Source organism: Streptomyces candidus (genome assembly GCF_014207445.1).
In the GTDB taxonomy this organism is placed as follows: Bacteria; Actinomycetota; Actinomycetes; order Streptomycetales; family Streptomycetaceae; genus Streptomyces; species Streptomyces candidus.
This window is the reverse complement of record NZ_JACHEM010000010.1, coordinates 114503-171304: the sequence shown is the minus strand read 5'-3', so window position 1 is coordinate 171304 and position 56802 is coordinate 114503. Positions and strand designations below refer to the sequence as shown.

51 protein-coding genes and 2 pseudogenes (1 of these 53 running past the window's edge) are annotated in these 56802 nt (G+C 70.0%); 28 read left to right on the top strand and 25 right to left on the bottom strand.

Annotated features, from left to right (window positions below; translation table 11 throughout):
• Positions 1-366: the 3' portion of an ATP-binding protein gene (locus tag HNQ79_RS20030; protein WP_185032977.1), read on the top strand. It extends 267 nt beyond the left edge of the window; 366 of the gene's 633 nt are visible here — the last part of the coding sequence; its start codon lies off the left edge, out of view; its stop codon occupies positions 364-366.
• Positions 367-469: 103 nt separating this feature from the next.
• Here HNQ79_RS20030 and HNQ79_RS20025 read toward each other — a convergent pair whose 3' ends face one another.
• Positions 470-1576 carry a ferritin-like domain-containing protein gene (locus tag HNQ79_RS20025; protein ID WP_185032976.1) on the bottom strand — a complete coding sequence of 369 codons (1107 nt, stop codon included), beginning with the start codon at positions 1574-1576 and terminating at the stop codon, positions 470-472.
• A 194-nt stretch (positions 1577-1770) separates the two neighbouring features.
• Between HNQ79_RS20025 and HNQ79_RS20020 the strand changes: the two genes are divergently transcribed.
• From HNQ79_RS20020 to HNQ79_RS20010, 3 genes are all read left to right on the top strand, one after another.
• Positions 1771-2730 (top strand): AurF N-oxygenase family protein, encoded by a 960-nt coding sequence (locus tag HNQ79_RS20020; protein ID WP_185032975.1) that lies wholly within the window; start codon positions 1771-1773, stop codon positions 2728-2730.
• A 97-nt stretch (positions 2731-2827) separates the two neighbouring features.
• Positions 2828-3130, top strand: a complete 303-nt coding sequence (locus tag HNQ79_RS20015) for a DUF8847 domain-containing protein (protein ID WP_185032974.1) — start codon at positions 2828-2830, stop codon at positions 3128-3130.
• A 100-nt stretch (positions 3131-3230) separates the two neighbouring features.
• Entirely contained in the window at positions 3231-4478 is a 1248-nt protein-coding gene (locus tag HNQ79_RS20010) for a C40 family peptidase (RefSeq protein WP_185032973.1), read from the top strand.
• Positions 4479-4487: 9 nt separating this feature from the next.
• Here the strand turns inward: HNQ79_RS20010 and HNQ79_RS20005 are convergent, their stop codons facing one another.
• The 5 genes from HNQ79_RS20005 to HNQ79_RS19985 all read right to left on the bottom strand — a co-directional run bounded on the left by HNQ79_RS20005 (position 4488) and on the right by HNQ79_RS19985 (position 10404).
• Positions 4488-5735 (bottom strand): styrene monooxygenase/indole monooxygenase family protein, encoded by a 1248-nt coding sequence (locus tag HNQ79_RS20005; protein ID WP_185032972.1) that lies wholly within the window; start codon positions 5733-5735, stop codon positions 4488-4490.
• 29 nt (positions 5736-5764) lie between these two features.
• Positions 5765-6424: a GTP-binding protein gene (locus HNQ79_RS20000; protein WP_185032970.1), complete on the bottom strand. Its 660-nt coding sequence runs from the start codon at positions 6422-6424 to the stop codon at positions 5765-5767.
• The gene (locus HNQ79_RS19995) at positions 6405-6797 is read right to left on the bottom strand and encodes a DUF742 domain-containing protein (RefSeq protein WP_229923701.1); all 393 of its coding nucleotides are present in this window, start codon (positions 6795-6797) and stop codon (positions 6405-6407) included. Before HNQ79_RS19995 ends, HNQ79_RS20000 begins: the two co-directional genes overlap by 20 nt.
• A 71-nt stretch (positions 6798-6868) precedes the next feature.
• Entirely contained in the window at positions 6869-7348 is a 480-nt protein-coding gene (locus tag HNQ79_RS19990) for a roadblock/LC7 domain-containing protein (protein ID WP_185032966.1), read from the bottom strand.
• On the bottom strand, positions 7345-10404 hold the full coding sequence (locus tag HNQ79_RS19985) for a sensor histidine kinase (protein ID WP_185032964.1): 3060 nt from the start codon (positions 10402-10404) through the stop codon (positions 7345-7347). Before HNQ79_RS19985 ends, HNQ79_RS19990 begins: the two co-directional genes overlap by 4 nt.
• A 383-nt stretch (positions 10405-10787) precedes the next feature.
• On the opposite strand from HNQ79_RS19985, the gene HNQ79_RS19980 reads away from it, so the two are divergent.
• Positions 10788-11570, top strand: a complete 783-nt coding sequence (locus HNQ79_RS19980) for a protein phosphatase 2C domain-containing protein (protein ID WP_185032962.1) — start codon at positions 10788-10790, stop codon at positions 11568-11570.
• 220 nt (positions 11571-11790) lie between these two features.
• Here HNQ79_RS19980 and HNQ79_RS19975 read toward each other — a convergent pair whose 3' ends face one another.
• Together HNQ79_RS19975 and HNQ79_RS19970 are read right to left on the bottom strand one after the other, a co-directional pair.
• Positions 11791-12222 (bottom strand): MarR family winged helix-turn-helix transcriptional regulator, encoded by a 432-nt coding sequence (locus tag HNQ79_RS19975; RefSeq protein WP_185032960.1) that lies wholly within the window; start codon positions 12220-12222, stop codon positions 11791-11793.
• Between the two features lie 135 nt (positions 12223-12357).
• On the bottom strand, positions 12358-12993 hold the full coding sequence (locus HNQ79_RS19970; protein WP_185032959.1) for a hypothetical protein: 636 nt from the start codon (positions 12991-12993) through the stop codon (positions 12358-12360).
• A gap of 10 nt (positions 12994-13003) precedes the next feature.
• On the opposite strand from HNQ79_RS19970, the gene HNQ79_RS19965 reads away from it, so the two are divergent.
• Positions 13004-13297, top strand: coding sequence for a helix-turn-helix domain-containing protein (locus HNQ79_RS19965; RefSeq protein ID WP_185032957.1), 294 nt, complete (start codon positions 13004-13006; stop codon positions 13295-13297).
• A 191-nt stretch (positions 13298-13488) separates the two neighbouring features.
• The gene (locus tag HNQ79_RS19960) at positions 13489-13881 is read left to right on the top strand and encodes a VOC family protein (RefSeq protein ID WP_185032955.1); all 393 of its coding nucleotides are present in this window, start codon (positions 13489-13491) and stop codon (positions 13879-13881) included.
• 199 nt (positions 13882-14080) lie between these two features.
• Here HNQ79_RS19960 and lon read toward each other — a convergent pair whose 3' ends face one another.
• Positions 14081-16486 carry an endopeptidase La gene (gene lon, locus HNQ79_RS19955; RefSeq protein WP_185032953.1) on the bottom strand — a complete coding sequence of 802 codons (2406 nt, stop codon included), beginning with the start codon at positions 16484-16486 and terminating at the stop codon, positions 14081-14083.
• A 166-nt stretch (positions 16487-16652) separates the two neighbouring features.
• Here lon and HNQ79_RS19950 point away from each other — a divergent pair, with 166 nt between their 5' ends.
• The 3 genes from HNQ79_RS19950 to HNQ79_RS19940 are packed head-to-tail and all read left to right on the top strand — an operon-like array spanning position 16653 to position 19108.
• The gene (locus HNQ79_RS19950) at positions 16653-17324 is read left to right on the top strand and encodes a GNAT family N-acetyltransferase (RefSeq protein ID WP_185032951.1); all 672 of its coding nucleotides are present in this window, start codon (positions 16653-16655) and stop codon (positions 17322-17324) included.
• Positions 17325-17366: 42 nt separating this feature from the next.
• The gene (locus HNQ79_RS19945; protein WP_185032949.1) at positions 17367-18440 is read left to right on the top strand and encodes a DUF3626 domain-containing protein; all 1074 of its coding nucleotides are present in this window, start codon (positions 17367-17369) and stop codon (positions 18438-18440) included.
• 2 nt (positions 18441-18442) lie between these two features.
• Positions 18443-19108: a hypothetical protein gene (locus HNQ79_RS19940; RefSeq protein WP_185032947.1), complete on the top strand. Its 666-nt coding sequence runs from the start codon at positions 18443-18445 to the stop codon at positions 19106-19108.
• Here HNQ79_RS19940 and HNQ79_RS19935 read toward each other — a convergent pair.
• Positions 19098-20249 carry a serine hydrolase domain-containing protein gene (locus HNQ79_RS19935; protein WP_185032945.1) on the bottom strand — a complete coding sequence of 384 codons (1152 nt, stop codon included), beginning with the start codon at positions 20247-20249 and terminating at the stop codon, positions 19098-19100. The two genes, HNQ79_RS19940 and HNQ79_RS19935, sit on opposite strands and share 11 nt — an antisense overlap.
• A 109-nt stretch (positions 20250-20358) precedes the next feature.
• On the bottom strand, positions 20359-21384 hold the full coding sequence (locus HNQ79_RS19930; RefSeq protein ID WP_185032943.1) for a rhomboid-like protein: 1026 nt from the start codon (positions 21382-21384) through the stop codon (positions 20359-20361).
• Positions 21385-21857: 473 nt separating this feature from the next.
• Between HNQ79_RS19930 and HNQ79_RS19925 the strand changes: the two genes are divergently transcribed.
• From HNQ79_RS19925 to HNQ79_RS19905, 5 genes are all read left to right on the top strand, one after another.
• On the top strand, positions 21858-23366 hold the full coding sequence (locus HNQ79_RS19925; RefSeq protein ID WP_185032941.1) for a DUF4246 domain-containing protein: 1509 nt from the start codon (positions 21858-21860) through the stop codon (positions 23364-23366).
• A 400-nt stretch (positions 23367-23766) separates the two neighbouring features.
• Positions 23767-24504: a response regulator transcription factor gene (locus HNQ79_RS19920; protein WP_185032939.1), complete on the top strand. Its 738-nt coding sequence runs from the start codon at positions 23767-23769 to the stop codon at positions 24502-24504.
• Between the two features lie 245 nt (positions 24505-24749).
• On the top strand, positions 24750-25808 hold the full coding sequence (locus HNQ79_RS19915) for a HAMP domain-containing sensor histidine kinase (protein WP_185033212.1): 1059 nt from the start codon (positions 24750-24752) through the stop codon (positions 25806-25808).
• Between the two features lie 279 nt (positions 25809-26087).
• Positions 26088-29912, top strand: coding sequence for a multifunctional oxoglutarate decarboxylase/oxoglutarate dehydrogenase thiamine pyrophosphate-binding subunit/dihydrolipoyllysine-residue succinyltransferase subunit (locus tag HNQ79_RS19910; protein WP_185032937.1), 3825 nt, complete (start codon positions 26088-26090; stop codon positions 29910-29912).
• A 94-nt stretch (positions 29913-30006) separates the two neighbouring features.
• Complete coding sequence (locus HNQ79_RS19905; protein WP_185032935.1) at positions 30007-30183, top strand: DUF6104 family protein; 177 nt, start codon at positions 30007-30009, stop codon at positions 30181-30183.
• Positions 30184-30255: 72 nt separating this feature from the next.
• On the opposite strand, the gene HNQ79_RS19900 is transcribed toward HNQ79_RS19905, so the two are convergent.
• Positions 30256-31095, bottom strand: a complete 840-nt coding sequence (locus tag HNQ79_RS19900; RefSeq protein WP_229923695.1) for a hypothetical protein — start codon at positions 31093-31095, stop codon at positions 30256-30258.
• A 145-nt stretch (positions 31096-31240) separates the two neighbouring features.
• Between HNQ79_RS19900 and HNQ79_RS19895 the strand changes: the two genes are divergently transcribed.
• The 4 genes and pseudogenes from HNQ79_RS19895 to HNQ79_RS34780 form a co-directional block, all read left to right on the top strand.
• Complete coding sequence (locus HNQ79_RS19895; protein ID WP_185032933.1) at positions 31241-32149, top strand: DUF4097 family beta strand repeat-containing protein; 909 nt, start codon at positions 31241-31243, stop codon at positions 32147-32149.
• Between the two features lies 1 nt (position 32150).
• Positions 32151-33227, top strand: coding sequence for a PadR family transcriptional regulator (locus HNQ79_RS19890; protein ID WP_185032931.1), 1077 nt, complete (start codon positions 32151-32153; stop codon positions 33225-33227).
• Between the two features lie 406 nt (positions 33228-33633).
• Entirely contained in the window at positions 33634-37017 is a 3384-nt protein-coding gene (locus tag HNQ79_RS19885) for an RHS repeat-associated core domain-containing protein (protein ID WP_376699983.1), read from the top strand.
• Between the two features lie 1266 nt (positions 37018-38283).
• A pseudogene (locus HNQ79_RS34780) lies at positions 38284-38520 on the top strand (RHS repeat-associated core domain-containing protein); the annotation flags it as partial.
• A gap of 782 nt (positions 38521-39302) precedes the next feature.
• Here the strand turns inward: HNQ79_RS34780 and HNQ79_RS19875 are convergent.
• The 3 genes from HNQ79_RS19875 to HNQ79_RS19865 all read right to left on the bottom strand — a co-directional run bounded on the left by HNQ79_RS19875 (position 39303) and on the right by HNQ79_RS19865 (position 41148).
• Complete coding sequence (locus HNQ79_RS19875) at positions 39303-39866, bottom strand: dihydrofolate reductase family protein (RefSeq protein WP_185032926.1); 564 nt, start codon at positions 39864-39866, stop codon at positions 39303-39305.
• Positions 39867-40030: 164 nt separating this feature from the next.
• Positions 40031-40237 (bottom strand): DUF397 domain-containing protein, encoded by a 207-nt coding sequence (locus tag HNQ79_RS19870; protein WP_185032924.1) that lies wholly within the window; start codon positions 40235-40237, stop codon positions 40031-40033.
• Positions 40234-41148, bottom strand: a complete 915-nt coding sequence (locus HNQ79_RS19865) for a helix-turn-helix domain-containing protein (RefSeq protein WP_229923712.1) — start codon at positions 41146-41148, stop codon at positions 40234-40236. Before HNQ79_RS19865 ends, HNQ79_RS19870 begins: the two co-directional genes overlap by 4 nt.
• 174 nt (positions 41149-41322) lie before the next feature.
• Here HNQ79_RS19865 and HNQ79_RS19860 point away from each other — a divergent pair, with 174 nt between their 5' ends.
• From HNQ79_RS19860 to HNQ79_RS19850, 3 genes are read left to right on the top strand one after another with little or no spacing between them, the layout of a single operon-like run.
• On the top strand, positions 41323-41730 hold the full coding sequence (locus HNQ79_RS19860) for an ATP-binding protein (RefSeq protein ID WP_185032922.1): 408 nt from the start codon (positions 41323-41325) through the stop codon (positions 41728-41730).
• Positions 41727-42092: a hypothetical protein gene (locus tag HNQ79_RS19855; RefSeq protein ID WP_185032920.1), complete on the top strand. Its 366-nt coding sequence runs from the start codon at positions 41727-41729 to the stop codon at positions 42090-42092. The genes HNQ79_RS19860 and HNQ79_RS19855 overlap by 4 nt, the downstream gene beginning before the upstream one ends.
• Positions 42093-42130: 38 nt before the next feature.
• Positions 42131-42487, top strand: coding sequence for a hypothetical protein (locus tag HNQ79_RS19850; RefSeq protein WP_185032918.1), 357 nt, complete (start codon positions 42131-42133; stop codon positions 42485-42487).
• Here the strand turns inward: HNQ79_RS19850 and HNQ79_RS19845 are convergent.
• The 7 genes and pseudogenes from HNQ79_RS19845 to HNQ79_RS19815 form a co-directional block, all read right to left on the bottom strand.
• The gene (locus HNQ79_RS19845; RefSeq protein ID WP_221507940.1) at positions 42484-43053 is read right to left on the bottom strand and encodes a YwqG family protein; all 570 of its coding nucleotides are present in this window, start codon (positions 43051-43053) and stop codon (positions 42484-42486) included. The genes HNQ79_RS19850 and HNQ79_RS19845 overlap by 4 nt on opposite strands.
• A 90-nt stretch (positions 43054-43143) precedes the next feature.
• A complete protein-coding gene (locus HNQ79_RS19840) occupies positions 43144-43746 on the bottom strand; it encodes a Clp protease N-terminal domain-containing protein (RefSeq protein WP_185033202.1) in 603 nt (200 codons plus the stop codon).
• Positions 43746-43955 (bottom strand): helix-turn-helix domain-containing protein, encoded by a 210-nt coding sequence (locus HNQ79_RS19835; RefSeq protein WP_185032916.1) that lies wholly within the window; start codon positions 43953-43955, stop codon positions 43746-43748. Before HNQ79_RS19835 ends, HNQ79_RS19840 begins: the two co-directional genes overlap by 1 nt.
• A 31-nt stretch (positions 43956-43986) precedes the next feature.
• Positions 43987-44532, bottom strand: a complete 546-nt coding sequence (locus HNQ79_RS19830) for a GNAT family N-acetyltransferase (protein WP_185032914.1) — start codon at positions 44530-44532, stop codon at positions 43987-43989.
• Between the two features lie 10 nt (positions 44533-44542).
• Positions 44543-45944: pseudogene (locus tag HNQ79_RS19825) on the bottom strand (cellulase family glycosylhydrolase).
• 88 nt (positions 45945-46032) lie between these two features.
• On the bottom strand, positions 46033-46998 hold the full coding sequence (locus HNQ79_RS19820; RefSeq protein WP_185032912.1) for a zinc-binding dehydrogenase: 966 nt from the start codon (positions 46996-46998) through the stop codon (positions 46033-46035).
• Positions 46999-47265: 267 nt separating this feature from the next.
• On the bottom strand, positions 47266-48477 hold the full coding sequence (locus tag HNQ79_RS19815) for an NAD(P)-dependent malic enzyme (protein WP_185032910.1): 1212 nt from the start codon (positions 48475-48477) through the stop codon (positions 47266-47268).
• Between the two features lie 637 nt (positions 48478-49114).
• Between HNQ79_RS19815 and HNQ79_RS19810 the strand changes: the two genes are divergently transcribed.
• From HNQ79_RS19810 to HNQ79_RS19800, 3 genes are all read left to right on the top strand, one after another.
• Positions 49115-50071: an ABC transporter substrate-binding protein gene (locus HNQ79_RS19810; protein WP_185032908.1), complete on the top strand. Its 957-nt coding sequence runs from the start codon at positions 49115-49117 to the stop codon at positions 50069-50071.
• A 90-nt stretch (positions 50072-50161) separates the two neighbouring features.
• A complete protein-coding gene (locus HNQ79_RS19805) occupies positions 50162-51133 on the top strand; it encodes an amino acid ABC transporter permease (RefSeq protein ID WP_185032906.1) in 972 nt (323 codons plus the stop codon).
• Entirely contained in the window at positions 51130-51891 is a 762-nt protein-coding gene (locus HNQ79_RS19800; RefSeq protein WP_308437368.1) for an amino acid ABC transporter ATP-binding protein, read from the top strand. Before HNQ79_RS19805 ends, HNQ79_RS19800 begins: the two co-directional genes overlap by 4 nt.
• A 90-nt stretch (positions 51892-51981) precedes the next feature.
• Here HNQ79_RS19800 and HNQ79_RS19795 read toward each other — a convergent pair whose 3' ends face one another.
• Complete coding sequence (locus HNQ79_RS19795; RefSeq protein ID WP_185032904.1) at positions 51982-52755, bottom strand: class I SAM-dependent methyltransferase; 774 nt, start codon at positions 52753-52755, stop codon at positions 51982-51984.
• A 92-nt stretch (positions 52756-52847) separates the two neighbouring features.
• Between HNQ79_RS19795 and HNQ79_RS19790 the strand changes: the two genes are divergently transcribed.
• Entirely contained in the window at positions 52848-53477 is a 630-nt protein-coding gene (locus tag HNQ79_RS19790; RefSeq protein ID WP_185032902.1) for a CGNR zinc finger domain-containing protein, read from the top strand.
• Here HNQ79_RS19790 and sodX read toward each other — a convergent pair.
• Positions 53381-53896 carry a nickel-type superoxide dismutase maturation protease gene (gene sodX, locus HNQ79_RS19785; protein ID WP_185032900.1) on the bottom strand — a complete coding sequence of 172 codons (516 nt, stop codon included), beginning with the start codon at positions 53894-53896 and terminating at the stop codon, positions 53381-53383. The genes HNQ79_RS19790 and sodX overlap by 97 nt on opposite strands.
• A 153-nt stretch (positions 53897-54049) precedes the next feature.
• Here sodX and sodN point away from each other — a divergent pair, with 153 nt between their 5' ends.
• Together sodN and HNQ79_RS19775 are read left to right on the top strand one after the other, a co-directional pair.
• The gene (gene sodN, locus HNQ79_RS19780; RefSeq protein ID WP_185032898.1) at positions 54050-54445 is read left to right on the top strand and encodes a superoxide dismutase, Ni; all 396 of its coding nucleotides are present in this window, start codon (positions 54050-54052) and stop codon (positions 54443-54445) included.
• A 296-nt stretch (positions 54446-54741) separates the two neighbouring features.
• Entirely contained in the window at positions 54742-56301 is a 1560-nt protein-coding gene (locus HNQ79_RS19775) for a DUF2079 domain-containing protein (RefSeq protein WP_185032896.1), read from the top strand.
• Positions 56302-56427: 126 nt separating this feature from the next.
• On the opposite strand, the gene HNQ79_RS19770 is transcribed toward HNQ79_RS19775, so the two are convergent.
• On the bottom strand, positions 56428-56601 hold the full coding sequence (locus HNQ79_RS19770; protein WP_185032894.1) for a hypothetical protein: 174 nt from the start codon (positions 56599-56601) through the stop codon (positions 56428-56430).
• Positions 56602-56802 lie beyond the last annotated feature (201 nt).

The following is a 56802-nucleotide window of genomic DNA, read 5'->3' as shown; positions in this document are numbered from 1 at the left end:
GACCGGCCGGAAGGTCCTCTCCTCGCCGCCGTCCGCGCCACCCACCCGCACTCCCCCGACCGACTGGCCCTCCTCGGCCTGCCCGGCACGGTCCTCTCCTCCGCGCCGGCCGCCCGGCAGCACGTACGGGCGACCGCCCGCGCCTGGGGCGTACCTGGCGACGTCGTCGACACGCTGGAGACGGTGACGGGAGAGCTCGTTGCCAACGCCTTGGAGCATGGGGACAGCTGGGAGGTGGCGGTGACACTGACGGTCGCGGAGGACCGGGTCACGGTCGGCGTGACCGACGAAGGGCGGGACGCCGCCGCGTTCACCTTCGTACGGGCCGAACCCGGGCCCGAGCAGGAGCACGGCGGGGGCTGCTGATCACGGAGGCGCTCGCCGACCGGTGGGGCGAGCGCCTGATGCCCGGCGGCCGCACCGTCTGGGCGGAGTTCCGTACGGAGGGCCGGGGCCGGTCCGGCCGGCCCTAAGCCGTTCTGCCGTCCGCGATGGCGTTCCGTACCTCTGCCACCCGCTCCGCCTCCTCCACCGCGAACCGTTCACGGTCGAGCTGTTCGGCAATCTCCTCGTCCTGGGTCATCAGCAGGTCGAGGTTGGAGTCGCCGAGTTCGAAGACGCCCATGTCGACGTACGCCTTCTGCAGACGTTCGCCCCACAGGCCGATGTCCTTGACGCACGGGACGATGCGGGAGAAAAGCAACTTGCGGAACAGGTGCAGGAATTCGCTCTGCTCGGTCAGCTCGTACGCCTCCTGCCGGGGGACGCCGAAGTTTTCGAGGACTTCGACGCCGCGCAGGCGGTCGCGCATCAGGTAGCAGCCTTCGATGACGAAGTCCTCGCGTTCCTTGCGTTCGGCGTCGGTGAGCTGCTTGTAGTAGTCGCGCAGGGCCATCCGGCCGAAGGCGACGTGACGGGCCTCGTCCTGCATCACGTAGGCGAGGATCTGCTTGGGGAGCGGTTTGTTGGTGGTGTCGCGGATCATGCCGAAGGCGGCCAGTGCGAGGCCCTCGATGAGGACCTGCATGCCGAGGTAGGGCATGTCCCAGCGGGAGTCGCGCAGGGTGTCGCCGAGCAGTCCCTGGAGACTGTCGTTGACGGGGTAGAGCATGCCGATCTTCTCGTGCAGGAAGCGGGAGTAGATCTCGGCGTGCCGGGCCTCGTCCATGGTCTGGGTGGCGGAGTAGAACTTCGCGTCGAGGTCGGGGACGGATTCCACGATGCGGGCCGCACACACCATCGCGCCCTGTTCGCCGTGCAGGAACTGGCTGAACTGCCAAGCGGTGTAGTGGCGTCGCAGGTCGCCCTTGTCCTTGTCGGTCATCCGGTCCCAGTAGCGGGTGCCGTAGAGGTTGAGGGCCTCGTCGGGGGTGCCCAGGGGGTCCGTCGGATCGACTTCGAGGGACCAGTCGATGCGGGTGGCGCCGTCCCACTGCTTGTCCTTGCCCTTCTGATAGAGGGCCAGAAGGCGCTCGCGGCCCTCGTCGTACTCCCAGGAGAAGCGGGCCGCTCCGGTGGCCGGGACCTGCCAGATCGGTTCCGCCGGGCGTTTCGTGTAGAGCTCGTGCGTCGACATGTGCGACCCCTTCGCTTGCCCAACAGGCGCGCTCACCACGCTGCTTGGCAGGCTCACACGCAGGTGGACGCACGGTCAACAAGCGCGGTCGACGAGGACGTCAAGAAGTGCCGCACAAGGGATTGACTGCCTTGCTGACAAAGAGTCTTATAAGAAGTGACCCCCGGTAACCCGAATCACGAGGTGCTCCGACGATGACGACCGCGCCGAGCAGGACAACCGAGCCGAGCGAGACCGACTTCACCGCCCTCCGTGACGCACTCGGCATGCTCAAGGACCGGGAGCAGGTCGCAGAGCGGCTGCTGGAGTCCTCGGCGAGGCACTCCTTCGACCCGGACAGGGAACTCGACTGGGACGCACCGGCGGACGAGGGCAAGTGGTACTGGCCGCCGGAGCTGGTGTCGCTGTACGACACCCCGATGTGGAAGAAGATGTCCGAGGAGCAGCGGATGGAGCTGGCGCGGCACGAGGCCGCGTCCATCGCCTCGTTGGGCATCTGGTTCGAGATCATCCTGATGCAGCTGCTGGTACGGCACATCTACGACAAGTCCGTGACCAGCAACCACGTGCGGTACGCGCTCACCGAGATCGCGGACGAGTGCCGGCACTCGATGATGTTCGCGAAGATGATCCAGAAGGGCGGGGCGCCCGCCTACCCCGTACCGCGCGTCTACCACAACCTCGCCCGGGTGCTGAAGACCGTCTCGACCACCCCCGGCTCGTTCGCCGCCACCCTCCTCGGCGAGGAGATACTCGACTGGATGCAGCGGCTGACCTTTCCGGACGAGCGCATCCAGACGCTGGTGCGGGGTGTGACGCGCATCCACGTGATCGAGGAGGCCCGGCATGTTCGGTACGCGCGGGAGGAGTTGCGCCGGCAGATGGTGACCGCGCCGCGCTGGGAGCAGGAGTTCACCCGGCTGAGCTGCGGCGAGGCGGCACGCGTCTTCTCCACCTGCTTCATCAACCCGCAGGTGTACGAGAACGTGGGCCTCGACCGGCGGGAGGCCGTCGCCCAGGTGAAGGCGAGCGGACACCGGACCGAGGTCATGCAGAACGGCGCGAGGCGGCTGACCGACTTCCTCGACGACATCGGGGTCCTGCGGGGACCGGGGCGCAGGCTGTGGGTCCGCTCGGGGCTGCTGGCCGGCTGACGGGCGACGCGGCGACGGACCGGGCGGCGGTGGCCACCGCCGCCCCCGCCAGTGGGCGGCGGGGCGGAAGCCGCCCGTGTGCTGTGACACTGGGCTGGTGAGAAGCGAGAAGACCCCCTTCGTCGGCGGCCCCCTGGACGGTCAGGCCCTGCCCGTACTGACCGGCCCGACCGGCAATCCGCCCAAGTGGTACGAAGTCCCGGTGCCGGACGCGGCGGGCGGGCCGCCGGCCGTCCACGCGTACGAGCGCCGGCCCGCCGGCCACAGCAAGCGGCTCGGGCTCCAGCGCGGCTGGAAGTACGTGTACGTACCGGAGGGCCGCGAGCCGTGGAGCCCGAAGTGGCCGTGGTCCAGTCGCCGCGCCGGGGACGGTACGACTTCGACCGGTACGGGTGACTGAGCTGCGCCACTTCGGCCACCGGCCGTGTCCCCGGTCGCGCAACGGCACACCATCGGGCTGAGCCGGGCCCTTCGCCCGGCCGGCAGCCGGAGGTGATGGAGTGTCGGGGAAGTTCGGGACTGCGGTGGGGCTGGTGGCGGCGGCGACGGTGCTGGCCGTCACGGGGAGCGCGTCGGCCGCACCCGACGACCCGGTGGACCATGGCACGGAGTCCGTGCAGGCCGGGGAGACGACGGACGCCGGGGAGACCCTGGATGCCGGGGGCACCCCCGTCGGCGCCGACCGCACCGAAGGCGTCGGCAAGCTGCTCGCCGACCTCCAGAAGCTCTACCGGGAGGCCGAGGAGGCCTCCGAGGCCTTCAACGCCACCGAGGAGAAACTGAAGGTCCAGCGGAAGGAAGTGACCCGGGTCGGAGCGGAGTTGGGCAAGGTGCGGACCGCCCTCGCGGAGAGCAGGCGGGCCGCCGGGCACCTCGCGCGGGAACAGTACAAGGGGCGGAGCGATTACGCGTACTCCTCGCTCGTCCGGCTGCTGACGGCCAGGGACCCGGAGCACGCGCTGATGCAGGGCCACACGCTGCGACGTGCCGCCGCCGCACGGGCGGTGAAGGTGGCACGGCTGGAGGGCCGCGAGAAGCGGGCCGACGAGCTGGCCACGAAGGCGCGGGGCGCCCTGGACGTGCAGCAGACCCTGGCGGCCAGGCAGAAGAAGCAGCGGGATGCGGTGCAGGGGCGGCTGAAGCGGGTGGAGGGGCTGCTGGCAAGCCTCAGCGACGAGGAGCTGACGGCGCTGGCGCGGCTGGAGGAACGCGCGGTGGGGCGGGCGCAGCAGGAGCTGGTCGGGTCGGGGGCGTTCGGGCCGGGCGGGGTACGGGCCGGGCGCACGCCGTCGCGGCAGGGCGCACAGGCGTTGGCATACGGGACCCGGCAGCTCGGGAAGCCCTATGTATGGGGCGCGGAGGGTCCCGGTGCCTTCGACTGTTCCGGGCTGACGCAGCAGGCGTGGGCGGCGGCCGGGCGGACGATCCCGCGCACCAGCCAGGAGCAGTGGCGGTACCTGCCGAGGGTGCCGCTGTCCCGGCTGCGCCCCGGCGACCTGGTGGTCTACTTCCCGAAGGCGACCCATGTGGCGATCTACCTGGGCAACGGGCAGGTGGTGCAGGCGCCGCGGCCCGGGGCGCGGGTCAAGGTCTCGCCGATCGCGTCGAACCCGGTCCTGGGCGCCGTCCGCCCCGACCCCGCGCTGCCCTCGCTCCCGTCGTACGTACCGCCGGACCTGCCGGTGGTGACGGACGACGCAGGGAACGAGTCGGACGCGGGGTACGGGTCGGAGGAGGCACCCGGGTAGGGCGGCGGATCAGGCCGGGCGGGCTGCCGCGCCGGCCTCCGCGAGGTACGCGTTCGTCTTCTCCGGGTCGTAGAAGAAGTTCTCGAAGTCGGCCGGGTCGTTGAAGCCGTTCGCGAACCGGTGGGCAACCGCGGGGAGTTGGCCGGCCGCGCCGATCAGGTTGAGGACGTGCTCCGGCGGGACGCCGAGCATGGCGTTGGTCCACTTGGTGACGTGCTGGGCGGTGTCCCAGTAGCGGTCGAAGGTCTGCTGCATCCAGGCCTCGTCGAACGCGGCCTCGCCGTGGGCGAGGATCGAGTCGAGGTAGGAGGCGGCGCACTTGGACGCGGAGTTGGAGCCCTGGCCGGTGATCGGGTCGTTGGCGACGACGACGTCCGCGACGCCGAGGACCGCGCCGCCGCCCGGGAGGCGGCCGATCGGGTTGCGGACGGTGGGGGCGTAGCGGCCGGACAGGGTGCCGTTCGCGTCGGTGAGTTCGACGTTGGTGGCGCGGGCGTACTCCCAGGGCAGGAACTTCTCCATCAGGGAGAGGGTGAGGGAGAGGTGCTCGGCCGGGTCCTTGACGCCCTGGAACGCGTCGACGGGCCCACCGGGGACGCCCTCCCAGAACAGGATGTCGGCGCGGCCGGACAGGGTGAGCGTCGGCATGACGAACAGCTCGCCGACGCCGGGCACCAGGTTGCAGCGCACCGCGTCGAACTCGGGGTGCTCGGGGCGCGGGCCCATGCCGTGCACGTAGGCGACCGCCAGGGCGCGCTGCGGGGCGTCGTAGGGGGAGCGCGAGGCGTCCCGGCCGAAGAGCTGGACCAGCTCGCCCTTGCCCGCGGAGACGAGGACCAGGTCGTACGTACGGGAGAAGAAGTCCAGGTCGGAGACGGCGGCGCCGTGGATGACGAGCTGCCCGCCGCGCTGCGCGAAGGTGTCCATCCAGCCGGCCATCTTCACGCGCTGGTCGACGGACTGCGCGTACCCGTCGAGCCTGCCGACCCAGTCGACGGCCCGAGAGCTGTCGGGGGCGGCGACGGAGACGCCGAGGCCCTCGATGCGAGGGGCCTGCGACTCCCAGAAGTTGAGCTGGAGGTCGCGCTCGTGCTGGAGGGCGGTGTGGAACATGCACTGCGTCGACATGACCTTGCCGGCCCGGATCTCGTCGGAGGTCCGGTTGGACATCAGGGTCACTTCGTAGCCCTTGGACTGGAGGCCGAGGGCGAGCTGGAGGCCGGACTGGCCGGCGCCGACTATCAGAATCTTGCGCATGGGATGGGCGGCTCTTTCGCGGGAAGGGGTTAGGCGGGGGTGACGTCCCAGGCGTGGGCGACCATGCCGAGGAGCGTTTCGACCACCGAGATCTTGCTGCGCGCGTCCATGATCGTCACGGGTACGTGCGGCGGTACGGACAGGGCCTCCCGTACGTCCTCGCTCTCGTAACGCTCGGTGCCCTCGAAGTGGTTGACGGCGACCACGTACGGTATGCCGCAGCTCTCGAAGTAGTCCAGGGCCGGGAAGCAGTCCGTGAGACGGCGGGTGTCGGCGAGCACGATCGCACCGATCGCCCCGCGCACCAGGTCGTCCCACATGAACCAGAACCGCTGCTGGCCCGGTGTGCCGAACACGTACAGGACGAGGTCGTCGTCGAGCGTGATGCGGCCGAAGTCCATGGCGACGGTGGTCGTCGTCTTCTCCGGGGTGGCGGCGAGGTCGTCCGTTTCCTCGCTGGCGGTGGTCATGACCGCTTCGGTCTTCAGCGGAGTGATCTCGGAGACCGCGCCGACGAACGTGGTCTTGCCGACGCCGAAGCCGCCCGCGACCACGATTTTGGTGGCGGTGGGGGCGCGCGTGGTGTCCAACTGCCGGGCGGGCACGGCCTGTTCCGGCTCGGCGGGTGGCGTGGCGGTCGGGTGGGGAGGGGCGGTTACGGGGGTTGCCTCAGAGGCGACGGAGCCCATTCAGGACCCTTTCCAGCAGTGCGCGATCGGGGCGTCCGGCGCCGTGGCCGGTTCCGTACACGCGGATCTTTCCCTGGTCGGCCAGGTCGCTGAGCAGGACGCGGACCACACCGAGCGGCATCTTCAGCAGGGCGGCGATCTCGGCGACCGTACGCATGCGGCGGCACAGCTCCACGATGGCCTGCATCTCGGGGCTCACCCGGTTGCCCGGAGTGCGCCCGGTCAGCTCCGGGCGCTCGGGCGCCGCCTCGATGGCCGGTGTGTCGAGGGCCGCCACGAACGTCTCCACGAGGAGCACGTGGGTGAAGCGCGTCCGGCCGCCGGTGAGGGCGTACGGGCGCACCCGGGCGGGGCGACGGCCCTCGCCGCGTATCGGAAGGCGGGTCGGCGTCGCGACCGCCCCGGCGGGCGCCTGGCCGGGCGCCTTCTTCGGGCGTTGCGGGCTCAACGGGCACTCTCCAACGACGTGCGCAGCTCGCTGCGGAGTTCGGGGGTGAGGACGTGGCCGGCCCGGCCCACGAAGAGCGCCATGTGGTAAGCGACGACGCTCATGTCGCAGTCGGGGGCGGCGTGCACGCCGAGCAGCGAGCCGTCGCTGATCGACATCACGAAAAGGCTGCCGTGCTCCATGGCGACCATCGTCTGCTTGACGCCGCCTCCGTCCATCAGCTGGGCTGCGCCGATGGTGAGGGAGCCGAGGCCGGAGACGATGGTGGCGAGGTCCGCGGCGGAGCCCTTGGGGCCCGCCAGGACGGGAGCGGTGCCCGGCAGCATGTGGTCCGGGTCCGAGGACAGCAGGAGCAGCCCGTCGGAGGACACGACGGCTACCGAGACGAGGCCGGGAACCTCCTCCACCAGGTTGGTCAACAGCCAGTGCAGGTTGCGGGCTTCGGTGCTGAGCCCGTATGTGATCGGCGCGGTCAACTGCGTGCCTCCTCGACTGTGTCCCCCTTGTTGTCGGTGCGGTCGGTGGTGCTCTGCGTCGTGGTCTTCGTCGTGGTGTGCGTGGTGCTTCCCCCGGCCGTGGCCGGGTCCCCGGATTCGGCGCTTACCCCGTGCAACCCGTTGTTACCACTACTTGTGATCTCGGCTTCGACGTCACGCCTGCCGTCCTTCGCCCCCTGATGGAACCCGCCCAGGCGGCGACGGAGAGCGTCGGCGTCCACCGCGCCGGAGCGCTGCGGCATGGCGTCGGAGGCGGGCTTGACGATGTTCGGGGTGCGTTTGGGGAGGCCCTTGGCGGTCACGGTCGGAGTGGTCGGCTCCGGTTCCGTTCCGCTCTCCGGCCCGCGCGCCGGTTCCGGAGCGGCCCCCGTCTCCGGTGCCGACGCCGTCGGTTGAGGGAATCGGATCGCTCGGGTGGGCTCGTCGACGGGGGGAAGTTCCGCCCGTACGGACGGCTGCTCGTCCGCCCGTACGGACGGCTCGCCGGTGTCGCGCGCGGGCGTCTCGTCGGGTGCGCGGACGTGCTCCCCCGCGTCCGCCGCCGTCTCCGTCAGCTCGGCCGCCTCGACCGCCTTCTCGGCGAGGGCGATCAGCGGATCGGCCTCGGGGACCGGGTCGGCCTCCGGGGCGGTGTCGGCCGCGCTCCTGCGGCCGGGAAGCGTGTTGGAATTGGCTTCGGCGACCGAGCCCGGGAGCTGGTGCGGGGTGCCGGACGCCGCGGCGGTGACGGGCAGTTCGTCCGGCAGGAGGGCCTTGGGCAGGACCACGACGGCGGTGATGCCGCCCTGCTTCTGCTCGCGCAGCTCGATGCGGACCCCGTGCCGGGCGGCGAGAAGCGCGGCGACCTGGAGGCCCAGGCCCTGGGTGCCGTCGTCGCCCTGCCCGCCGGGGGTGTAGGTCGCGGGGTCGGCGAGCCGGGCGTTGAGGTCGGCCAGCCGGTCGGGGGCCATGCCGATGCCGCTGTCCTGCACGGAGAGCATGACCTCGCCGCTCTCCAGCAGCCAGCCGGAGAACTGGACGTGCGCGTCCGGCGGCGAGAACGAGGTGGCGTTCTCCAGGATCTCGGCAAGGAGGTGGCTGAGGTCGTCGGCCGCGTATCCGGCCACCTGGACGTGCGGCGGAAGGGTCTGGAGGGTGACCCGTTCGTACCGTTCGATCTCGCTGATCGCGGCGCGTGTGACGTCGACGAGGGGAACGGGGCCGCTGTGCGCGACGCCGTGGTCCGTACCGGCGAGGACGAGGAGGTTCTCGCCGTGGCGGCGCATGACGGTCGCCATGTGGTCGAGCTTGAAGAGGGTCGCGAGCCGGTCGGGGTCCTGCTCGCGCTCCTCCAGGCTCTCGATGACGGCGAGTTGGCGTTCGACGATGCCGAGCGTGCGCAGGGAGAGCTTGACGAAGGAGGAGTGCACGGTGGTGCGCAGCTCCTCCAGCCTGACCGTGGTGTCCTGTGCGCGCGCCAGCAACTCGGCGCGTTCGGAGGAGAGTCGGTCGCGCTCGGCGGTGAGGGCGCGGCGCTGGGCGTCCAGGGTCTCGCGCTGGCCGACCAGGTGGGTGCGGTCCCCGGCAAGCTGTTCGGTGCGGGCGCCGAGGTCGCGCAGCTTGGCGTGCAGGCTGTTCAGGGACCGGACGACCTGGGCGAACTCGTCGTTGCGGCCGGTGTAGCGGACCGGCTCCTCGGCCTGCGGGTCGGCGGCGATCCTGGCGGCGCCCAGGCGCAGTACGGCGAGCGGTTGCGTGAGCGTGCGGGCCACGGCGGTGGAGATGCCGACGGCCAGCAGGAAGCAGGCGCCGAGCAGCGCGATGCGCAGTTCGAGGGCGGAGACGTCGTCGTCGCGCAGGGCGGCCAGGTTCTCGATCTGGGCGGTGGCCAGGGCGGCCTCGGCGCCGCGCATCCGGTCGATGCGGGCGGTGAGCGCGGAGCCGACCCGGTCCGCGTCGATGCGGCGCTCGTCGGAGCTGAGGGTGGGCTGGTCGGTGAGGACGCCTAGATAGCGCTCGGCGGTCTTGACCTCGGGCCCGCTGACGGTGGCGGCGAACGAGTCGCGTGCCTTCACCGGGGCCGCCAGGTCGAAGTCGGCGAGGGCGGCGACCTCCCGGAAGCGGGCCTGCTGGGCGGCGGCGCTGAGGGCGTTGCGGGCGCGGGTGGCGTTGCCGGAGCCCTCGCCCTCGACCCGCACGAGGAGGCCGGTGGCCGGGTCGACCCGGGTGGTGGTGCTCTTGCCGCCCGGCACGGCCAGTGCGGCGAGCAGCAGGCCGCGGGCGGCGGTGGCCTGGTCGACGGCGTTGCCGAGGGTGGCGGGCGCGGGGCCGGGGCCGCCCGCGCGGGGCGGGGTCCTGCGCGCCAGCTCGCGTGCGAGGGCGCGCAGCTGGTCGATGGCCTGGGAGTACGCCTTGTGGGTGTCGAGGGGGGTGGGGTCGGCGGTGGTGCCGGTCGTGGCGCCCGCGCCGGTGCCGGACCGGGCGTCGCCCTCGGCTGCGCGGCGGATCGCCGGGATCTGCGCGAGGGCGTCGCGCAGGGCGGCCGGCACCTCGGCGGCCCGGGTCGCGGGGTCGGTGAGTTCGGCGATCTGGCGGTCGACGCGGGAGGTGCGGTCGGTACGGGCGGCGCCCTTGTCGCGGGCGGCGGCGTTGCCGTCGTCGGTCCCGTCGCTGCCGCTGGTGCCGTCGCTGGTGCCGTTCGTGGTGCCGTCGCCCGTTGAGCCGCTCGCGGAGGTCGCGGCGGCGCGCGCGGTGGTGTCGTCGCGTTCGTCGGCGAGGGAGTGGGCGAGGGTGAGCGCCTGCCGGTTGAGTTCCGCGAGGTCCAGCAGGCGCTGGGAGCGCTTCAGTTCGTCCGAGGCGGTGACGAGGGAGGGCGCGCCTGCTGCCAGTACGACCACGCCGACTGCCGCGACGGAGGCGACGAGGCGGCTGCGTACCCGCTTGGGCCGCGTCCGGCCGCCCGGCGGCTCCTGCTGTGAGGTGGGCATCTGCTGCTCCGCGTCGCCGCGCGTGGAGCCTTCATTGCCGCTGCCGCCCCGAGGCCGCTTCTTCTGCACCGGTGCTCGCATCCTTGAGTTCGTCCGCCCAGCTGGCCGAGGTGACGACTGGTACTTCTGGTACGCACGGACCGAGTGCCCCCACCCCCACCCCTGATTCAGCCCTTGACCCTTCCAGCGCCCCGGGGAGGGAGTCGCGACTCAACGGACCCGCCACCCGAACGAGTGAACATCACTCGGGAGTTGGCGAACAACTCCTGTCACGGCCCGTCAGGTGCCTTCCCGGTGTGCCGGTTGGAAGTTCGGCGCGGGCTTTGGCAGGATGCACCCCCGCAGCTTCCCGGAGTGGATCATTCCGCCCCAAAGCAGGCGGCTGACCTGCTGGTATGGGCCAATTTCGCGCACCTGCGGGCAGCACCCGCGGCTCGGGCAGACTGGCTGCCATGCGCATCGAACTCGCCACAGCCCCCGGTGACCCCGAACGCCCCAACGAGGACTGGGCGTCCGCGGCCGTTCCCGCCGGGGGGTCCGCAGGGCAGAGCGGCACCCTCGTCGTACTGGACGGGGTGACTCCGCCACCGAACGAAACGGGATGTGTGCACTCGGTGCCCTGGTTCACGGCCCGCCTCGGCGGCGCGCTGATCGAATTGTCCGGATCACGGCAGGAATTGCCGCTCACCGAGGTACTGGCCACGGCGATCGAGCGGACCGCGGCAGCCCATGGCGGAGGTTGTGATCTTTCTCACGTGCGGACTCCTCAGGCGACGGTGGTCGTGGTGCGTTGGGGGGCGGCGTGGGTCGAACACCTGGTGCTGTCGGACTCCGCACTGCTGCTGGAGGGGACGGACGGAACGGTGCGCGCGGTACTGGACGACCGGCTGGACCGGATTCCGCGCGAGGCACTGCGCGCGCACGCGACGGCGGACGTGTACCGGAACGCACCGGACGGGTTCTTCACCGCCGCGGCGGATCCGGCGGTGGCCGGGCGGGCCGTCGTGGGAGCCACCCCCCGGGAGGAGGTCAGGGCAGTGGCGGCCATGACGGACGGGGTCACCCGGTGGGTGGACATGTTCGGGGAGGGGGACTGGGGGGACTGCGTGGCGGTGCTGCGCAAGGAGGGGGCGCAGGGGCTGATCGACCGGGTGCGGGAGTTGGAGTGCGGCGGGCGCGGGGCGGGGCGGTGGAAGCGGCATGACGATGCGGCGGTGGTTTATGCGGAGCTGTGAGGGGGCGGGGGGTGCGCGTGCGGTGCGGGTGCGGGTGCGGTGTGCGTCCGGGTGGGCCGGGCGTTGAGCGGGACGGTGCACCTCCGGTGGGGGCCGCCCCCTTGCCCGCCCGTTCCGCCCCCGGGGGCGGCCCCGCCGCCCAAGCGGGCTACGTAGGGGCGGCCCCGCTGCCCAAGGAGCTGCCGGGGGGACCGGGGGCGGGCTGCCGAGGGGGAGGGGGTCAGGACTCGGGTTGGGTGTTGAGCTGGTGGAGGAGGCGGGCCAGTTCCGCGACCTCGGCCCGGTCCCAGTTGGAGAGCTTGCGCACGTAGCGGGCCCGGCGGGCGTCCCGTACCCGGCGGAAGCGCGCCCGCCCCTCCTCGGTGAGCAGGATCAGCGACGCGCGCCCGTCCGCGGGGTCCGGTTCCCTGGCGACCAGGCCGAGGTCCTCCAGGGCGCGCAGCTGCCGGCTCATCGTCGCCTTGCCGACGCCGAACCAGGCCGCCAGTTCCGTCGCCCGCTGCCGGTCCACCTCGTCGAGCCGCACGAGCAGGCCGTACGCCGCGGGCTCCAGGTCGGGGTGGACCTCGCGGGCCATGTCGCCCGACGAGGCGCGCGCCCTGCGCAGGAAGAGCGCCAGTTCGCGCTCCAGCGCCAGGAATTCCTGATCCACCCGTACGTCCCCCTCGTCCGCCGTCCTTGTCGCGGCGCAGCCAGTATTCCGCAGCGGACGGGGAACCGGCGCGAAGGACCCCCGGCGCACGGGCGCCGGGGGTCCGGATCGGTGGGGTAGGTCACGCGGGAGGGGTCAGCAGCGGCCCGCCGGGCGGTCGCGGAGCACCAGGTCGGTGTTGCTGGTCGTGCCGTCGATCCACACGACGCGCCTGCCGGTGTCGGCGCCCGCGTACAACTGGTCGCCGCGGTTGCAGGAGACCCGCTCGCCCTCCCGGGTGCCCGCCACCTCGAACTGCCACAGCTTCGGCAGCGTCTCGTCGCGGTACTGGGTGTCCGGGAGCTGGGAGTTGACCGTCACGGCCTCCTCCGAGGCGGTGAGGTCGAAGGCGATGAGCGCCTTGTCGCCGGTTTCGGGGCTGAGGTCGAGCAGCTTGCTGCCGTCGTGGTTGGCGCGCCGTACGGCCATCTGACCGGCATCCTCGACCTCGTCGGCCAGCCAGGAGATGACGTGCGTCTTGGACAGCCCGGTCTGGCCGAGGCCGTTCACCGCCGCCTTCTGGGGCAGGATGTTGGTCTTCCCGGTCCTCGTGTCGAGGAGTTCGACGTCGAGTTTGTACTGGCCCTTGACCGGCCACAGCTTGGCGTAGGCGACCTTGCCGTCCTTCACGGAGGGCAGGGCGGTCAGGAGGTGGTAGCGGCCGCCGTCGACGTACGCCTGCTCGCCGGTCCCGTTGCTCCCGCCGTCCGAGGCCACCGACCCGAGTGCCACCGCGCTGGTGGTGGGCGACGCCCTCCTCCGCAACGCACTGCTGCCGCTGTTCGAGACGGTGTGGGACCGTTCTGTCCCGCTGGGCAGCGACAGCGCCGACGCGTGGGGAAATCCCGTCCCCGGACAACAGCGGGAACTGCTCGGCCTGTTGGCGGCCGGCCTCAAGGACGAGGTGATAGCGCGCCGCCTCGGCGTGCACGTCCACACGGCCCGCCGCCGGATCTCCAGGCTGCTGGAGGCGCTGGACGCGGAAACCCGCTTCCAGGCGGGAGCGCAGGCGGCGGTACGGGGGTGGCTGGGCTGAGACGACGCCCGGGACCGCGGAAGGGGCCGGGGGTACGGGCAGCAGGCCGGAAACCACAGGCTCCGGGCCGAAAACGATCTGGCCACCGCCGGCCCCGCTCCCCTACTCTCACCGGACGGCATCGCGCGTCGGCCACCGACCGGGTGGGGCGTGGAGGTAGCCCGTGAGTGTGCCCTCGGAGGCATTCCACAGTGTCAGTTCAGCTGAATCACACGATCGTCCTCTCCCGTGACAACCGGGAATCCGCAGAGTTCTTCGCGCACATTATGGGACTCGAAGTGGGCGCCGAATGGGGGCCGTTCATTCCGGTCGCCCTCGCGAACGGCGTCGCACTCGACTTCGCGTCGCTCCCGCCCTCGCAGGACGTCTTCCCGCAGCATTACGCCTTCCTCGTGACGGAACGGGAATTCGACGACGTCTTCGCCCGCATCAAGGCCAGGGGCGTGGACTACTGGGCGGACCCGCACGGCAAGCAGCCCGGCGAGATCAACCACCACGACGGGGGCCGGGGCGTCTACTTCCCGGACCCCTCCGGCCACGGCCTGGAGGTCATCACGGTGCCGTACGGCGGCTTCCAGCCGTAACGGCAGGGCCTCTACATAACGGCACCGGCCAAGCACGCCCCCCTCCCGTCAGCGCGAGGGGGGTCCGTCATGAGGAGGGCCCCGCGCGAACCGCCGCGCGGGGCCCTCCCCGTTCCGCACCGCCGGGTGGGATGCTCCGTACCGCTCCCTCGGACGGCGCGCCCCGTACCGCTCCCGGGGGCGGTACGCCTCCGCGCGGCTACGCGGCCACCGCCTCCGCCGCGATCCGGGCCGGGGCCAGGGCGATCTCCAGGACCTGGCGGACGTCCGTGACCGGGTGGACCTCCAGCTTCTCCAGGATCTCGGCGGGTACGTCGTCGAGGTCCGGCTCGTTCCGCTTGGGAATGATCACGGTGGTGGTGCCCGCCCGGTGGGCGGCGAGGAGCTTCTGCTTCAGGCCGCCGATGGGCAGGACGCGCCCGGTCAGCGACACCTCGCCGGTCATGGCCACGTCGGTGCGGACCAGCCGGCCGGACAGCAGGGAGGCGAGGGCGGTCGTCATGGTGATGCCCGCGCTCGGACCGTCCTTGGGGACGGCGCCCGCCGGGAAGTGGATGTGCACTCCCCGGTCCTTCAGGTCGGCCACCGGCAGCTCCAGTTCCGCCCCGTGCGAGCGGAGGAAGGAGAGCGCGATCTGCGCGGACTCCTTCATCACGTCGCCGAGCTGACCGGTCAGGGTCAGCCCCGCACCGCCGGTCTCCGCGTCGGCGAGGGAGGCCTCGACGAAGAGGACGTCGCCGCCCGCTCCGGTCACGGCGAGTCCGGTCGCCACGCCGGGCACCGCGGTGCGCCGTTCCGCCGGGTCCTGTGCGGACTCCGGCACGTGGTGCGGACGCCCGATGAGGTCGCGGAGTTCGGCTTCGGTGACGGTGAGCGGGAGTTCCCGGTCGCCGAGTTCGTGCTGGGCGGCGACCTTGCGGAGCAGCCTGGCGACGGCGCGCTCCAGGTTCCGTACACCTGCTTCCCGCGTGTACTCCCCCGCCAGCTTGCGCAGGGCGGACTCGTCGAGGGTGACCTCGCCGGGCTCCAGACCGGCCCGGTCCAGCTGGCGCGGCAGGAGGTGGTCGCGGGCGATGACGACCTTCTCGTCCTCGGTGTAACCGTCGAGCCGGACCAGTTCCATACGGTCGAGCAGGGCCTCGGGGATCGCTTCGAGGACGTTGGCGGTGGCCAGGAACACCACGTCGGACAGGTCCAGTTCGACCTCCAGGTAGTGGTCCCGGAAGGTGTGGTTCTGGGCCGGGTCCAGCACCTCCAGCAGAGCCGCCGCCGGGTCGCCGCGGAAGTCCGATCCGACCTTGTCGATCTCGTCGAGGAGGACGACGGGGTTCATGGATCCGGCCTCCTTGATGGCGCGCACGATACGGCCGGGCAGCGCGCCGACGTACGTGCGCCGGTGCCCCCGGATCTCCGCCTCGTCCCGCACGCCGCCGAGGGCGACCCGTACGAACTTGCGGCCCATGGCGTGCGCGACGGACTCGCCGAGCGAGGTCTTGCCCACGCCGGGCGGTCCGACGAGTGCCAGCACCGCGCCGCCGCGCCGCCCGCCGACGACGCCCAGCCCGCGGTCCGCGCGGCGCTTGCGCACCGCGAGGTACTCGGTGATGCGCTCCTTGACGTCGTCGAGGCCCGCGTGCTCGGCGTCGAGGATCTCCTTGGCGCCCTTGATGTCGTACTGGTCCTCGGTGTGCTCGTTCCACGGCAGTTCCAGCACCGTGTCGAGCCAGGTACGGATCCAGGAGCCCTCGGGTGACTGGTCGCTGGACCGTTCCAGCTTCTCGACCTCCTTGAGGGCGGCCTCGCGCACCTTCTCGGGCAGGTCGGCGGCCTCGACGCGGGCCCGGTAGTCGTCGGACTCCTCGCCCTCGCTCTCGCCGTTCAGGTCGCGGAGTTCCTTGCGCACGGCGTCGAGCTGCTTGCGCAGCAGGAACTCGCGCTGCTGCTTGTCCACACCCTCCTGGACGTCCTTGGCGATGGTCTCGGCGACGTCCTGTTCGGCCAGGTGCTCGCTGAGGGCGGTCAGTGCCAGGCGCAGCCGGGCCACCGGGTCGGCGGTCTCCAGGAGTTCCACCTTCTGGGCGGTGGTGAGGAAGGGCGAGTACCCGGAGTTGTCGGCCAGTGCCGAGACCCCTTCGATCTGCTGCACCCGGTCCACGACCTGCCAGGCCCCGCGCTTCTTGAGCCAGGTGGTGGCGAGCGCCTTGTACTCCCTGACCAGTTCGGCGACCGCGCCGGGGACCGGATCGGGGTCGGCCTCGTCGATACGGGTCCCCTCCACCCACAGGGCGGCGCCGGGGCCGGTCGTGCCCGCGCCGATCCGCACCCGGCCACGGGCCCGGATGAGGGCGCCGGGGTCGCCGTCGGACAGCCGTCCGACCTGCTCGACGGTGCCGAGGACGCCGGTGCTGGCGTACACGCCGTCGACGCGCGGAACAAGGAGCACTTGTGGCTTGCTGGTACTGGCGTGCGCGGCGGCCTGTGCGGCCTCGACCGCGGCACGTACGTCGGTGTCGGACAGGTCCAGCGGCACCACCATCCCGGGCAGCACGACCTCGTCGTCGAGCGGCAGCACGGGCAGGGTGAGCGGTGTGGACGTCGATGCCATGATCTCCCCTTGGGCAGTGAAGTTGAGCTGTATGGACTCAATGCATATGAGCTCCCCAGTGTTCCCCGATCCGTGTTCGCTCTGAGCGATCAGCGCTCGACGGCGCACCGATTTCCCGGATGTAATAACCCCAGACAGCATTCATCTATTACACGGGGAGATCCTGATGGCTTTCGCCACCGCCGACGACGCCGCCCGCGCCTGGACCGAGGGCTGGGCTCTCTCACGCGGAGCCGCGGAGCCCCTTCCGCAGCCGTGGGGCGTGACGATCGACATCGGGCTGCCGAACGCGGTCTCCCGGCACGTCCTCCTCGACGGCTCCGCGTCCGAGGAGGCCACCGTCCGCAAGCTTCTGCACGCGGACGCCGCCCCCGGCACCTGGATCAAGTTCCTGGAGCCGCCCGAGGTGGTGGCCCCGTGGATGACCGACGGCTGGGAGTACGACACCCCCGGCCACCTCATGACCCTGCCGCTGGTCCACCCCACCGCCGCCCCCGACGTCCCCACCGGATACCTCCGCCGCAGCTGGACCCGGGCCGGCCTGACCCGTGTCCTGGTCCTGGCCGCCGACGGCAGCCTGGGCGCCCGGGGCCAGGTCGCCGTCACCGGCACAACGGCGGTCGTCGACCAGGTGGAGACCGGCCGGGCCCATCGCCGACGGGGCCTCGGCACCCTGATGATGCGCACCCTGCAGGCTTATGCCGCCAAACAGGGCGCCCTGGACTGCGTACTGGGTGCCACGGACGACGGCCGCGCCCTCTACACCACCCTGGGCTGGGAAAAGGTCTCGCCGTTGACGGGCGTCTTCCGTACGGTCGCGGAAACCGACGGAAACTGAACGGGCGCGCCGGTGACGGCCGCCTCCCGGGGGAGCACCGCCTTGGCCACCACCGCGCGCCCGAGCGAGGTCACCGGCAGACCCGCGCCCGCCCGCCTCACCGGCGCCCAGCGCGCCGCCCTCCGGCACGTCCGGAGCGTGGCACGGGCCGGCGCCCCACCGCCCGGGGCCCTCCCCCCGGACGCGGCCGGGCTGCTGGCCACGGTCCGCGACCACGCCCGCATCACCCTCAACTTCCACCCCGACCGGCTCCTCGCCGACGGCCGCACCCTCGCCGAGTCCCTCGCCGAGGACGGGGTGTACCGCAGCCAGTACGAGACGGGCCTGTCCAACGGGAGCCGCACCGCGTTCCCCGGCGGGCTGCGCGACGGCTGGGAGGACGCCCTGTTCGGCGGGGCGTACCACGCGGCCGGGGTTCGCCCCGCCGAGCGCCCCAAGTACGGCGCGCTCAATCTGCGCCAGTACCCGGACGGCGCCGCCCCCCGCTTCGGCTCCTGCCACGTACGGCTGCGCCCGGCGGTGAATGCGCGCGCCACGTTCTGCCACAACGACAGCCACCTGGGCCCCGCGCACCTCGGCACCGCCGACTCCTTCGCGCCGGTCCTCGCCGCCCTGCTCGCGGAACAGCCCGACGCCGCCGCCCTCGTCCGCACGCTGCCGCACGCCCCCGCGCCCGCCTCCCCCGGCCGCTCGCTCGACGCGTACGTCGAGGCCCAGGTGCACGGACCGCTCTCCCTCGCGGAGGACGCCGAAGCCCTGGTACTGGACCCGTCCTTCGACGGTACGGAGACCGGTCGGCTGCTCGCGGAGGTCGCCGCACGGTCGGGGACCGAGGTGGAGTGGCACACCGGTTTCGCACTGCGGCCCCACGAGGTGGACGCGGAGTTCCGCGGCCCGGTGATGGTCCCGCTGGCCGCCCGGATCTGCTCCTCGTACGCACGCCGCGGCGTGCTCGACGCCGAGGTGCTGGGGCGGGCCGCGGCCTCGGTGGTACGGGAACCGGCCGCGTGGGCGCAGTGGGGCAGCCGGGACGAAGTGCTCCAGTACGTCAAGCAGTTGTGGCACGTTCTGGTGCGGTTCGGGCATCCGGCGAGCGGCGGCCGGGGGAACGCGTAGGGGTGGTCCGTACGTCGAAGCGAGGAGCGGACGAGACGGCGGACGACGGGAGCATCATGCGACGCGCGGGCACAACGGCGAGGACAGTGGTGGCGACGGTCCTGAGCGGGATGCTGATGGCGGGATGCGGGAGCGGAAACGGCCCGACGGGAACCAGCAGGCCGACCGGCGACGGCAGCTCGACGGGAGCCACTGGGTCGACAGAGCCCGGCGGAAACGAACCACCGCGGACGCCCACCGCGTCGCCCACCGCCCCCTCACCCGCCCCGCCCTCACCGCCCGGCACACCCCCGCCGTCCGGCACGACGCCGCCCTCCCCCTCCGCCCCCGCGAAGGGGCAGCTCCTCGTCACCGCCACCGTCACCGGCGGCATCGACGGACGGCACCGCAGCGTCCTGGTGCGCGCCGACGGGTCGTACACCACGCTCGACCGGAAGAAGGGCACCGACAAGGGCCGGATGAGCGCCGCCGCCCTGGCCGAACTCCGTGACGCCCTCGCCGCTTCCGACTTCGCCTCGCTCCCCCGGGTGTCCGTCGCCGACCCGCCGGTCGCGGACGGGATCATGACGGCCGTGGTGTACCGGGGCCGCGAGGTCGTCACGGACGGGATGCAGAAGGTCCCGGGGCTGGACCGGGTGATCGCGGCGCTGCCGGCACTCAGCTCGTAGTGGTCGCGGGGTGATTGCGGACGATGTGGGAGATGCGGGCCACCGTCGGGTCGTTCGCGCCGAGGACGTTCTTGGTGATCGCCCACGCGGTACCGGTCGCCGTGTCCGCACCCGCCCAGCTACCGCCCACACCGGCCATGCCGAAAACGGTCGGCTCGGTTGCGGCGGACCCGTGGGGCAGGCCGACGGCATAGCCGAGCGCCCAGGCGGACTCGTTGCCCATGAGCTGATCCGGACCGCTCATGGCGAGGGCGGTCGCCTCGCGGGTGCGCTCGGGGGAGAGCAGACGCACGCCGTCGACCTCACCCAGTACCGCCGCGTACATGCGGGCGACGGCACGCGCGGAGGTCTTCGCTCCGGCGGGTATGTCGGCGGCCAGGATGTCGGCCCTGTTGCCGAACGCGGCACTCGGGAAAAGGTGCTTGGGCGCGGCCCTGAACATCGGCAGGTCGTCGGGGAGCTGTGAGAGATCGAAGGCGGCGGCCCGCGCGGGGTCCTCCTCCAGCCGGGCAAGCCTGTGCTGCTGAGCCTCGGGCATCCCGAAGTACAGCTCGTCGGTGATGCCGAGCGGGTCGGTCAGCTCCTCGCGCAGGACGTCCGTGAGGCTGCGGCCCGTGGTGCGGCGGACGATCTCGCCGACGAGGTAGCCGAAGGTGTAGGCGTGATAGCCGACGGCTGCGCCCGGCTCCCACCAGGGCTGCACGTCGGCGAGGGCCGCGCACATGGCGTCCCAGTCGCAGAGCTCGGCGTGGGTGGTGGCGGCGGGGATTCCAGGGACGCCTGCCGAGTGGGTGAGGGCATGCCTGACCGTCACCGCCTGCTTGCCGTGCGCGGCGAACTCGGGCCAGAGGTCGGCGACGGGGGTGTCGTAACCCCGTTCGCCGAAGTACCCGCGCTCGGCACACACGTGGGCGAGCGTCGCGGTGACTCCCTTGCCCAGGGAGAAGTTGTAGAAGGGGGTGTCGGGCCGGACCTCACGGCCGGTGGCCGGATCGGCGATCCCGGCGACGATGTCCGCGACCAGCTCGCCGTGCCGGTGGACGGCGACCTGCATGCCGCGTTCCGCGCCGGACTCCACCAGCTCGTCGGCGGCTCGCTGAAGCTGCTTCGTCAGGTCGGTGCACACGCTCGCGTCGGTCATCGCGGCTCCCCCTCGGTCGTTCGACGGCCGGTCGTCGATGCAGACCGTACGGAGGTCGTCGACTCGTTGGCCAGCGGTTTTCGGTACGCGAGGCGGGGCCCGGCGATGTTCAGAGGTACGACGGCGCGGCGCGCTCCGCCTTCCACCGGCGTACGAGCGGCCAGGTCGCCAGCCCCAGGCACAGGGCCAGCGGGTGGCCGAGTGCGGTCAGCGGGTCGGCATAAGCGATGAGGTCCTGCAGCAGTACCAGACCGACGGCGCCAAGCAGCGCCCAGCGCAGCCACCGCAGCCGCAGCACCGCGGCCAGTGCGCCCACGCACGCCATCAGCCCGAAGCTGATGCCGAAGTCGAGCCGGTACAGCGAGGTCTCGGGCAGGTGCCCCACCGCGACCGCGAATCCCACCGGAAGCTCGGTGGCGAGGGACGCCACCACGTGCCCGAACGCGAACACCCCGGCGCTGCGGAGGCCACCGATGCGGCGCTCCAGCGCGGTGAGCACCACGAGGAACCCCAGGGCGTACGGAGAGGCCAGCCCGCCGGCGACCCACAGCGCACTGCCGACGAGCGCGACGAGCGGGGCCCGGGTCAGGTGGTCCACATCGGTACTGGAGGCCCGGAGCATCGCGGACACGGTGTCGGGGTCGCCGAACTGGGCGTAGAGGGAGGTGGCAACGAGGAGGAGGGCGTAACCGAAGGTGAAGGGGGTGCCGGTGGGGGTCGGAAGAAGATGCCAGAGGTGCCAGCGACGGGCGGGGGCAGGGCCGCCGGGGGCGGACGCCTCAGAAGCCGCCGGGGCGCAGTGGGAGTCGGGTGCGGCGGGAGCGGGGGCCGTACGAGCCGTGCTGGCCGTTCGGACCGCGCGGACCGTGCCCGGGGTGCGGGGGACACCGTCCGCGCGGACCGTGCCCGGGGTGCGGGGGACACCGTCCGCGCGGTCCGGACGGGGCGCGCCGGTGGCCAACCGCTGCTCCGGGACGGCCGACAGCACCACCGCTCCGCCGGACCCCGGCGCCCGGAGCTGTCCCCCCTCCGGTTCCGGCTCCTGCGGGTGAACCGACTCCTGGCCCGGCTCCCCGGCCGCGCGCTTCGGATGCGCGCTCGTCTTCCACTTCGGCTTCGTCGCTGCTCGGTGCACTGCGTGAGGCCCCATTCCCCCGGGCACCGCGCTCGGGGCGGGCGGCCGGAATCGTCAAGCCACGCCCGTGTCCCTCGGCCGCGTCTCTCGCGTTTCACTTGCTTCGTCTGCTGGTGTTGCACAGCACCGGATCAGCTGCTTCCGATACAGATAACGCCCACCTTTCTCGCGGATATCCCCACGCGGCTATGACTCACCTCACACCACGGCCCCCTGGGGCAACCTTCCTCTCGCCTCCCGCGTCGCGGGCGCACGGCCAAGCGGGAGTCAGGCGGGAGGCCCAGCGACGTGGGGACCTCGGGACACGACGGATACGCAACCACACTCATGCGACCTCCGGCCGATCGGCGGGCTGGCCGGCGGTACCGCCACGAGCGACCCCGTCCCGCGGGACCGCCGCACACCGCCACTCCACTGTCAGTCGGCTGCAGTATTCTCCCGCCACCGCACGCCGAGTCGAAGGACCGAGAGAATTGTCCGAGCTGTCTGCTTTCCCGCTGCCTTTCCACGCTGCCCGGTCCATATCCTTCGCGACGCCGCGGACTCTGCGCGAGTTGCAGATGATGCAGTGCAGCGCCCTCATCCGGTCGAAGCCGCGGTGGTTCGAGAAGATGAACGACACGGAGATCGTCGGCAGATGGACGCGGGAGGCCCTGGCTCAGGGGCTCACCGAGGCGCAGGTCCGCTATGTGCTCGACGAGCTGCGGCACTACGCCGCGCTACGGGACGGGCGGACGGGTGCCGAGGTGTCCGGCGTCGACGGAGTGTGGCAGTCGGACGTGCTGGTCGACGAAGGGCTCAGGTCCCGGCTGCGCGCGGCGGTCCGGGTGCTGGAGCAGGTTCCCGAGGAGGACCTGGACTGGCATCCCGGGTCCGGCGGGCAGGTGCTGGACCTGGTGCATCCTTCGCTGTTCTGCCTGGTGAGAGGGGTGAGTGGCGAGCCGGAGCGGGCCTGGCGGAACCCGACGAACCACTATGCGCGGTACGAGTTCTCGGAGAAGTTCCAGTGGCTGCCCACGGACGTCGACGTCAACGAGGACGGTGGTGTCGTCCTCCGCTCGTACGTCAACAACGTGCACCCCGAGGCCCATCGCGAACTCGCCGCCGTGCTGCCGGACTTGTTCGCGCGCATGCGCCCGTTGCTGGAGAACGTCCTGACCGACCTGCGCCATCCGCGGCCGCTTCGGATCGAGGCGGACCCCTACGGGTGGTACGACTCGGAGCCCCAGTACCCGGACAGCTCCGCGTACCCCGACAAGGAGGCCTTCGCGAAGGCTGTCGACGCGTACCAGCAGGCCCAGGACGACTGGTGGGACAACCGGTGCCCCGTCGTCCCGGATGCCCCGGTCTTCAGCCCGCCCGAGCTGCCCGGCGCGTCCGACCGCGTCGATCTGCGCGGCCGGAGCCTCCAGGTGATCGTCAAGCTCGCGACCATCCACCTCACCCCGGAGAAGCCGGAGTACTCCGGCGGTTCCTGGCACGTCGAGGGGATGCTGAACGAGCGGATCGTCTCTACCGGCATCTACTACTGGGGCAGCGAGAACATCACCGAAAGCCGGCTGAGTTTCCGGGCCGCGCTCGACGACCCCGAGTACGAGCAGAGCGACGACAACGGCGTGCGCGAGGTCTACGGCCTGGAGAACGAGGACGCGCTGAACCAGGTGCTGGGATCGGCCGCGACCCCGGCGGGCCGCTGCCTCGCCTTCCCGAACGTCCTGCAACACCGTGTCGGCTCGTTCCGGCTCGCGGACCCGACCCGTCCGGGACACCGTAAGATCCTGGCGTTCTTCCTGGTCGACCCGTCGGAAAGGATCGTCTCCACGTCCGACGTACCGCCGCAGCAACCCTGGTCCGACACGTCGACCATGACGCTCGCACAGGCCCGCGATTACCGCGAACAGCTCATGCGCGAACGCAAGTTCTTCGTCGACGAGCACAACGAGCAGCTCTACGAACGGGAATTCTCGCTCTGCGAGCACTGATCGCTCCGGCTCCGGGCACACTGACCGTCCGGGGCCTGCGCCCACACCGACGGCGCGGAACCCGGCGACCGTACGCGAGACAACATTCACAGCTCCCTCACGTTTGCGCGTACAACCATGACCCCGGTGGACAACGAGTCACCGTGGCGACACAGCGCGGCACTTCGCCTACGCAACGTCTACTTCACTGTGCACAGTGCGAGTTGTCCTGCGTCGAGTTTCGAAAAGTCCTTGCTTAATGTCGCTTTCAGCCAGGTTGGGAAGGAGAGGGGAGCAATGTCCGATCCCTGGGCTTTGGTCTCCTCCGGCGGTCGTCGCACCGCGTAGCCGTGGGCTGGTCAGTGCCCTTACGCTGCCATCTGACCGCGGGATCAGACGAACGCACTCCAGGGGCGGGGCGATGGAGCAGACACACACCAGCCACAACGGCCTCGCGGCCACTCCCGGTGCACAGCGCCGGGTACTGGTCGTCGAGGACGATGCCACGATCGTGGACAACATCGCGGCCCGCCTGAGGGCCGAGGGCTTCCAGGTGCAGACGGCGGGCGACGGCCCTGCGGCGGTGGACACCGCCGAGGCCTGGCAGCCGGACCTGATGGTCCTCGACATCATGCTCCCCGGCTTCGACGGACTCGAAGTCTGCCGCCGGGTCCAGGCACAGCGTCCGGTACCGGTACTGATGCTCACCGCGCGCGACGACGAGACCGACATGCTCGTCGGGCTCGGAGTCGGCGCCGACGACTACATGACGAAACCGTTCTCCATGCGGGAACTGGCCGCCCGGGTGCACGTCCTGCTGCGCCGGGTCGAGCGCGCCACCATCGCCGCGTCCACTCCCCGCAGCGGGATCCTGCGCCTCGGCGAACTGGAGATCGACCACGCCCAGCGCCGGGTACGGGTGAACAGCGAGGACGTGCACCTCACGCCCACCGAGTTCGACCTGCTGGTCTGCCTGGCGAACACACCGCGCGCCGTGCTCTCCCGGGAGCAGCTGCTCGCCGAGGTGTGGGACTGGGCGGACGCCTCCGGCACCCGGACCGTCGACAGTCACATCAAGGCGCTGCGCAGGAAGATCGGTGCGGAGCGCATCCGTACCGTGCACGGAGTGGGCTACGCGCTGGAGACCCCGGCGCCGTGAGCGGTACGGCCGGGGCGGGAGCGCGGGCGGTGGGCGGGAGACCGGGACGGAACGTGCCGGGCCCGCGGCAGCGGGCGGGCGCCGCCGTCCCCGGCTGTCCCACCTGCGGGCACCGCCCCCGGCGCTCCGCCGGCGGGCTCCGCCGGGTCCTGCGTCCGGGCGGCGGCTCCCCGCGGGACGGGACCTTCGCGAGGGGCCTGGTGCACAGGGTGGCGCGCGCGCTGCCCTTCTCCCTGCGCCCCTTCATGCTGCGGCCCTTCACGATCCGGGCGAAGCTGATCTCGCTCGTCGTCGTCTCGGTGGCGCTCACCACGGGGCTGGTGATGGTGGCACTGGCCACCAAGACCGAGCTGCGCTTCATCACCGTCTTCTCGATCATCGCGTCCATGCTGATCACCCAGTTCGTGGCGCACAACCTGACGAAGCCGCTCGACGAGATGCGGCAGGTCGCCGCCGCGATGGCGCACGGCGACTACACGCAGCGGGTCGGCGGCACGGACCGGCGCGACGAGCTGGGCGGGCTGGCGACCACGCTCAACCGCATGGCCGAGGACCTTCAGGCAGTCGACGAGAACCGCAAGGAACTGGTCGCCAACGTCTCGCACGAACTGCGCACCCCGATCGCCGCGCTGCGCGCCGTGCTGGAGAACGTGGTGGACGGCGTCGTCGCGGCCGATCCGGAGACCATGCGGACCGCGCTCAAGCAGACCGAGCGGCTCGGCGGGCTGGTGGAGACGCTGCTGGACCTGGCCAGGCTCGACAACGGTGTCGTACCTCTGAAGGCGCACCGGTTCGAGGTGTGGCCGTATTTGTCGGGCGTGCTGAAGGAGGCCAATCTGGCCGCCGCGCAGCGCGGCCTGGTCTCCGGGTCCGGACATCACACGCGCAAGGACGTACATCTGCACCTGGACGTGTCTCCGCCCGAGCTGACCGCGCACGCGGACCAGGAGCGGTTGCACCAGGTGGTCGCCAACCTGATCGACAACGCGGTCAAGCACAGCCCTCCGCACGGCCGGGTGACGGTCCGGGCGCGGGCCGGGGAGAGTCCCGGGGGCCTGGAGCTGGAGGTCCTGGACGAGGGTCCGGGGATACCGAAGTCGGAGTGGCACCGCGTTTTCGAACGGTTCAATCAGGGGAAGGCGCCTGCCCAGCACACCTCGGGCGGCGACGGCGGCACGGGTCTCGGCCTGGCCATCGCGCGGTGGGCGGTGGATCTGCACGGCGGCCGGATCGGCGTGGCCGAATCCGAGCGTGGTTGCCGGATCCAGGTCACCCTTCCGGGGACCGCCCGCCCTACGGCTTGACGTAGGGTTCGAACCAGATACGGACGTTCTGCGTCCGTCCTGCCAGGATGCGGAAGCATTGCTCGCATCCTCGGTCGGATGCACCCGGCTCGCACCCGGTTGACGCGCAGTCCACAGCGGAACCACGCTTGTTTCCCGCCAAAACGTGCGGCGAAACCGGCTCTCCGGTGTGACTTACGCGACGGATGCACCGCCCGGTCTGCATCTCCCGGCCGGGGAGGCGTAGCCTTTATTTCCGCTGTCCACCACCTTGCGAAGCGGAAGAGGGCGGTTAACGCCGTGTCGTCTCAGTCCCCCAGTAGCTCAAGTCTCTCGTCGACCGACCAGGACGGGCAGGGGAAGAACCCTGCCGCATCCTTCGGTCCCAATGAGTGGCTCGTCGACGAGATCTACCAGCAGTACCTCCAGGACCCCAGTTCCGTCGACCGCGCCTGGTGGGACTTCTTCGCCGACTACAAGCCGGGCGCCTCCGCCGGTACGGCAGAGAAGTCGGCCCCCGCCACACAGGCGGCACCCGCCGCCGCACCGGCACAGGCAGCACCCGCCGCCCCGGCACCGGCAGCCAAGGCCCCGGCGCAGCCCGCCGCCGCCCCGAAGGCGGCCCCTCCGGCCGCCGCACCGGCGCAGCCCGCCGCAGCCCCGGCAGCCAAGCCCGCCGCGAAGGCGTCCGCATCCGCACCCGCACAGAAGGCCGCACCCGTGAAGCCCGTCGCATCCGCCGAGGACTCCGCCCCGGTCGGCCCCGAGTACGTCACCCTGCGCGGCCCCGCCGCCGCCGTCGCGAAGAACATGAACGCCTCCGTGGAAGTACCCACGGCGACGTCCGTGCGCGCGGTCCCGGTGAAGCTGCTCTTCGACAACCGCATCGTCATCAACAACCATCTGAAGCGCGCCCGGGGCGGGAAGATCTCCTTCACCCACCTCATCGGCTTCGCGATGGTGCAGGCCATCAAGGCCATGCCGTCGATGAACTACTCCTTCACCCAGAAGGACGGCAAGCCGACCCTGGTGAAGCCGGAGCACATCAACTTCGGTCTGGCGATCGACCTGGTGAAGCCGAACGGCGACCGCCAGCTCGTCGTCGCCGGCATCAAGAAGGCCGAGACGCTCGACTTCTTCGAGTTCTGGCAGGCGTACGAGGACATCGTCCGCCGGGCCCGCGACAACAAGCTGACGATGGACGACTTCACGGGCGTGACGGTCTCCCTCACCAACCCGGGCGGCCTCGGCACCGTCCACTCCGTGCCGCGTCTGATGCCCGGTCAGTCGGTCATCATGGGCGTCGGCTCGATGGACTACCCGGCCGAGTTCCAGGGCACCAGCCAGGACACCCTGAACAAGCTGGGCATCTCGAAGGTCATGACGCTGACCTCGACGTACGACCACCGGGTCATCCAGGGCGCGGCCTCCGGCGAGTTCCTGCGCATCGTCGCGAACCTGCTGCTGGGCGAGAACGGCTTCTACGACGACGTCTTCAAGGCGCTGCGCATCCCCTACGAGCCCGTCCGCTGGCTCAAGGACATCGACACCAGCCACGACGACGACGTCACCAAGGCCGCCCGCGTCTTCGAGCTGATCCACTCCTACCGGGTGCGCGGCCACGTCATGGCCGACACCGACCCGCTGGAGTACAAGCAGCGCAAGCACCCCGACCTCGACATCAACGAGCACGGGCTGACGCTGTGGGACCTGGAGCGCGAGTTCGCCGTCGGCGGTTTCGCGTCGAAGTCGATGATGAAGCTCCGCGACATCCTCGGCGTGCTGCGCGACTCGTACTGCCGCACCACCGGCATCGAGTTCATGCACATCCAGGACCCGAAGCAGCGCAAGTGGATCCAGGACCGCGTCGAGCGCCCGCACTCCAAGCCGGAGCGCGAGGAGCAACTGCGCATCCTGCGCCGGCTGAACGCGGCCGAGGCGTTCGAGACGTTCCTGCAGACCAAGTACGTCGGCCAGAAGCGCTTCTCCCTGGAGGGCGGCGAGTCCGTCATCCCGCTGCTCGACGCGGTCCTCGACTCCGCCGCCGAGTCTCGCCTGGACGAGGTCGTCATCGGCATGGCCCACCGCGGCCGGCTGAACGTCCTGGCGAACATCGTGGGCAAGTCGTACGCGCAGATCTTCCGCGAGTTCGAGGGCAACCTCGACCCGAAGTCGATGCACGGCTCGGGCGACGTGAAGTACCACCTGGGCGCCGAGGGCACCTTCACCGGCCTGGACGGCGAGCAGATCAAGGTGTCGCTGGCCGCCAACCCCTCCCACCTGGAGACGGTCGACCCGGTCATCGAGGGCATCGCCCGCGCCAAGCAGGACATCATCAACAAGGGCGGCACGGACTTCACCGTCCTGCCCGTCGCCCTGCACGGCGACGCGGCCTTCGCGGGCCAGGGCGTGGTGGCCGAGACCCTGAACATGTCGCAGCTGCGCGGCTACCGCACCGGCGGCACGGTCCACATCGTCATCAACAACCAGGTCGGCTTCACGGCCTCGCCGGAGTCGGCGCGTTCCTCCATGTACGCCACCGACGTGGCCCGCATGATCGAGGCGCCGATCTTCCACGTGAACGGCGACGACCCGGAGGCCTGCGTCCGCGTGGCGCGCCTGGCGTTCGAGTTCCGTCAGGCGTTCAACAAGGACGTCGTCATCGACCTGATCTGCTACCGCCGTCGCGGGCACAACGAGACGGACAACCCGTCCTTCACCAACCCGCAGATGTACACGCTGATCGACAAGAAGCGCTCGGTGCGCAAGCTGTACACCGAGTCCCTCATCGGCCGCGGCGACATCACCATGGAAGAGGCGGAGCAGGCGCTCCAGGACTTCCAGGGCCAGTTGGAGAAGGTCTTCGTCGAGGTCCGCGAGGCCACCCAGGCCCCCGCCGAGGCGCACGTCCCGCAGCCGCAGCCGGCGTTCCCGGTGGCCGTGGAGACCGCGGTCTCCCAGGAGGTCGTCAAGCGGGTCGCCGAGTCGCAGGTCAACATCCCCGACAACGTCACGGTGCACCCGCGGCTCATGCCGCAGATCCAGCGCCGCGCGGCGATGATCGAGGACGGCACGATCGACTGGGGCATGGGCGAGACCCTCGCCTTCGGTTCGCTCCTCATGGAGGGCACCCCGGTCCGCCTGTCCGGCCAGGACTCGCGCCGCGGCACCTTCGGCCAGCGGCACGCGGTGCTCGTCGACCAGAACACCGGCGAGGACTACACCCCGCTGAACTACCTCTCCGACGAGCAGGCCCGCTACAACGTCTACGACTCGCTGCTCTCCGAGTACGCGGTCATGGGCTTCGAGTACGGCTACTCGCTGGCCCGCCCCGAGGCACTCGTCCTCTGGGAGGCGCAGTTCGGCGACTTCGTCAACGGCGCGCAGACCGTCGTCGACGAGTACATCTCGGCCGCCGAGCAGAAGTGGGGCCAGCACTCGGGCGTCACGCTGCTGCTGCCGCACGGTTACGAGGGCCAGGGCCCGGACCACTCGTCCGCCCGCATCGAGCGCTTCCTCCAGCTGTGCGCGCAGGACAACATGACGGTCGCGATGCCGACCCTCCCGTCGAACTACTTCCACCTGCTGCGCTGGCAGGTCCACAACCCGCACCACAAGCCGCTGGTCGTCTTCACCCCGAAGTCGATGCTGCGTCTGAAGGCGGCGGCGTCCAAGGCGGAGGAGTTCACCACGGGCGGCTTCCGCCCGGTCATCGGCGACGGGTCGGTCGACGCCGCGGCGGTCCGCAAGGTCGTCTTCTGCTCCGGCAAGGTCTACTACGACCTGGACGCCGAGCGGAAGAAGCGCGGCACCACGGACACCGCGATCATCCGCGTGGAGCGCCTGTACCCGCTGCCGGGTGCCGAGCTCCAGGCAGAGATCGCCAAGTACCCGAACGCCGAGAAGTACCTGTGGACGCAGGAGGAGCCCGCGAACCAGGGCGCCTGGCCGTTCATCGCGCTCAACCTGATCGACCACCTGGACCTGGCCGTCGGCGCGGACATCCCGCACGGCGAGCGGCTGCGCCGCATCTCCCGCCCGCACGGCTCCTCGCCGGCGGTCGGGTCGGCGAAGCGCCACCAGGCGGAGCAGCAGGCGCTGATGAACGAGGTCTTCGACGCCTGAGTTCCGGTAGCCGTCGTACGTGACACAAGGGCCCGTCCCCGTGAGTTCGCCTCGCGGGGACGGGCCCTCCCACGTGCGGCTTTATCCTGTGGGCATGTACTTCACCGACCGTGGCATCGAAGAGCTGGAGAAGCGCCGGGGCGAGGAGGAGGTCACCTTCGAGTGGCTCGCCGAGCAGCTCCGTACGTTCGTGGACCTCAACCCGGACTTCGAGGTCCCGGTGGAACGTTTGGCGACGTGGCTGGCGCGCATGGACGACGACGAGGAGTGACTCCCCGGGGGCGGTCGTACGGCATACCCAGCGCGCCGCCTCCTCCCCCGCTCACCCCCGCAGGCCGCGCCCTCAGCTCCTGTGCGCCCCGTCGAAGGCCAGTGCCGCCGTTCCCTGAGCCACCAGGAGTCCGCCCGCCACCGCCCACCCGGCGCCGCCACGCCGCAGGCCCCACAGCAACACCGGTACGCCGACGACCACTTGGACCGCTCCGGCGATCCGCACTCCGGCCCCCCACGGGCCGTGCGCTCCCAGTTCCGCCCGTAGCGCGTCGCGCCAGCCCGCCCACTCCACGGTCTCCGCGCCCGCTCCCACCCGGGCCACCTCGCGCAGCCGGTCGGCGCTCTCCCCCGGCGTCAGCCCCGTCGGCAGCTTCAGCCCTGCCCGCTGCACCACGGCGACCAGGCCCAGCAGCCTGGCCCGCCCGTCCGTGTCCCCGTCCTGTCTGGCCAGCGCTTCCAGCGCGGCGACGTCGTGCACGGGGTCCAGGGCGAGCCGTAGCGCGAACGTCCGCATGGCCTCGTCCTCGCCGAGCGGGGTGCCGTCGGCCAGCCACTCGTAGCCGACGGTGCGCCGGAACCCGGCGGCCAGGGTGTATCCGTACCGTTCTCCGTCCCACCACAGCGCCAGCACCGGCCAGCTCGTGCCGACGGCCAGGGCGGTCGCCCAGCCGGCGAGCACCCGGTCCACGGGGTCGTGCCCCTCCCCCGGCGCCAGCCAGGGTTTGCCCTCCGGCACCAGCACACTCCAGTCGTCACCCGCCGGAGCGAGCAGCATCCGCTCGCGGAGCAGGTGGGCTGCCGGGCGTACGTCATCGACAGGGGCCCGGCAGAGGAGCAGGGCTCCGACGGGCCGCGAGGCGGGCGGTCCGGGCGGCACGGGGTGCGCGGACGACGGATCCGAGAAGGACATAACGCTCACGCTAGGCCAATTCCCCCGGGCTCACCTCTCGCCGGACGCCGGGCCTTGTCTTGACTTCACTCAACCGCGATATATCGTGTTGAACAGAAGACGCGATATGTTGCGTTGAACTGGAGTCCTGACCGGGGAGATCGCCATGACCGAGTGGTCCGTCAAAGCACCGCAGAAACTCACCTTCGACGAGCCGGTGACCGCACTGAGCGTGCGCATCGTCAACGGCACGGTGAACGTGGTCGGCACCGACGACCCGTCCGTGCCCGCCGCCCGCCTGGAAGTGACCGAGCTCGACGGCCCACCGCTGGTCGTGTCGCACAAGGACGGCACGCTCACCGTCACGTACGAGGACCTGCCCTGGCAGGACTTCCTCAAGATGTTCGACCGGCGCAGCTGGAACCGCTCCGCGACCGTCACCCTGACCGTCCCGGCCGGGGCGAAGGTCGACGTGGGCGTGGTCGGCGCGAACGCGGTCGTCTCGGGCATCGGCGCGCGTACCGAGGTACGCGGGGTCACCGGCGAAACCACCCTGGTCGGCCTGTCCGGCCCGGTGAACGCCGAGACCGTCTCCGGCAACATCGAGACCCAGTCCCTCACCGGCGACCTCCGCTTCAAGTCGGTGACGGGCGACCTCACCGTCGTCGACGGCGCGGGGTCCTCCGTACGGGCTGAGTCCGTGGGCGGGGCGATGGTCATCGACGTGGACACCGTGCGCAACGGGCCCGCCGACATCGCCCTCACCACGGTCACCGGCGAGATCGCGATCCGCCTCCCGCACCCCGCCGACGCCCAGGTGGAGGCCAACACCACCAGCGGCTCCGTCTCCAACGCGTTCGAGGACCTGCGGGTCGCCGGCCAGTGGGGTCAGAAGAAGATCACCGGCACGCTCGGCACGGGCGCGGGCAAGCTGCGCGCGACGACGGTCTCCGGCGCTATCGCCCTGCTGCGCCGCCCGCCGCACGACGAAACCGCCGCCGGCGCGCCCGCCGACTCCCCCTCCGACGCCCCCGGCGGCTCCCCCTCCGACGCACCTTCCGGAAAGGTCCTCTGACATGCCTCCCGTCTTCGCCCACGGCCGACTCCGCCTCTACCTCCTCAAGCTGCTGGACGAGGCCCCGCGCCACGGCTACGAGGTGATCCGCCTGCTGGAGGAACGCTTCCAGGGCCTCTACGCCCCCTCCGCCGGCACCGTCTACCCGCGCCTCGCCAAGCTGGAGGCCGAGGGCCTGGTCACCCACGCCACCGAGGGCGGCCGCAAGGTCTACTCGATCACCGACGCGGGCCGTGCGGAACTCGCGGGCCGGGGCGGGGAGTTGGCCGATCTGGAACTGGAGATCCGCGAGTCGGTCTCCGAGCTGGCCGCCGAGATCCGCGACGACGTACGGGGAGCGGCCGGCGACCTGCGCCGCGAGATGCGCGCCCAGGCGGCGGGCTCGAAGGAGTCCCCGACCGCCGACGCGGCCGGTCCGGCCGGCTCCACCGGCGGCGGGGGCGACTGGGGCGGCCCCTGGGGCGACAAGGAGGCCTGGCGGCTGGCCAAGGAGGAGATGCGCAAGGCCCGCCACGAGTGGAAGGAGCAGGCCCGGCGCGCGAAGGACGAGAGCCGCCGCGCCCGCGAGGAAGCTCAGCAGGCCCGCCGCCAGGCCAAGGAGACGACCGACCGCGCACGCGAGCAGATGCAGCAGGCCGCCCGCCGGGTGGAGGAGCAGGTCCGCGAGCACGTGGCACGCGGCGACTGGCCCTCCGCCGTACGGGACGGACTCGCCGAGATCGAGAAGGAGTTCAGCCGCAGCTGGGGCAAGGACTTCGGCCGGTTCGGGCGGGGTCCCGAGGCACCGAAGGAAGCGCCGGACATCACAGTGGAGCGGGCGGACAAGGACACCTCCCGCTCATCGGCCCCGGAGGACGCGGTGCCCGCCGAGGGGCTGCCCGACTGGGCGTACGAGGACACGAAGCCCGGCTCGGACCCGGCCCGCGAACTCGACCGCCTCCTGGACCGCTTCCGCGACGACATCCGCGACGCGGCCCGCGACCACGGCGTCACCGCTGCCCAACTGAACGACGCGCGAGCCAAGTTGGCGGCTGCCGCGGCCCATATCGACCGCCTCTTGCGGGGTACGCAGAAGTAACGACCCGAGACACGTACCCGGCCCGAACCCCCGAGCACAGAGCCCGGAGCGCACCCGCTCCGGGCTCTGTGCCGTTAAGGAGTAGGACATCTCCCAGCAAGCTGCCCCACGTCTCTCTTACTTGCCTCCGCGCCCAAAAGGTTCTCGACAGCAAATTCCTCCCCCTCGCACGGCGAAAGGTATAAGCCAATCCCTGCCCGGCCTCCGCCTGCCCCTCTTCCTGGAACCCTCGCTTCCATCCCCTGATGTCCCGACATTCCCTTCGAAGAGGAGGGGCTGATTCTTGCGCGCATACGTTCGAGTCTTCGGGGCACGGCGCACACAACCGTGAGGGATGTGTGTGAACGTGTGCCCCTCCGGTGGCCGCTGGGGCCACCGGTATTTGACTTTCCGTGGGGGGAAGTTGATGCAGAAGCACACCCATGCCCGCACGCAGATACGGGCGAGACGCATACTGACGGTGGCTCTCGCCGTTCTGGCCCTGGGCGCCGGCGCGCTGCCGACCGCGATGGCCGGCCCGGTGGATCCGCCGCCGATGCCGGCGAGTTCCGTATGGGGCAAGGACGCACCCAAGCTCCCGATCCCGCCGGTCAAGGTGGGAACGAACAAGGCCGTCGCCCCGCAGCCGGAGGCGGCCCCGTCGAAGGACCGGGCGGCCTGGCGCGCCGCGCAGAAGCAGCGCGCGCAGTCGTCGCAGAAGGCCCGCCTCGCCGCCCCGGCAGCACCCCTGCTGGCGGAGGCCCCGAAGGGTCAGGGCGCGGTTCCCTGGCACAGGATCTCCGACTTCCGGATCACGGACTCCCTCGTGGCGAGGGTGAATTACTCGACCGGCAACCTGATGCTCGCTGGCACGGACTTCGACGTGCCGGGTGTCGGCCAGAGCCTGCAGCTCACCCGGACGTACAACTCGATGGACGCGCCGTGGGGCAAGGTCTCCCAGCGCTGGTGGCAGGGCTGGGAGCGGTACGCCCAGATCACCGACACCGAGTTCGTGTGGTTCGACTCCACGGGCGCCTCGGTAAGTTTCGTGAAGAAGGCGGACGGGACGTACACCACCCCGGCCGGGTACTCCAAGGACCTGACGAAGAACGCGGACGGCACCTACACGCTGACCGACCGCAAGTCGGGCTCGAAGGACACGTACAACGCGGGTGGCACCCTCACCAAGGTGACCGACCGCAACAACGCCACGATCACCGTCACCCAGCACGATGCCGGTACGGAACACAAGGGCTTCAAGCTGACCGAGACCCGCTCGGGCCGCTTCGTCGACCTGGTGAAAACGGACGCCTCGCAGTGGCAGGCCAAGGACCACACCGGCCGCACCGCCGTCTTCGACCTCAACCCCGCCGGCGACCTCGCCAGGACCACCGACACGGCCGGCAAGTCCACGGCCTTCGAGTACGACTCCTCGCGCCGCCTGACCCGGATCACCACCCCGGACGGCCGGGTCACCAACTTCGGCTACGACGCCCAGAACCGCGTCACCTCCATGCAGCGGGCCACCGCCTACAACGGCAACGCCCACACCGGCCCGACCCACACCTACGCGTACGAGGCCGGCAAGACAAAGGTCACCGACCCCGAACAGCACACCACCACCTACGAGCTGAACGCGGACGGCGGCGTCACCAAGACCACCGACGCCCTCGGCCACTCGCGTTCCTCCACGTACGACGCGAACCACAACGTCAAGACCGCCACGGATGCGATGGGTGTGGGCACCACGCCGGGCAACGAGACGGCGTACGGCTGGGACGCCCGCAACAACCCCACCTCCGCCAAGCTCCCCACCGGAGCGACCTCGGCGGTCGGCGGCTACGCGACGAGGGCGGGCCGGGACGTCCCCGGCACGATGGAGTCCGCGGACGGCGAGAAAACCTCCTTCACCTACGACGCGGCGGGCAACACCGAATCGGTGGCCGTCTCGGGCACGGGTGGCGGGACGGAGAAGTTCACGTACAACAAGGCCACCCCGACCTGCGGCGGGTTCGAGGGCCAGCGGTGCACAGTCACCGACGCCCGCGGCAAGGTCACCAAGTTCCAGTACGACGCCAAGGGCAACCTCATCGAGGTCACCCCGCCCGCCCCGCTCGGCAAGACCACCTACACCTACGACGCACTCGGCCGCGTCGAGACCTCGGTGGACGGCCGCGGCGTCAACTCCGTCTTCACCTACGACAACCGCGACCGGATCACGGAGGTCTCCTCCAGCACGACCACGGTGCGGTACGTGTACGACGGTGACGGCAACCTCTCCCAGCGCACGGACGACGCCGGTCTGATCAAGTACGCCTTCGACCCGCTGTCCCGCGAGACGATCCGCACCCTCCAGAACGGCTCCCAGACCGAGCTGACCTACACCCCGGCCGGAAACGTCGACACCTACAAGGACCCGGCGGGGCTGACCGACTACACGTACGACGCGGCCAACCGTCTGACCGCGCTGAAGGACCCGTCGGGCAAGACGACGACGTACACCTACAACGCCAACGACGTCCGCACGAAAACCACTTACCCCGGCGGCACGGTCCAGGAGGTCACCCCGGACAAGTCCGGCCGCCCCACGCTGATCAAGGCGACCTCGCCGAAGGGGACGCTGACGAACACCTCGTACACGTACTCCTACGTCTCCGGCACGGCGACGAAGGACGGCATGAAGGTCCGCACCGCCACCGATGGCGTGATGGGCCTGAAGAAGACCTACGAGTACGACAGTGCGGGCCGCTTCTCCTACTCCGAGGAGATGAAGGGGACCACCCTCGCCGGGTCCTACCAGTACTGTTACGACGCGGCGGGCAACCTCACCTCCCAGGGCTCGACGAAGGGCTGCCCCTCCGGCATCGCCCTCGCCTACAACGACGCCTCCCAGCTCATCTCCCGCGCCGGCTCCACCGCAGGGTGGGGCTACGACAAGGCGGGCAACGAGACCGACGGGGCCAGCGGCGCCGAACGCACCCGCACAGGCGGCATCTGGTCCGACCACTCCCAGCAGACGTCGGTCACCGTGGCCGGAAAGAAGTACACCGGCCTGTACGGCTCCACCGACCAATCGGAGCGCCTCTTCTACGGGGACACCACCCTGCACAACGGCCCGCTCGGCCTGGCCGGCAAGACCGACCCGACCGGCGACATGCGATTCAACCGGGAAGCTTCGGGCACCCTGAACTCCATGACGACCGGGGGCAAGTCGTACTACTACCTCACCGACGCACTGGGCTCCGTCCTGGCCATGGCCGACGAGACCGGCACCAAGGTGAACGAATACCGCTACAGCCCCCGCGGCGTCGACGGCACCTTCACCGAAAAGGTCCCCCAGCCCTACCGCTTCGCGGGCGGCTACCAGGACCCGACGGGCCTCTACCACCTCAAGGCCCGCTACTACGACCCCCGCATCGGCCGCTTCACCAGCCCCGACCCGTCGGGCCAGGAGAAGAACCCGTACCTGTACGCAGAGGGCGACCCCGTCAACCGCATCGATCCCAACGGGCTCGATTCATGGAGCATCGAAGCTGAAATTTGCTTCATAGGCTGCATCTCTGGTTCGTACACCAGGAATGACGACGGCAGCACCAAGGGCGGAATTGGTCTCGGCGTGGGCTCGCCGGGATCGGGGGTATCGGTCGGCAGGTCGAGTGGAGAAGCGGAGAGCGGGCTCTCCTCTGAGTACTCCTGCGGTATCGGGACCGTCGATTACTCTTGGTCTCCTGAAGATAATTCCTTTGGGGCGGCTACCGGGGGCAAGACTGGGTATTGTAGTGCCATGACGAAATGGCAGTACGGAGGGTAACTACGCATGGTAAACGCCCAAGAAACTGGACCTAGTTTTCTGACCCTGCTTCCTCTCGGCCTGGTCTTGCTGCTCATCGCAGCAGCCGCTTTCTTCGTGATCTATAAGGTTACGCACCGGAAGTAGCCCCAACACCCTGGTCCCCGAATCGAAATTCGGGGACCAGGGTCGTGGTCGACCACGGCGATCTCGCATCCGTAAGACATGACTGGCAGGAAATGCGTGAAGGTGAAGGGGTTCGGATGAATCTACTTATTGGCATCTTAGTGATTGCCTTCGGTACAACAATGGCGTACTCCGCAGAATTTCTTGCCCGGGGAAACGTAGCAGCACTGAGGCCTGTATTCGGGGAAACTAAACTAAAAACTCACGTATGGATGTACCGCCTCATTGGAGGCGTTTTCTGTGCGCTTGGGATTTTGACAGCTGTGGGGGTGATAGAGCAGTTTGGAGGCAAGTAGAAACTTGATTCACGCTACATCCTCCGCCCCGGGGGCACCCTGAGATCCCTGACGCCCGAAGGCAAGTCGTACTACTACCTCACCGACGCACCGGGCTCCGTCCTGGCCATGGCCGACGAGACCGGCACCAAGGTGAACGAATACCGCTACAGCCCCCGCGGCGTCGACGGCACCTTCACCGAAAAGGGGATGGAACCTCGAGGTCTGTGCCTTCGGAGGCTGCATCGGAGGCGGTTTGAGTAGGAATGACGACGGTGCGCTCCATGCCAGCATTTCGGGCGGAGCAGGAACCCCTGGAGTGAGTGGGGGATACGAGACCAGCGCCAGCGACGCTTCCGAGGGCTGGACCGGCGAAGTGGGGTGCTCCGCCGGTAACTACCGCGCGTCGGTGAGTTCTCAAGGTGAGGCCTCGGCGGGTGCCAGTACTTCGTACAGCGCGAAGCCGGGATGCTCGGCGAAGATAAAGAAGACCTTTTAATAGAGAGGATCACAGATGCGTGCCATAGAACTGGCAGCCCCTGGCGGCGGACCTGACGGCCCACCCTGGCTTGGAATCGTCTTCGGTGTGGTTGCGGCTGCCGTGGCCGTGTTCTTCGCGATCAGTCTCATGCGAGGTCGAGGCAAGTAAGAAACGGTGACGCGGATCGCCAGCGTCACCGGAAATCTGGGCCCCTTCTCACGAGCGCCCAAGTTTGCGGCCGGTCACTGGTTGCTCAGTGGCCGGCCGCATACCGCTGGGCGAGGATCGCGTCGTCGCACAGCGTGGGTCCCCGCGCGTCGACGGCGTCTTCACCCAAAAGCTCCCCAGCCCTACCGCTTCGCGGGCGGCTACCAGGACCCGACGGGCCTGTACCACTACGGTGCCCGCTACTACGACCCGCGCATCGGCCGCTTCATCAGCCCCGACCCGTCGGGCCAGGAGAAGAACCCGTACCTGTACGCGGAGGACGACCCCGTCAACCGCATCGACCCCGATGGGACGTCTAGCGTAGGGGAGTTCTCAAGGACGCCACGAAAGCTTTGGGCCTCTATGACGACGTGAAGTCTGGCGCAGAGGCTGTGGGTGCGCTCGCGAACGGTGAATACGGGAACGCCGCCGCCATCAGGGCAGGGATGGCAGATGGTGCACTTACGGAATCCGATTGTGGAACGGCTGCTGTTGCCGCTGGAGCGCCTACTTCGTCGTCGTCTCCATCGCCATGGCGATCGGTGCAATCCTGCGTAACAAACGCTAGCTTTCGCCGAAATAGGCGTCACTGGAAAGACATCCTTTTCCGCCGACGCGGCATACGTATCAGGAGACTATGCCGGCGGTGCAGGAGTTCACGATTGGGGCTGGACCTGGTCTCATACGACCCTCAGGGCGTCGCATTCAGCAATAAGCGTTCAGCGCGCGACTGGCTGCTTTTCTCGGGGGACTTGTCGTTCTCGCTCTGTTGAGGTGGCCGATCGTCATGTGAATGGAGGGGCAGTCCTATGCAGTGCGGTTGACTGTGGGCGTTGTTCTGTTGCTCCTTCCTTCGGGTACATGGTTGTCGGAGGTGTTCGGGCCAGAAAGGGAGTGCGGTCGGCCGCCTGAGCGACGAGGTGTCGGCCAGCCGTACCCGTCGTGAGGGTGTCGTGGGCGGGTTTGTCAGTGGACTCGGGGTGGGCGCTGATGGCGGCCCTGTCACCGGCACTGCCTGCCCGTGCGTTCGGCTCTACCCACGTCTGGGCACACGCTGTTCAAGGCCCGGCTGGCTGAGGGACTCGGTCAACCGCCGTACGGTCGACCGGGGCAGCGCTCCGCGACGCGGCGCGGGACGGCCAGGGTGGGGCGGCCGGCTAGGGCCTCACGCGGTGGCGGAGGTAGACGACTCCTGACTGGAAGGTGCGGGTCTCGATGAGTTCGAGATCCACTCGGCGCTCGTGCTGGGGGAAGAACGGAATGCCGCCGCCGACCAGCACCGGGTAGACCTTGGCCCGGTACTCGTCGGTCAGCCCCAACGCGGCCGCCTCGGAGGCGAGAGCCGCGCCGCCGATCGCGATGTTGCCGTCCCCCGGCTCAGCCCGCCACCGCTCGATTTCCTCCGCCAGCCCGCCAGAGGCCAGGCGCGCGTTTCCCTCTACCTCCGAAAGCGTGGTGGAGAACACCACCTTGGGAAGCGACCTCCAGATCGCGGCGAACTCGCGCGTGGAGAAGTCGAGCGCGGGGCTCTGATCGACGGTGTCCCAGTACCGCATCGCCTCGTACAGCCGTCGTCCTAGAAAGTGCACGCCGACCTCCCGCACCTGGTCGGTGGCGAAGCGAAAGATGTCCTCGCTCGGCGCCGTCCAGTTGAAGCCGCCATCCGGCCCGACGATATAGCCGTCCAGGGAGATGCCCATCGAGTAGGTCACGTCGCGCATCAGATGTACTCCTCGGTGACGATTTCGACTATGGGACCGTCGGACACGGTGGGATGCATTGTGGCTCGCGGGGCCGCTTGGCCGAGTCACCCGACGAGACCATGCGTCCAGGAGGCACTGGCCGTCTCGATGCGGGGCATGGGTGGGTCTGGAAGTGGAGGCGGCTAGCGGAGGGTGTCCGTCTTCACTGCAGTGAGGAAGTCGCTCCAGGCGGCGAGGTGGTGGAACTGGGTGCCCCGGTTGCGGTCCTTGGTGTCCCGTACGGCACGACCGCCGTCGGCAGTGTGCGCGACCTCCACGCACTCGTTGGCAGAGCCTCCCCCTGAGTGGGTCGACTTCACGAAGGGGGTGACGATCTGCTGGTTGCTCACGCTTCCTCGTTCTCTATGGTGATGTCGCTCATCAGCTGCCGGATGAAGGTCAGCGTCCTGTCGGGCGTCAGGGCTGCCGACCGCAGTGCCTCGTAGGCGTGCAGGTAGCCGGCCATGTCTTCGTGGTCTTCGAGAATCACACTGTTGGCCATGGTGTCCTGAACGATGACCTCCGGTGATGCCTCTTTCCCGTAGGAGAGGGCGACGAAGGCCGGCGCCACGCGTGCCGCTGCCCATTCGCTGTGCGGCAGGACCTGAAGTGTCACGTTGGGCTGCTCAGCCATCTTCAGCAGGTGAGCGAGTTGGTCACGGTGGACTGCGGGATGCGGCATGGGTCCGGTCAGGGCGGGCTCCCAGATCACCGCTGCGAAGCGCGCACCCGATTCCTCGAACGCTTGTCGGCGCCCTTGACGCACCTTCACCAGTTCCACGGCTGCCTCGTCGCTCAGCACCTCGGGATTGGCTTTCGTCAGCGCGTGCGTGTAGTCGGGGGTTTGCAGAAGCCCGGGGATGAACACCGGCTGCCATGCCCGGATGTAGGTGGCGTCGGTCTCCAGCGAGAGGAAGTCGCCCAGGCGATCCAGAGCGGGGTACTGGGCCTGGAAGTTCATCCACCAGCCACGCTTGTTGCTGTCCCGCGCCAGCTTCTCCAGCCGTCGCCGCTCCTCCACGTCCTCGACGCCGTACAGGTCGAGGAGAATCCGCACATCGCCTACACGGGCACTGACCGATCCCGACTCGATCCGACTGATTTTGGCGGTCGAACAGTCGACCGCTTCAGCGGCGTGCTCCTGGTCGAGATGCGCGTTCAGCCGCAGCCTCTTGAGCGACGCGCCCAGTCGCCTACTGCGCACAGTGGGCTTCCCACCTGCGGGCATGCCGTCCCCCTTCTCCTCGGAATCAGTCTGCACGCCAACTGCACGCACACGCCAGCCACTTCAGGGTGACGGGTTGTTGCAAGCTTGCATCAGATGTCCACTTGCCGTCTGCCAGCTTGCAGCACTAGCGTGATTGTCGTCACTCACGGTGCTTTCTTGTGGACCTTAGGTGATCAACTCCGGCCTGCCCACCCCCTTGGAGACGCCATGTCCGGACGCACCAGCACCATCACCTTCCGTTCCCGCAAACCCTCCATCCCCGCCGCACGAGCGCACGTGAGGGCGGTCCTCGTGGAGTGGAGGCTCGGGCTGCTGATCGACGACGCCCTCCTCGTCACCAGTGAGTTGGCCACCAACGCCCTGGTTCACGCGGCCGGCATCGGCGACCACTTCACCCTCACCCTCCGTCGCCACGGCATGCTCGTCATCGAGGTGGCCGACTCCTACGAGTGGGCGATGCCCGAACTCCGCAAGATTGACGACCCTTTGGGGGCGAGCGGGAGGGGACTCGTCCTCGTTGACGCGCTCAGCGCCCACTGGGGCGTGCGTCCCCGCGACCCCGGCAAGACGGTCTGGGCGCACCTGCCCGCCCCCGGCGCCACTGCCACCTCATGATTCCGCCGCTCACGGCCCCCGCCTGGTGGTGCGAGTTCACCGCCACCGGCGCGAACGGAGTCGGCGTTCGGCAGGCCCGCAGCGTGGCCGCGCCCACCCACGCGGTGATCTGGATGCGCGACTCCCTGCGCACGCTCGTCTCCACTCTCGCCCGCGCCGAGCGCGAGGCCGCCCACGACTGGTTGGGCTTCGGCCAGTGGGAGGCCGTCACGCGGCTGCGCGCGGACGAGACGTACACCTTCCGTGCGTCCATGCACGGCGCGGAGCTGATCTGGACCGCCCGGCGCGTGACCGTACTCCGCATGGTTCCGGGCCCCGTCACGGCCTGTCAGTACGCAAGCGCCCCCGCAGACCGGTCCTGAGCGGCCCGCCGGGACTCAGCGAACATCCCTCAGAGCAAGTGAGTGAACGACGTATGCGCGACCTTGCCGCCCGCATCTGCCATCTCGTCCTGCGCATCCTGCTTCCCGCACAGGGCCGCCCCCGCCGTACCGTCCAACCGGCCTGCGTAGCGGCTCCCGAGCCCCTTCCCGTACCAGTGACGGTACGAAGGCGTCCCACCCCCGCCCGCGAGGAGCTGCACCGCTTCGCCGAGCAGCAGATCCAGCGGGCCATCGAGCAGCGCCGGCTCCAGCACGAGCGACGCTTCGCGCTGGGTGAGGCCGTCGCGGGGCGCGATCACCCGTACAGCTACCCGGGCGCTCCGTTTCCCTACGCCGCCTTCGTGTCCTCACCCCCGCACCAGCACCCGCGCTAGGTGCACTGCCAGAGGAAGCGCCCCTCGTCCCCCTCCGGCGAGAGGAACGCGTAGCCGATCCCGGCGTCCCCGAAGTTCACGGCGAAGGGCATCGCCGTCGAGTCGAGCTGGACGACCAGTTCCCACGGCTCGCCCTCCGCCTCGCCCGGGGTCTCCTCCCCCTGGAGCCACAGCGGCTCGACGTCGGGGCCGCCGAGGAACTGCCACACTTCGACGTCCTCGTCCAGCTCGGCGGTCCGGGGCAGATGGTCCTCGCCTGCCGTGGGGCCGTCGGTCAAGTCCTGTACCCCGGCGCAGAATGCGGGCACCCGCCCGCCCGGCTGCACGATCACCGCGTTCTCGCCGCCGTCCGGCGCGAAGGTTCCGGGTTCCTTCGACATGAAGAGGTACGCCAGCTTCCCGCCTCGTACCTCGAACTGTCCGATGAACTTCATCGGTTCGCCGGACTGCTTGGACAGCGGCCATTGCGCGCCGTCCCGCCACACCGGCCGGCCGCCCAGCTTGGTGACCGGCTCCGTCACCACCCGCCCGGCGGGCACGAACTCCACAGGAACCGGACCAGTCACCACTGACCTCCCGCGCACAGACGAAACGAGCGTTGTCGAACGACCCTAGCGCCAGGGCCCGACAACGCCCGTCCAGCGACTGCGCGCGCCCTACCGGGGTTCCCCGAACATCGCCCTCTCCGCGTCCCCGTAACCCGCGCCGAAGTCCTTCAGGACCTCGGAGACGACCCCGGGACGCACCGTGAGTGCCAGCAGCAGGTGTTCCTCGCCGATGTGCTTGTCGCCGCGGCCCAGAGCCACCTTGAGCGACTGTTCCAGCACCTTCTTCGCCTCCGGCGTGAACGGCCGGTGGTCGAGCAGTTTCCGCCTGAGCCGGCCACGGACGCGCGTGGCCTCCCGTGGGGGGAGGTCGTCACCGGCGTTCCGGCGGGCTCCGGCCATGGCTCCTTCGCCGTGCGTCTCCTCGACCTTGCGGACGATGGCGTCCACATCGATCCCGAGGTCGAAGAGGGCGTCCGTCTCGGCCTTCGAGAGGCCGCCCCGGCGCCGGGCGTCCGCCAGTGCCGCCTCGATCTCCTCGCGCCGGTCGCGCAGGCCCAGGGCGGTGAAGGCGAAGAGGGCGCGGGCCTCGGCCGTGTCCAGCAGGGAGAGGAGGAGGTGTTCCTCGGTGACTTCGGGGTGGTCGAGCCGTTCGGCCTGGGCGACCGCGCCGGTCACCGTCCGGCGCGCGCTCTCCGTGAACCGTTCGAACATCATCGACTCCCATGCTTCTTGTGCACGGCCTGCTTGCTGACGCCCAGCTCGGCCGCGATCTCCTGCCACGACCAGCCCTGGTTGCGAGCACCCCGTACCTGTACGGCTTCCAGCTGCTCCAGCAGTCGTCGCAGGGCGACCACCGCGCGCAGCCCGACCCGTGGGTCCTGGTCTCCCGCCCTCGCGGCGAGATCGGTTGCTTCGCTCATGGTGTCAATTTAGGTTGACGAGGGGTTCGCGTCAACCCCCGTTGACAAACGTGTCCGTCGCGAGCCGCGCGTGCCGCTCCACGTCGTGTCGCACGTCCCCGTACCGCAGCTTGTCCCGCTCCAGGCCCTCCACCGCGAAACCCGCGCGCAGCGCCACCGCGCACGACGCGGGGTTGTTCGTACGGTGTCCCAATTCCAGGCGGTGCAGGCCGAGTTCGGTGAAGCAGAAGTCCGCGAGACGGCGGGTGCCCGCCACTGCCACACCTCTCCCCCGGGCCGCCTCCACGGTCCAGTACGAGATCCAGCCGCCGTCGTGCGCCCGGTCGACCGCGGAGACGGCGACGTTGCCCAGCACCGGGCCCGCGCGTCCGTCCGTCACCGCGAAGGCGTACGCCGTCCCGGCCGCCACGTGCTCCGTGCGGCGCGCCACCCACTCGCGGGCATCGGACGCGTCCCGTACCCGGCCGATCTGCCGGGCCAGCTCCGGGGAGGAGGAGCACGCCTCCAGCAGTGCCGCGGCGTCCCCCTCCCGCCACTCCCGCAGCACGAATCCCTCGGGTGTGCTCAGCGTCCCCACAGCCGCCCCCTCATCGCCGTTGAATGATCACCGCGACCCTCTCACCAGGCACCCCGTACACGCGCACCTTTTCCGCCCGTCCGGGAGCGACCTCCCGCGTCCCGGTCCAGCCCCGGCCCGTCACGCGGACCCGCCAGCCCTTCGCGCCCGGCGGGACGGACACGACCGCAGCTGCCCCGCCACGCCAACTCGGCGTATATGCGAGGGAGTAGACGCCCTCGTCCGGGTCGTACGAGTCCTCGCGGACCTTTCCCGCGACGCTCGCCGCGTACGGCTGGGCGGTCTGCTGCTTGTGGCCCCGTAGCCTGCCCTCCGCGTCCACCGCGCAGTACCCGCCCCCGTAACACCACACGTAGCCCGCCCAGCCCGAGCTGTAGCGGGCGAAGGAGGCGAGGGCGTCCCGGTAGAAGGCGCCCATGTTCGGGCCGCCGTTGTTGAGCGGGCCCCACTCGCCGACGACCACCGGCTACTCCGTACCGCTTCGGGTACTGGGTGACGGCTGCCTCGTACGCCTCGATCCAGCCGCCCTGCGGGTCGTAGTCCGCGCCCGCCTCCATGGCGGTGTTGTAGAAGTGCGGCGCGTACACGACCTTCCGCTTCGGGTCCTTGATCCGGCCGAGTCCGGTCGGCACTCCCTCGCCGACGATCGGGGTCGGCTCGACGAACAGCCACTTCTTCGCGTCCACCGAACGCACGGCGGCGGCGAGCCGGTTGTGCATCGGGGTGATTTGGTCGCGTTCGATCCGGCGGGCGGCCGTGGGCAGGTCCTCGCCCTCCTTCAGCTCGCCCATGGGCTCGTTGAGGAAGTCGCAGCCGAGGACGGCCGGGTGGTCGCCGTATCGGTCGGCGAGCAGCCGCCACACCCTGGCCTGCGCCTGCTGGAGGTCGGCGTCCTCGTAAAGATGGGTGAAGGCGCGCTGCACGGCCGGCTGGAAGTACTCGGAGAACCAGTCGTCGGGGTGGGGGGTGAAGGGGAGACCGTCCGTGCGGGTGGCCCACTCGGGGATGCCCCGGTGGCCGAAGGCGGGGCCGAAGACGTCCTGGTGACCGTCGATGAGGACCTTCACCCCGTACCTGTGGGCCCAGCCGAGGATCCGGTCGATCTTGCGCAGGTACTTCTCGCTGTACTGGCCGCGCTCGGCCTCCAGATCGTCCCAGTAGACGAGCAGCCGCGCGAAGTTGAAGCCCTGTCCGCTCATGTCACGGAAGTGCTTCTCGGTGACGAGGGACAGGGCACGGTCGCCCCGGTGGGTCTTGTCCTCGACGTTCCAGCCGCGCAGGGTGAGGACCCGGCCGTGCTCGTCGGTGAGCTTGGGGATCCCGTACGGGGCGGGCGTGGGGGCGGGGGCCGCCGATGCGCCGGGGGACACCAGTCCCCCGGCCGCGAGCAGCACACCACAGACGACGGACACAACTGTTCTTCGGTACGCGCGCACGGCACTCCTCCGGCAGTCTCCGGTCGTTCGGTGCCGGAGAGCCAAACAGTGCCCCCTGCCACTCTCAAGACATCGTGAGCACAATCTTTCCGAACAGGTCCCCGCCCGCCATCCTCTCGAAGCCCTCACGGGCCCGGTCCAGCGGCAGCACCTGGTCGATCACGGGGCGGACCCCGGTCGCCGCGCAGAAGTTGAGCAGGTCCTCCAGCTCGTCCTTGGAGCCCATGGTGGAGCCGACGACCTTCAGCTCCAGGAAGAAGATCCGGTTCAGCTCGGCGGCGGGCGGGTTCGGTCCGCTGGTCGCCCCCGAGATCACCAGAGTGCCGCCGGGACGCAGGGACTTGACGGAGTGCGACCAGGTCGCCGCGCCGACCGTCTCGATCACCGCGTCCACCCGCTCCGGCAGCCGCGCGCCCGCCTCGAAGGCCTCCACGGCCCCCAACTCCACGGCCCGCTTGCGCTTCGCCTCGTCCCGGCTGGTGGCGTACACCCGCAGCCCCGCGGCCTTGCCGAGCACGATCGCGGCGGTCGCGACGCCGCCGCCCGCGCCCTGCACGAGGACCGAATCACCGGGGCGTACACCGGCGTTGGTGAACAGCATCCGGTACGCGGTCAGCCAGGCGGTGGGCAGGCAGGCCGCTTCCTCGAAGCTGATCCCGGCCGGCTTGGGCAGCACGTTCCAAATGGGCACGGTGACGCGCTCGGCGAAGGTCCCCTGGTACTTCTCGGTGAGGATCGACCGCTTCTCGTACGGTCCGACGCCGTGCCCGGTGTCCCCGATCACGGAGTGCAGGACGACCTCGTTGCCGTCGGCGTCAATGCCCGCCGCGTCGCAGCCCAGGATCATCGGCAGCGTCTCCTCGCCGATCCCCACCCCGCGCAGCGACCACAGGTCGTGGTGGTTGAGGCTGGCGGCTTTCACAGTCACGGTGGTCCACCCGGGGCGCACTTCGGGCTCCGGGCGCTCCCCCAGCTCAAGGCCGTTCAGCGGCTGGTCACGGTCGATACGGGCTGCGTATGCGGCGAACATGGCCCGACGATAGGCCGGACGCGGGGGGCTGCGGAACAGCAACGGGGTGTGACACGCGCCGCGTCCCGCCGGTCGCGGGCCTCACGGACCGCGGTCGGCTGCCGGGCCGGGGCGATCTCGGCGCGGGCCCCCTGCTCCCGTGAACGTGCGGCCACTGTCATCCGGCGGCCAACGTGCCCTACCGGGCAGGCAAGCGCATACGGGACGGGCCCGTGCCGCGGTTCGCACCGGCGGCACGGGCCCGTCCCGTACGACGTGGGGCGGCGATTACCGCCGTGCCACGCCCTCCGCGCGGGCGGCGGCGGCGACGGCCGCCGTGACCGCCGGGGCGACCCGCTCGTCGAACGGGGACGGGATGACGTAGTCCGCGGCGAGCGCGTCGCCGACGACGTCGGCCAGGGCGTTCGCGGCGGCGATCTTCATGCCCTCGGTGATGCGGGAGGCCCGCACCTGGAGGGCGCCCGCGAAGATGCCGGGGAAGGCGAGGACGTTGTTGATCTGGTTCGGGTAGTCCGAGCGGCCGGTGGCCACGACCGCCGCGTACTTGTGCGCAATGTCGGGGTGGACCTCCGGGTTGGGGTTGGCCATCGCGAAGACGCACGCGCCGGGGGCCATGGAGGCCACGGCCGGCTCGGGGACGGTACCGCCGGAGACGCCGATGAAGACGTCCGCGCCGGCGAGGGCGGACTCCAGGGAGCCGGAGAGGTTCGCCTTGTTCGTCAGCTCGGCCAGCTCGCGCTTCACCGGGGTCAGGTCGTCGCGGTCGCGGCTGACGATGCCCTTGCGGTCGGCGACGGCCACGTCGCCGAGACCGGCTTCGAGGAGGAACTTGGCGATGGCGACGCCTGCCGCGCCCGCGCCCGAGATGACGGCGCGCAGGTCGCCGAGCGAGCGGTCGGTGAGCCGGGCGGCGTTGCGCAGCGCGGCCAGGGTCACGACGGCCGTGCCGTGCTGGTCGTCGTGGAAGACGGGAATGTCGAGGGCCTCCTGCAGGCGCCGCTCGATCTCGAAGCAGCGCGGGGCCGAGATGTCCTCAAGGTTCACGCCGCCGAAGGAGGGCGCCATGCGGACGACCGTGTCGACGATCTCGTCCACGTTCTTCGTCGCGAGGGCGATCGGGACGGCGTCGACGCCGCCGAACTGCTTGAAGAGGATCGCCTTGCCCTCCATCACGGGGAGGGAGGCTTCCGGGCCGATGTCACCGAGGCCGAGCACGGCCGTACCGTCCGTGACGACGGCGACGACGTTCGACTTCCAGGTGTAGTCGTTGACCAGGTCCGGCTGCTCGGCGATGGCGGTGCACACCTTCGCGACGCCGGGTGTGTAAGCGAGGGACAGGTCGTCCCTGTTGCGCACGGGAACGGTGGACTCGACGGCCATCTTGCCGCCCCGGTGGAGCGCGAAGGCCGGGTCGAGGTCGAAGGACTCATCCAGTCCTGCGCCCGTGCCGGTTCCGGGATTGACGATCTCCGCTGCCATTGTCTTCTTACCCCTTAGGTCTTCATCAATTGAGGGTGGCCACTCCTGGTTGAGGAGGGGTGGGTGGGTCCGCGTCCGCGCCCTGTCGGTGATCGGGCGGTGGAACCGACCGGCCCCGCCAGGGGGAGGTGCGAACGCGCGGGCACGCCGCACACGTGCCCTGGGCCCCGGATGAGGGGTGTAAGGATCCTTCTTACCGGACGGGACACCGCTCGGACGAGCCCGTATCCGCTCAGTCGCCGTGCGTGAGCGGTTCGGCGGCCCGGTGTGGGATGACTCATGCCGTGATGTCGGAGAAGTTCCCGACAAGTCCTGGGCTTGTCCCGTTACGCGGCTTGCAAGGCATCCGCATCGCGAGACGGACGGCGAATTTTCCGGTCGCAGGGCGGTTGGCCCGCAGAAGGTCCGGCCCTGATGTACCGGCCTGTTGGGGTTCGGGGATCACCCGTTATCTGATTTTGACATGACTGGCCCCCGAAATGACCAGGTCCGAATGGCAAGATGCCGTCATCACACCTGGTCGTGAACGGACGTGCCACTCAGTGACGCGTGCACGAACCACCACGATCACCAAGATGCGCCGCTGTCCGGACAGTTCGGACAGTGCTCTGCGCACCCTCGTCTGCCGGAGGACCCCATGACCGCACGCACCCCCCGCCGCACGGCCGCCCGCTCCCGGATAGCCGCGGTGGGCGTACTCGCGGTCGCCGGAGCCCTGGTTCTGACCGGCTGCGGCGACCAGACCAATGCCGGCGAGAAAAAGAGCGGCGGTCCGTCCAAGAGCGGAAACGCGCTGTTCGCCAAGCTCCCCAAGGAAATCCAGGACAAGGGCACGCTGGAGGTCGGCACCAACGCCGAGTACGCCCCGATGGAGTCCAAGGAGGGCGACAAGATCGTCGGTATCGACCCGGACCTCGCCGCCGAGATCGGCAAGAAGCTGGGCGTCGAGGTGAAGTTCACCGACGCGAAGTTCGACACTCTCATCACCGGTGTCAACGCGGGCCGCTACGACCTGGCCATTTCCTCCATCACGGACACCAAGGCCCGCCAGGAGGGCCTGGACGACAAGGGCAAGAAGCTCGGCAAGGGCGTCGACTTCGTCGACTACTTCGTCGCGGGCACGGCCGTGTACGTCAAGAAGGGCAATTCGGCGGGCATCAAGTCCTTCGACGACCTCTGCGGCAAGCCGGTCGCGGTGCAGATGGGCACCACGTACGAGACGGCTCTGAAGGACCTGTCGAAGAAGTGCACCGACGGCGGCAAGAAGGCCGTCGACATCAAGTCCTTCGAGAACGACACGGAGGCGCAGACGCGGGTGCGGACCGGCGGTGTGGTCGCCGGTGTCAACGACTTCCCGGTGGCGGTCGACCTGGCCCGGAAGGCGGGTGGCGGCAACCAGTTCGAGGTCGTCGGCGAGCAGTTCGAGGCGGGCCCCTTCGGTATCGCCGTCGACAAGAAGAACACGCAGCTGCGCGACGCCGTCAAGGAGGCCGTCGACGCGATCATCAAGGACGGCTCCTACAAGAAGGTGCTGGAGAAGTGGGGCGCGACGACCGGCGCGATCGACGCCGCCGCGGTCAACAGCGGCAAGTGACCTCCCGTACGCCCCTTGAGCACATCGGGCGGCCCGCTCGTGTCCTGAGCACGTCGCCCACCTCTTGAGCACCTCCGAAGGGCAGTCGTCATGACTGAGAAGTTGAGCAAGGAGCCTGCGGACACACCTCCCGCAGAAGAGCCGTCGGGAACGACGACGGTGATCCCGGCGTCGCCCGTCGGCGAGGTCATCAAGGCCATTCCGGTACGGCACTACGGGCGCTGGGTCAGCGGTGTGATCGTGATCGCGCTGCTGCTCCTGATCGGGTACTCGTTCTCGCAGGGCGACATCCAGTGGAACGCGATCCCCGCCAAGATCTTCGACGACAGCGTCGTGGCGGGCGCCGGGCGCACTCTGCTGGTGAGCGTGCTTGCCATGGTGCTGGGCGTCGTGCTCGGCATCGTGCTGGCCGTGATGCGGCTCTCGAAGAACCCGGTGACCAGCGGCGTCGCCTGGCTCTACATCTGGTTCTTCCGCGGTACGCCGGTCTACCTCCAGCTGCTGCTGTGGTTCAACCTGGCGCTGATCTTCCCCTACCTCGATCTCGGTCCGCTGTACAAGGACGAGATGACGGACGTGATGACCCCGTTCCTGTGCGCTCTGCTGGGCCTCGGGCTCAACGAGGCCGCGTACATGGCGGAGATCTGCCGGGCGGGCCTGCTGGCCGTCGACGAGGGCCAGACCGAGGCGTCGCAGGCACTCGGCATGAGCCAGGGCAAGACGCTGCGGCGCATCGTGATCCCGCAGGCGATGCGGGTGATCGTGCCGCCGACCGGCAACGAGTTCATCAACATGCTGAAGACGTCGGCACTGGTGTACGCGGTGACGTACAACGAGCTGCTGCGCTCCACCTCGGCGATCGGTTCCACGTCGTACGCCGTGATGGAGATGCTGTTCGTCGCGGCGATCTGGTACCTGGTGATGACGAGCGTGTTCAGCGTCTTCCAGTTCTACCTGGAGCGGCGGTACGCGCGTGGCTCGCTGCGTTCCCTGCCGGACACCCCGTTGCAGAAGATCAAGGCGAACCTGCTGGGTCTCAGCGGTGACAGGAGTGTCCGATGAGCGTCATGGTGCAGGCCGAGAACGTCTACAAGTCGTTCGGTCACGTAGAGGTCCTCAAGGGAATCAACCTGGAGGTCGCCACCGGTGAGGTGTTCTGCCTCGTCGGCCCGTCCGGCTCCGGCAAGTCCACCTTCCTGCGGTGCATCAACCACCTGGAGAAGGTCAACGCGGGCCGCCTGTCGGTCGACGGGCAGCTGGTCGGCTACCGGCAGAAGGGCGACAAGCTGTACGAACTCAAGGACAGCGAGGTCGCACGCCAGCGCCGCGAAATCGGCATGGTCTTCCAGCGCTTCAACCTCTTTCCGCACATGACGGCGCTGGAGAACGTCATGGAGGCGCCCGTCCAGGTCAAGGGCGAGTCGAAGGCGACCGCGCGGGAGCGGGCCGTGAAGCTGCTCGACCGGGTCGGCCTCGGCGACAAGGCGGGCAACTACCCCACCCAGCTCTCCGGCGGCCAGCAGCAGCGCGTCGCCATCGCCCGCGCGCTGGCGATGGAGCCCAAGCTGATGCTCTTCGACGAGCCGACCTCCGCACTCGACCCGGAGCTGGTCGGCGACGTCCTGGACGTCATGCGCGGGCTCGCCGAGGACGGCATGACGATGATCGTCGTCACGCACGAGATGGGCTTCGCCCGGGAGGTCGGCGACTCGCTGGTCTTCATGGACGAGGGCGTGGTCGTCGAATCCGGCCACCCGCGCGACGTCCTGACGAACCCTCAGCACGACCGGACGAAGTCGTTCCTGTCCAAGGTGCTGTAAGTCGTCCACAGGCGTACGAGCGAGGGGGCGGTACGGATGACCCGTACCGCCCCCTTGTGCGTCCGCACACCAAAGTCCTTATACCGGCTGCTACTTGACGGCGAGCACCATCGCGTCCGAGGGCGAGGACCACACCGCCCGCGCCTCCGCGAACCCGGCCGCGCGGAGCGTCGACGCGTGCCACTCCAGGGACGGGGTCTCGCCGTCCGCGTGCTCGCCGAAGATCGCGAAACGTTCGGCGGTCGGGGCGGCCAACACCCGGTCGGCTGCGGCCACTTCCCACCACTGGGCCCAGTCCAGCACGCCCTCCTCAGCCCTCGCGCGCTCCATGCCCGCGTGCCGCAGAGCCCGCTCGGCCGCGTTGATGCGAGGCGTGGTGGGGTCCTTCATCCGGTCGGCGTTCATGAACACGCCGCCCTCGCGCACGAGTTCGCCGACCTGGCCGTAGAGCGTGGCCAGCGGGCCGAGCCGCAGCCAGTGCAGGGCGGTCGCGGTGAGTACGGCGTCGTAGCTGTCGTACGGGAGCTTGGCGCACCACTCGGGGTCGGTGAGGTCCGCCGTCACGAACCGGGCGCGTGCCTCCCCCTCGAAGTAGCCCCGGGCGATCGTCAGCAGCGCGGGGTCGAGGTCCACCCCCGTACTGGTCGCCTTCGGGAACCGCTTGAGCAGCCTGTCCGTGATACTTCCCGTACCGCACGCGAGGTCCAGCACCCGGGCCTCGGGCCCGACGACGGCTTCCACCATGTCGAGCATGACCCGGAACCGCTCCTCGCGGTCGGGCATGTACCACTCCTGCTGGCGGTCCCAGCCGGCCTGCCAGCCGCTCCAGTCCGCCCCGCCCGTCCCATCCGTACCGTCGACCATGGAAACCACCCGCTCCCGTAATACCCTAGTCCCAGAAACGCCTATTACCCAGACGCACGCATCAGACTAGATTGCCCCGGTAAGGACTACAAGTGGAACTGGCCTATTACGCAGATTACGCCGTGCGCCTGGTGAACACCGAGGAACCGGTCCGCAACAAGGACTCGCTCACCTCGGTCGAGGCGGTCCGCGACCTCTTCCGCGGCAGCCAGCAGGCCGCCCGCCGGGCGACCGACGCGGACGTGACCCGCTTCCGTTCCGTACGGACCCGGCTGCGCGCGATCTTCGAGGCAGCCGACTCCGGCGACGAGACCCTGGCCGTGGACCTGCTCAACTCCCTGCTCCTGGAATTCCCCGTCAGCCCGCAGATCTCCGGCCACGAGGCCCGCAAGGACGACGGCAGACCGGACTGGCACATGCACCTCGCCGAGCACCCGTCGAACGTGACCGCCGGTTACGCCGCCACCGCCTCCATGGGTCTCGCCTACCACCTCACCGAACACGGCGCCGACCGCCTGGGCCTGTGCCAGGCCCCCCCGTGCCGCAACGCCTACCTCGACACCTCCACCAACCGCTCCCGCCGCTACTGCTCCGACCGGTGCGCCACCCGCGCCAACGTCGCCGCCTACCGCGCCCGCAAACGCCTGGAGACCGAACGGTCCGCCGGCACCGGCCGCACCGCCGAGAACGCCCAGGACATCACCGCCCCCACCGACCGCTGACGCCCCGCCTGCAGGGGCCGGTAGCGCGCCCGCACGCGCCCCAGGACCATCGACGGCGGCACGGGCCCGAACGACCGCGAGTCGACGACCTCGTCGTCCGGGTTGTCGCCGAGCACCCACCAGCCTCCTTCCCGCCTGTCCACCACCCGCTTGATGATCAGCAGGTCCTGCTGCAGCGGGTGGCGCATCACCACCACGTCACCCGGCCGGACCTCCGCCCCGTAATGCACCAGCACCTGATCCCGGTGCAGCAGCGTCGGCACCATCGACAGCCCCGAGACCTCGGCGAGCCCCAACGGAGCCTGCACGTCCGGCCCACGCTCCCGCAGTTCCCGCTCCCGTTCCCGCTCGCGCCCTTCCTCCCGCTCGCTGCGCGAGGGCCCCTCCGGACCGCTCCGCGCACGCCCGTCGTCCCTCATTCCGACACCTCCCGGTTCCGCACCGCACCAGCCCCCGGGTCCCAGTCTCACCCCGGACTTTTGACGTAAGCCCCTGGGGGCACTCGCGAAAAGGCCTTCCTCAGGGAGTAATCTCGCCCTTGAGAAGACGATCACGAGGAAGGATGCGATTCCATGCTCTCCCGCCTGTTCGCCCCCAAGGTCAAGGTCAGCGCCCACTGCGACCTGCCCTGCGGCGTGTACGACCCCGCCCAGGCCCGTATCGAGGCCGAGTCGGTCAAGGCCGTCCAGGAGAAGATGCAGGCCAACGACGACGCGCACTTCCAGGCGCGCGCCGTGGTCATCAAGGAGCAGCGCGCGGAGCTCGCCAAGCACCACGTCTCGGTGCTGTGGAGCGACTACTTCAAGCCCCCGCACTTCGAGAAGTACCCGCAGCTGCACCAGCTCGTCAACGACGCCCTGAAGGCCCTCTCGGCCGCCAAGGCGTCGACGGACCCGAAGACCGGCGAGAAGGCCCTTGAGCTGATCGCCGAGATCGACCGCATCTTCTGGGAGACGAAGAAGGCCTGACGCCTTCGCCGTTCCAGCGATGCGTGAGGTGCGGCGTTTTCGCCGTCCAGCACGTATGCGGAAGGGGCTCGACCGGTTCGCCGGTCGGGCCCCTTGGTGTTTTTGCCGACCCGCTGCGAAGCTCCCGGCCAAGGTGCTTGGGCCGCGCCCCCGCGTCTGCCTGACCTGCGGCGACAGGGCCGGAACGGGGCCCGGACTTGGACCGTTCCGGCATGCGCCATAGGTTTGCCGACGACAGGAGCCCGGGACCCCGACAGCCGCCCGGCCGAACACAGCCGGATGCGCAGGTGGAAACCATGGTGGAGTCAGTCGTACGGAACGCGGGCCGCCGTACGGAGCGAATACCGTCGCCCCGCGGCCCGGAGAACCCCGGTGCTCGCCTGCGTACCGTGCTGCGGCAGCGGCTTCCCGGGCCGCGCGTCCTGGCCTGGTCGCTGACCGCACTCTTCTTCGTCCTCTATTCCACGGTGGCGGTCCTGCGCAACGGGCGCATGCTCAACGCGGGATTCGACCTGGGGATATTCGAGCAGGCCATTGCCGCCTACGCGCGGGGACAGGCCCCGATCGTCGAGCTGAAGGGGCCCGGGTTCAATCTTCTCGGGGACCACTTCCATCCGATTCTGGTGCTCGTCGCCCCCTTCTACCGTCTCTTTCCGAGCGGTGTCACGCTTCTCGTGGTGCAGTCCGCGTTGCTGGCGCTGGCGTGTTGGCCGGTGACCCGGTGGGCGCACCGTGCGGTCGGGCCGGTTGCCGCACTGGTGGCGGGGTGCGGGGTCGGGGCGTCGTGGGGCATTGTCTCGGCGGCGGCCAAGGACTTCCACGAAATAGCCTTTGCCGTACCGCTGCTGGCTTTCAGCGCGGTGGCGCTGGGACAGCGTCGGTGGTGGGCCGGGGCGTTGTGGGCGACGCCGTTGCTGCTGGTGAAGGAGGATCTGGGGCTGACGCTCGCCGCCGTCGGGGCGTACATCGCCTGGCAGGCGTGGCGGGAGCCCCGCGCGGCGGGGGGACGGGCGGATCCGGGACCGAGATCGCGTATGCGGCTCGGTGTTTCCGTCGTGCTGCTCGGTGTCGTCGGCACGGCGGTGGAAATCCTCGTACTGCTTCCCGCGATGAATCCCGACGGCGGATTCGCCTATTGGGGACAGATACCGGGCGACGAGGCTTCGCCGTCCGGGAATGTGATCGGCCTCGCGCTCGGGGTTTTCTGGCCGCCGATGAAATGGCTGCTGCTGTTGATGCTGGCGGCTCCGGTCGCCTTCGTCGGCGTACGGTCTCCGCTGCTGCTGCTCTGTCTGCCGACGCTGGGGTGGCGGTTCGTCGCCGGCAACGAGCATTACTGGACGCCTGGCTTCCACTACAGCGCGATTCTGATGCCGGTGCTGTTCGCGGGCTTCGTGGACGTGCTGAGCCGCCGGAGGGATCTGCTTCCGGGGGTCCGGCGGCGGCGCGCGCTCGGCTTCTCCGCGGCCTTCACGGCGGCCACGGCGGCGGTGTACCCGCTGCACGATCTGGTACTGCCGTCGGCCTGGCGCACACCCGAGCGGGTCGTGATCGCGCGGGAGATCCTCGACCGGATACCGGACGGCGACACCGTCGCGTCCTCCAACCGTCTCGCGCCGATGCTCACCTCCCGTACGACCGTGAGCCTGGTCTGTTACGGGACCGGGCCCGACCCCGCGGTCCCCACCGGCCTGCCGGCGAACCCGCCGCGCTGGGTGGTGTCCGACAGTGCCGACCCGACCGTCAAGGTTCCCTGCCCCAGGGAACGGACGGAACGCATGCTCCGGCTCTACCGCGAACACGGCTACGTGCAGGTGACGGAACGGGACGGGATCACGCTGCTGCGCAGGCCGTGAGGCGAGCGGGGGCACGGGGTCGCGTCGCGGGCCCTGCGGCACGCGGCGGCACCCAACGGCCCGACGTACGACGCCTTCCGCGTACGGCGACGACGCGGGTACGGACCCCGGGGCGCGTCCCGCCCGCTAGGACCCGTACCGTCCGGCTATCCGCGCCGCTGTCAGCCCCACCAGCGCGCACGACGCGGCGACCGTGAAGGCGTCCTGCCAGGCCATGCCCATCGCCTGGTGCTGGAACAGCGCCATCAGCTGCACCAGCACCGCCAGCACCATCAGCAACCTCAAACTGTTCGCGTTCATGCCACGCGGTTACCCCTGCGTCCGCAAGATCAACGAATGGAAAGTTTCTCCGCCCCGTACGCATGACCCGCGCACGCCCGGGCACTCGACCGTGCGAGGGCCCCGCCACGTTCCCCCGTCGTGGCGGGGCCCCTTTTGTGTGCGGCACCGCGGCGGGCCGGATCGGGGTCGGGCGGATCGGACCGGGGGGGGCGGACGTTG

Coding starts and splice junctions, on each gene's coding strand:
- HNQ79_RS20025 (WP_185032976.1), bottom strand. CDS start 1,576: ATGTCGACGCACGAGCTCTACACGAAACGCCCGGCGGAACCGATCTGG.
- HNQ79_RS20020 (WP_185032975.1), top strand. CDS start 1,771: ATGACGACCGCGCCGAGCAGGACAACCGAGCCGAGCGAGACCGACTTC.
- HNQ79_RS20005 (WP_185032972.1), bottom strand. CDS start 5,735: ATGCGCAAGATTCTGATAGTCGGCGCCGGCCAGTCCGGCCTCCAGCTC.
- HNQ79_RS20000 (WP_185032970.1), bottom strand. CDS start 6,424: ATGGGCTCCGTCGCCTCTGAGGCAACCCCCGTAACCGCCCCTCCCCAC.
- HNQ79_RS19980 (WP_185032962.1), top strand. CDS start 10,788: ATGCGCATCGAACTCGCCACAGCCCCCGGTGACCCCGAACGCCCCAAC.
- lon (WP_185032953.1), bottom strand. CDS start 16,486: ATGGCATCGACGTCCACACCGCTCACCCTGCCCGTGCTGCCGCTCGAC.
- HNQ79_RS19950 (WP_185032951.1), top strand. CDS start 16,653: ATGGCTTTCGCCACCGCCGACGACGCCGCCCGCGCCTGGACCGAGGGC.
- HNQ79_RS19935 (WP_185032945.1), bottom strand. CDS start 20,249: ATGACCGACGCGAGCGTGTGCACCGACCTGACGAAGCAGCTTCAGCGA.
- HNQ79_RS19920 (WP_185032939.1), top strand. CDS start 23,767: ATGGAGCAGACACACACCAGCCACAACGGCCTCGCGGCCACTCCCGGT.
- HNQ79_RS19915 (WP_185033212.1), top strand. CDS start 24,750: ATGCTGCGGCCCTTCACGATCCGGGCGAAGCTGATCTCGCTCGTCGTC.
- HNQ79_RS19905 (WP_185032935.1), top strand. CDS start 30,007: ATGTACTTCACCGACCGTGGCATCGAAGAGCTGGAGAAGCGCCGGGGC.
- HNQ79_RS19900 (WP_229923695.1), bottom strand. CDS start 31,095: ATGTCCTTCTCGGATCCGTCGTCCGCGCACCCCGTGCCGCCCGGACCG.
- HNQ79_RS19895 (WP_185032933.1), top strand. CDS start 31,241: ATGACCGAGTGGTCCGTCAAAGCACCGCAGAAACTCACCTTCGACGAG.
- HNQ79_RS19890 (WP_185032931.1), top strand. CDS start 32,151: ATGCCTCCCGTCTTCGCCCACGGCCGACTCCGCCTCTACCTCCTCAAG.
- HNQ79_RS19885 (WP_376699983.1), top strand. CDS start 33,634: ATGCAGAAGCACACCCATGCCCGCACGCAGATACGGGCGAGACGCATA.
- HNQ79_RS19875 (WP_185032926.1), bottom strand. CDS start 39,866: ATGCGCGACGTGACCTACTCGATGGGCATCTCCCTGGACGGCTATATC.
- HNQ79_RS19860 (WP_185032922.1), top strand. CDS start 41,323: ATGTCCGGACGCACCAGCACCATCACCTTCCGTTCCCGCAAACCCTCC.
- HNQ79_RS19855 (WP_185032920.1), top strand. CDS start 41,727: ATGATTCCGCCGCTCACGGCCCCCGCCTGGTGGTGCGAGTTCACCGCC.
- HNQ79_RS19840 (WP_185033202.1), bottom strand. CDS start 43,746: ATGTTCGAACGGTTCACGGAGAGCGCGCGCCGGACGGTGACCGGCGCG.
- HNQ79_RS19835 (WP_185032916.1), bottom strand. CDS start 43,955: ATGAGCGAAGCAACCGATCTCGCCGCGAGGGCGGGAGACCAGGACCCA.
- HNQ79_RS19820 (WP_185032912.1), bottom strand. CDS start 46,998: ATGTTCGCCGCATACGCAGCCCGTATCGACCGTGACCAGCCGCTGAAC.
- HNQ79_RS19815 (WP_185032910.1), bottom strand. CDS start 48,477: ATGGCAGCGGAGATCGTCAATCCCGGAACCGGCACGGGCGCAGGACTG.
- HNQ79_RS19810 (WP_185032908.1), top strand. CDS start 49,115: ATGACCGCACGCACCCCCCGCCGCACGGCCGCCCGCTCCCGGATAGCC.
- HNQ79_RS19805 (WP_185032906.1), top strand. CDS start 50,162: ATGACTGAGAAGTTGAGCAAGGAGCCTGCGGACACACCTCCCGCAGAA.
- HNQ79_RS19800 (WP_308437368.1), top strand. CDS start 51,130: ATGAGCGTCATGGTGCAGGCCGAGAACGTCTACAAGTCGTTCGGTCAC.
- HNQ79_RS19795 (WP_185032904.1), bottom strand. CDS start 52,755: ATGGTCGACGGTACGGATGGGACGGGCGGGGCGGACTGGAGCGGCTGG.
- sodX (WP_185032900.1), bottom strand. CDS start 53,896: ATGAGGGACGACGGGCGTGCGCGGAGCGGTCCGGAGGGGCCCTCGCGC.
- sodN (WP_185032898.1), top strand. CDS start 54,050: ATGCTCTCCCGCCTGTTCGCCCCCAAGGTCAAGGTCAGCGCCCACTGC.
- HNQ79_RS19775 (WP_185032896.1), top strand. CDS start 54,742: ATGGTGGAGTCAGTCGTACGGAACGCGGGCCGCCGTACGGAGCGAATA.
- HNQ79_RS19770 (WP_185032894.1), bottom strand. CDS start 56,601: ATGAACGCGAACAGTTTGAGGTTGCTGATGGTGCTGGCGGTGCTGGTG.